This window comes from Actinotalea soli (genome assembly GCF_017565425.1).
Lineage (GTDB): Bacteria > Actinomycetota > Actinomycetes > Actinomycetales > Cellulomonadaceae > Actinotalea > Actinotalea soli.
The window spans coordinates 57,046-113,611 of record NZ_JAGEMK010000011.1 but is presented as its reverse complement, the minus strand read 5'-3'; the positions used below and the strand labels follow the sequence as shown (position 1 = coordinate 113,611).

General features: G+C 73.5%; 52 protein-coding genes (2 of these 52 running past the window's edge). 34 read left to right on the top strand and 18 right to left on the bottom strand.

Features of this window, described 5'->3' with window-relative positions:
- The 5 genes from J4G33_RS16045 to J4G33_RS16025 form a co-directional block, all read left to right on the top strand.
- Positions 1-1,164, top strand: the 3' end of a protein-coding gene (locus tag J4G33_RS16045; protein WP_243759238.1) for an FtsK/SpoIIIE family DNA translocase. It extends 1,296 nt beyond the left edge of the window; the window shows 1,164 of its 2,460 coding nt (coding positions 1,297-2,460); its start codon lies off the left edge, out of view; its stop codon occupies positions 1,162-1,164.
- The gene (locus J4G33_RS16040) at positions 1,143-3,338 is read left to right on the top strand and encodes a putative bifunctional diguanylate cyclase/phosphodiesterase (protein WP_208056990.1); all 2,196 of its coding nucleotides are present in this window, start codon (positions 1,143-1,145) and stop codon (positions 3,336-3,338) included. The genes J4G33_RS16045 and J4G33_RS16040 overlap by 22 nt, the downstream gene beginning before the upstream one ends.
- 9 nt (positions 3,339-3,347) lie before the next feature.
- Complete coding sequence (gene pgsA, locus J4G33_RS16035) at positions 3,348-3,917, top strand: CDP-diacylglycerol--glycerol-3-phosphate 3-phosphatidyltransferase (protein ID WP_208056989.1); 570 nt, start codon at positions 3,348-3,350, stop codon at positions 3,915-3,917.
- A gap of 62 nt (positions 3,918-3,979) precedes the next feature.
- Positions 3,980-4,474: a CinA family protein gene (locus J4G33_RS16030; protein ID WP_208057027.1), complete on the top strand. Its 495-nt coding sequence runs from the start codon at positions 3,980-3,982 to the stop codon at positions 4,472-4,474.
- A gap of 377 nt (positions 4,475-4,851) precedes the next feature.
- On the top strand, positions 4,852-5,193 hold the full coding sequence (locus J4G33_RS16025; RefSeq protein ID WP_208056988.1) for a helix-turn-helix domain-containing protein: 342 nt from the start codon (positions 4,852-4,854) through the stop codon (positions 5,191-5,193).
- Positions 5,194-5,220: 27 nt separating this feature from the next.
- On the opposite strand, the gene J4G33_RS16020 is transcribed toward J4G33_RS16025, so the two are convergent.
- Together J4G33_RS16020 and J4G33_RS16015 are read right to left on the bottom strand one after the other, a co-directional pair.
- Positions 5,221-6,057 carry an Fpg/Nei family DNA glycosylase gene (locus tag J4G33_RS16020; RefSeq protein WP_208056987.1) on the bottom strand — a complete coding sequence of 279 codons (837 nt, stop codon included), beginning with the start codon at positions 6,055-6,057 and terminating at the stop codon, positions 5,221-5,223.
- A gap of 45 nt (positions 6,058-6,102) precedes the next feature.
- Positions 6,103-11,103, bottom strand: a complete 5,001-nt coding sequence (locus tag J4G33_RS16015) for an Lhr family ATP-dependent helicase (RefSeq protein WP_208056986.1) — start codon at positions 11,101-11,103, stop codon at positions 6,103-6,105.
- A 50-nt stretch (positions 11,104-11,153) separates the two neighbouring features.
- Between J4G33_RS16015 and J4G33_RS16010 the strand changes: the two genes are divergently transcribed.
- From J4G33_RS16010 to rny, 7 genes are all read left to right on the top strand, one after another.
- The gene (locus J4G33_RS16010; RefSeq protein WP_208056985.1) at positions 11,154-11,381 is read left to right on the top strand and encodes a DUF3046 domain-containing protein; all 228 of its coding nucleotides are present in this window, start codon (positions 11,154-11,156) and stop codon (positions 11,379-11,381) included.
- Positions 11,382-11,493: 112 nt separating this feature from the next.
- The gene (locus tag J4G33_RS16005; protein ID WP_208057026.1) at positions 11,494-12,408 is read left to right on the top strand and encodes an ABC transporter ATP-binding protein; all 915 of its coding nucleotides are present in this window, start codon (positions 11,494-11,496) and stop codon (positions 12,406-12,408) included.
- Entirely contained in the window at positions 12,408-13,241 is an 834-nt protein-coding gene (locus tag J4G33_RS16000) for an ABC transporter permease (protein ID WP_208056984.1), read from the top strand. Before J4G33_RS16005 ends, J4G33_RS16000 begins: the two co-directional genes overlap by 1 nt.
- Complete coding sequence (locus J4G33_RS15995) at positions 13,242-14,072, top strand: ABC transporter permease (RefSeq protein WP_307793965.1); 831 nt, start codon at positions 13,242-13,244, stop codon at positions 14,070-14,072.
- Between the two features lie 207 nt (positions 14,073-14,279).
- A complete protein-coding gene (gene recA / locus J4G33_RS15990; RefSeq protein WP_208056983.1) occupies positions 14,280-15,320 on the top strand; it encodes a recombinase RecA in 1,041 nt (346 codons plus the stop codon).
- A 77-nt stretch (positions 15,321-15,397) separates the two neighbouring features.
- The gene (locus J4G33_RS15985) at positions 15,398-15,886 is read left to right on the top strand and encodes a regulatory protein RecX (RefSeq protein ID WP_307793964.1); all 489 of its coding nucleotides are present in this window, start codon (positions 15,398-15,400) and stop codon (positions 15,884-15,886) included.
- A gap of 27 nt (positions 15,887-15,913) precedes the next feature.
- On the top strand, positions 15,914-17,374 hold the full coding sequence (gene rny, locus J4G33_RS15980) for a ribonuclease Y (protein WP_307793963.1): 1,461 nt from the start codon (positions 15,914-15,916) through the stop codon (positions 17,372-17,374).
- A gap of 51 nt (positions 17,375-17,425) precedes the next feature.
- Here rny and J4G33_RS15975 read toward each other — a convergent pair whose 3' ends face one another.
- From J4G33_RS15975 to J4G33_RS15960, 4 genes are all read right to left on the bottom strand, one after another.
- On the bottom strand, positions 17,426-18,295 hold the full coding sequence (locus J4G33_RS15975; protein WP_208056982.1) for an amino acid ABC transporter permease: 870 nt from the start codon (positions 18,293-18,295) through the stop codon (positions 17,426-17,428).
- Positions 18,292-18,942, bottom strand: a complete 651-nt coding sequence (locus tag J4G33_RS15970) for an amino acid ABC transporter permease (RefSeq protein ID WP_208056981.1) — start codon at positions 18,940-18,942, stop codon at positions 18,292-18,294. Before J4G33_RS15970 ends, J4G33_RS15975 begins: the two co-directional genes overlap by 4 nt.
- Positions 18,943-19,091: 149 nt before the next feature.
- Positions 19,092-19,961, bottom strand: coding sequence for a glutamate ABC transporter substrate-binding protein (locus tag J4G33_RS15965; protein WP_208056980.1), 870 nt, complete (start codon positions 19,959-19,961; stop codon positions 19,092-19,094).
- A gap of 97 nt (positions 19,962-20,058) precedes the next feature.
- On the bottom strand, positions 20,059-20,853 hold the full coding sequence (locus tag J4G33_RS15960) for an amino acid ABC transporter ATP-binding protein (protein ID WP_208056979.1): 795 nt from the start codon (positions 20,851-20,853) through the stop codon (positions 20,059-20,061).
- Positions 20,854-21,027: 174 nt separating this feature from the next.
- Between J4G33_RS15960 and miaB the strand changes: the two genes are divergently transcribed.
- Positions 21,028-22,641: a tRNA (N6-isopentenyl adenosine(37)-C2)-methylthiotransferase MiaB gene (miaB, locus tag J4G33_RS15955; protein WP_208056978.1), complete on the top strand. Its 1,614-nt coding sequence runs from the start codon at positions 21,028-21,030 to the stop codon at positions 22,639-22,641.
- A 48-nt stretch (positions 22,642-22,689) separates the two neighbouring features.
- On the opposite strand, the gene J4G33_RS15950 is transcribed toward miaB, so the two are convergent.
- Together J4G33_RS15950 and J4G33_RS15945 are read right to left on the bottom strand one after the other, a co-directional pair.
- Positions 22,690-23,157, bottom strand: coding sequence for a type III secretion system chaperone family protein (locus J4G33_RS15950; RefSeq protein WP_208056977.1), 468 nt, complete (start codon positions 23,155-23,157; stop codon positions 22,690-22,692).
- Complete coding sequence (locus tag J4G33_RS15945; protein ID WP_208056976.1) at positions 23,154-23,726, bottom strand: type III secretion system chaperone family protein; 573 nt, start codon at positions 23,724-23,726, stop codon at positions 23,154-23,156. The genes J4G33_RS15950 and J4G33_RS15945 overlap by 4 nt, the downstream gene beginning before the upstream one ends.
- A gap of 71 nt (positions 23,727-23,797) precedes the next feature.
- On the opposite strand from J4G33_RS15945, the gene J4G33_RS15940 reads away from it, so the two are divergent.
- Genes J4G33_RS15940 through dapF form a run of 3 tightly spaced genes read left to right on the top strand, consistent with a single transcriptional unit; the run spans position 23,798 to position 26,477 of the window.
- On the top strand, positions 23,798-24,535 hold the full coding sequence (locus J4G33_RS15940) for a class III extradiol ring-cleavage dioxygenase family protein (protein WP_208056975.1): 738 nt from the start codon (positions 23,798-23,800) through the stop codon (positions 24,533-24,535).
- Positions 24,532-25,497, top strand: a complete 966-nt coding sequence (gene miaA / locus J4G33_RS15935) for a tRNA (adenosine(37)-N6)-dimethylallyltransferase MiaA (protein WP_208056974.1) — start codon at positions 24,532-24,534, stop codon at positions 25,495-25,497. The genes J4G33_RS15940 and miaA overlap by 4 nt, the downstream gene beginning before the upstream one ends.
- A complete protein-coding gene (gene dapF, locus J4G33_RS15930) occupies positions 25,494-26,477 on the top strand; it encodes a diaminopimelate epimerase (protein ID WP_208056973.1) in 984 nt (327 codons plus the stop codon). The genes miaA and dapF overlap by 4 nt, the downstream gene beginning before the upstream one ends.
- 19 nt (positions 26,478-26,496) lie before the next feature.
- Here the strand turns inward: dapF and J4G33_RS15925 are convergent, their stop codons facing one another.
- A complete protein-coding gene (locus J4G33_RS15925) occupies positions 26,497-27,042 on the bottom strand; it encodes a class I SAM-dependent methyltransferase (RefSeq protein WP_208057022.1) in 546 nt (181 codons plus the stop codon).
- A 174-nt stretch (positions 27,043-27,216) separates the two neighbouring features.
- Between J4G33_RS15925 and hflX the strand changes: the two genes are divergently transcribed.
- From hflX to J4G33_RS15910, 3 genes are all read left to right on the top strand, one after another.
- The gene (hflX, locus tag J4G33_RS15920; RefSeq protein ID WP_208056972.1) at positions 27,217-28,746 is read left to right on the top strand and encodes a GTPase HflX; all 1,530 of its coding nucleotides are present in this window, start codon (positions 27,217-27,219) and stop codon (positions 28,744-28,746) included.
- 46 nt (positions 28,747-28,792) lie between these two features.
- Positions 28,793-31,012 (top strand): ATP-dependent DNA helicase, encoded by a 2,220-nt coding sequence (locus tag J4G33_RS15915; RefSeq protein ID WP_307793962.1) that lies wholly within the window; start codon positions 28,793-28,795, stop codon positions 31,010-31,012.
- A gap of 72 nt (positions 31,013-31,084) precedes the next feature.
- On the top strand, positions 31,085-32,113 hold the full coding sequence (locus tag J4G33_RS15910; RefSeq protein ID WP_208056971.1) for an L-lactate dehydrogenase: 1,029 nt from the start codon (positions 31,085-31,087) through the stop codon (positions 32,111-32,113).
- A 25-nt stretch (positions 32,114-32,138) separates the two neighbouring features.
- Here the strand turns inward: J4G33_RS15910 and lexA are convergent, their stop codons facing one another.
- Positions 32,139-32,828 (bottom strand): transcriptional repressor LexA, encoded by a 690-nt coding sequence (gene lexA, locus J4G33_RS15905; protein ID WP_307793968.1) that lies wholly within the window; start codon positions 32,826-32,828, stop codon positions 32,139-32,141.
- 262 nt (positions 32,829-33,090) lie between these two features.
- On the opposite strand from lexA, the gene J4G33_RS15900 reads away from it, so the two are divergent.
- The 3 genes from J4G33_RS15900 to J4G33_RS15890 all read left to right on the top strand — a co-directional run bounded on the left by J4G33_RS15900 (position 33,091) and on the right by J4G33_RS15890 (position 34,788).
- Positions 33,091-33,534, top strand: coding sequence for a LysM peptidoglycan-binding domain-containing protein (locus tag J4G33_RS15900; protein ID WP_208056970.1), 444 nt, complete (start codon positions 33,091-33,093; stop codon positions 33,532-33,534).
- Between the two features lie 134 nt (positions 33,535-33,668).
- Positions 33,669-34,160: a transcriptional regulator NrdR gene (gene nrdR, locus J4G33_RS15895; RefSeq protein WP_208056969.1), complete on the top strand. Its 492-nt coding sequence runs from the start codon at positions 33,669-33,671 to the stop codon at positions 34,158-34,160.
- An 85-nt stretch (positions 34,161-34,245) separates the two neighbouring features.
- Positions 34,246-34,788 carry a hypothetical protein gene (locus J4G33_RS15890; protein WP_208056968.1) on the top strand — a complete coding sequence of 181 codons (543 nt, stop codon included), beginning with the start codon at positions 34,246-34,248 and terminating at the stop codon, positions 34,786-34,788.
- A gap of 21 nt (positions 34,789-34,809) precedes the next feature.
- Here the strand turns inward: J4G33_RS15890 and J4G33_RS15885 are convergent, their stop codons facing one another.
- Positions 34,810-36,564, bottom strand: coding sequence for an AMP-binding protein (locus J4G33_RS15885; protein ID WP_208056967.1), 1,755 nt, complete (start codon positions 36,562-36,564; stop codon positions 34,810-34,812).
- Positions 36,565-36,637: 73 nt separating this feature from the next.
- Entirely contained in the window at positions 36,638-37,693 is a 1,056-nt protein-coding gene (gene mgrA, locus J4G33_RS15880; RefSeq protein ID WP_208056966.1) for an L-glyceraldehyde 3-phosphate reductase, read from the bottom strand.
- Positions 37,694-37,796: 103 nt separating this feature from the next.
- Between mgrA and J4G33_RS15875 the strand changes: the two genes are divergently transcribed.
- Entirely contained in the window at positions 37,797-37,991 is a 195-nt protein-coding gene (locus J4G33_RS15875) for a DUF5302 domain-containing protein (protein ID WP_208056965.1), read from the top strand.
- Between the two features lie 61 nt (positions 37,992-38,052).
- Here J4G33_RS15875 and serA read toward each other — a convergent pair whose 3' ends face one another.
- Positions 38,053-39,249 carry a phosphoglycerate dehydrogenase gene (gene serA, locus J4G33_RS15870; protein ID WP_208056964.1) on the bottom strand — a complete coding sequence of 399 codons (1,197 nt, stop codon included), beginning with the start codon at positions 39,247-39,249 and terminating at the stop codon, positions 38,053-38,055.
- 158 nt (positions 39,250-39,407) lie between these two features.
- Here serA and J4G33_RS17890 point away from each other — a divergent pair, with 158 nt between their 5' ends.
- Positions 39,408-40,283, top strand: coding sequence for a matrixin family metalloprotease (locus J4G33_RS17890; RefSeq protein WP_208056963.1), 876 nt, complete (start codon positions 39,408-39,410; stop codon positions 40,281-40,283).
- A 40-nt stretch (positions 40,284-40,323) separates the two neighbouring features.
- Here J4G33_RS17890 and J4G33_RS15860 read toward each other — a convergent pair whose 3' ends face one another.
- On the bottom strand, positions 40,324-42,573 hold the full coding sequence (locus J4G33_RS15860) for a HelD family protein (RefSeq protein ID WP_208056962.1): 2,250 nt from the start codon (positions 42,571-42,573) through the stop codon (positions 40,324-40,326).
- 168 nt (positions 42,574-42,741) lie between these two features.
- Here J4G33_RS15860 and J4G33_RS15855 point away from each other — a divergent pair, with 168 nt between their 5' ends.
- From J4G33_RS15855 to J4G33_RS15835, 5 genes are all read left to right on the top strand, one after another.
- Positions 42,742-43,926, top strand: coding sequence for a PP2C family protein-serine/threonine phosphatase (locus J4G33_RS15855; protein WP_208056961.1), 1,185 nt, complete (start codon positions 42,742-42,744; stop codon positions 43,924-43,926).
- Positions 43,923-45,653, top strand: a complete 1,731-nt coding sequence (locus tag J4G33_RS15850) for a sensor histidine kinase (protein ID WP_307793961.1) — start codon at positions 43,923-43,925, stop codon at positions 45,651-45,653. The genes J4G33_RS15855 and J4G33_RS15850 overlap by 4 nt, the downstream gene beginning before the upstream one ends.
- Complete coding sequence (locus J4G33_RS15845) at positions 45,650-46,090, top strand: response regulator (protein WP_208056960.1); 441 nt, start codon at positions 45,650-45,652, stop codon at positions 46,088-46,090. Before J4G33_RS15850 ends, J4G33_RS15845 begins: the two co-directional genes overlap by 4 nt.
- Before the next feature lie 101 nt (positions 46,091-46,191).
- Entirely contained in the window at positions 46,192-47,127 is a 936-nt protein-coding gene (locus tag J4G33_RS15840; RefSeq protein WP_208056959.1) for a proteasome assembly chaperone family protein, read from the top strand.
- A gap of 251 nt (positions 47,128-47,378) precedes the next feature.
- A complete protein-coding gene (locus J4G33_RS15835; RefSeq protein ID WP_208056958.1) occupies positions 47,379-47,582 on the top strand; it encodes a cold-shock protein in 204 nt (67 codons plus the stop codon).
- Between the two features lie 57 nt (positions 47,583-47,639).
- Here J4G33_RS15835 and J4G33_RS15830 read toward each other — a convergent pair whose 3' ends face one another.
- Positions 47,640-48,545: a spermidine synthase gene (locus J4G33_RS15830; protein ID WP_307793960.1), complete on the bottom strand. Its 906-nt coding sequence runs from the start codon at positions 48,543-48,545 to the stop codon at positions 47,640-47,642.
- An 88-nt stretch (positions 48,546-48,633) separates the two neighbouring features.
- On the opposite strand from J4G33_RS15830, the gene J4G33_RS15825 reads away from it, so the two are divergent.
- The 3 genes from J4G33_RS15825 to J4G33_RS15815 are packed head-to-tail and all read left to right on the top strand — an operon-like array spanning position 48,634 to position 50,827.
- Entirely contained in the window at positions 48,634-49,113 is a 480-nt protein-coding gene (locus tag J4G33_RS15825) for an SAV_6107 family HEPN domain-containing protein (protein ID WP_208056957.1), read from the top strand.
- A gap of 10 nt (positions 49,114-49,123) precedes the next feature.
- Positions 49,124-50,389, top strand: a complete 1,266-nt coding sequence (locus tag J4G33_RS15820) for a DNA polymerase IV (protein WP_208056956.1) — start codon at positions 49,124-49,126, stop codon at positions 50,387-50,389.
- Between the two features lie 36 nt (positions 50,390-50,425).
- Positions 50,426-50,827 (top strand): SCO2097 family morphological protein, encoded by a 402-nt coding sequence (locus tag J4G33_RS15815; RefSeq protein WP_208056955.1) that lies wholly within the window; start codon positions 50,426-50,428, stop codon positions 50,825-50,827.
- A gap of 212 nt (positions 50,828-51,039) precedes the next feature.
- Here the strand turns inward: J4G33_RS15815 and J4G33_RS15810 are convergent, their stop codons facing one another.
- From J4G33_RS15810 to J4G33_RS15800, 3 genes are read right to left on the bottom strand one after another with little or no spacing between them, the layout of a single operon-like run.
- Positions 51,040-53,250, bottom strand: a complete 2,211-nt coding sequence (locus J4G33_RS15810) for a transglutaminase TgpA family protein (RefSeq protein WP_208056954.1) — start codon at positions 53,248-53,250, stop codon at positions 51,040-51,042.
- The gene (locus J4G33_RS15805; RefSeq protein ID WP_208056953.1) at positions 53,247-54,500 is read right to left on the bottom strand and encodes a DUF58 domain-containing protein; all 1,254 of its coding nucleotides are present in this window, start codon (positions 54,498-54,500) and stop codon (positions 53,247-53,249) included. The genes J4G33_RS15810 and J4G33_RS15805 overlap by 4 nt, the downstream gene beginning before the upstream one ends.
- On the bottom strand, positions 54,500-55,504 hold the full coding sequence (locus tag J4G33_RS15800) for an AAA family ATPase (protein WP_208056952.1): 1,005 nt from the start codon (positions 55,502-55,504) through the stop codon (positions 54,500-54,502). Before J4G33_RS15800 ends, J4G33_RS15805 begins: the two co-directional genes overlap by 1 nt.
- A 358-nt stretch (positions 55,505-55,862) precedes the next feature.
- Here J4G33_RS15800 and mraZ point away from each other — a divergent pair, with 358 nt between their 5' ends.
- Positions 55,863-56,315: a division/cell wall cluster transcriptional repressor MraZ gene (mraZ, locus tag J4G33_RS15795; protein ID WP_208057017.1), complete on the top strand. Its 453-nt coding sequence runs from the start codon at positions 55,863-55,865 to the stop codon at positions 56,313-56,315.
- A 236-nt stretch (positions 56,316-56,551) separates the two neighbouring features.
- Positions 56,552-56,566 carry the start of a 16S rRNA (cytosine(1402)-N(4))-methyltransferase RsmH gene (rsmH, locus tag J4G33_RS15790; protein WP_208056951.1) on the top strand. Its footprint extends 1,011 nt past the window's final position, so 15 of the gene's 1,026 nt are visible here — the first part of the coding sequence; the start codon lies at positions 56,552-56,554; the stop codon falls past the right edge of the window.

Below are 56,566 nucleotides of genomic sequence, written 5' to 3'. Positions count from 1 at the left end.
CACCCCATGGTCATGGGTGTGGGCAAGGACGTCGAGGGCGGCTACGTCGTGGCGAACCTCGCCAAGATGCCCCACCTGCTGGTCGCGGGCGCCACGGGCGCGGGCAAGTCGAGCTTCGTCAACTCGATGATCACGTCGATCCTCATGCGATCGACCCCCGACGAGGTGCGGATGATCCTGGTCGACCCCAAGCGGGTCGAGCTCACCCTGTACGAGGGGATCCCGCACCTGATCACCCCCATCATCACCAACCCCAAGAAGGCCGCCGAGGCCCTCGAGTGGGTGGTGCGGGAGATGGAGTCGCGGTACGACGACCTCGCCATGTTCGGGTACAAGCACATCGACGACTTCAACGTCGGCGTGCGCTCGGGCAAGGTCAAGCCCTTGCCCGGCAGCGAGCGCAAGATCGCCCCGTACCCGTACCTGCTGGTGATCGTCGACGAGCTCGCCGACCTCATGATGGTCGCCCCGCGTGACGTCGAGGCCTCGATCCAGCGCATCACCCAGCTCGCTCGGGCCGCCGGCATCCACCTGGTCCTCGCGACGCAGCGCCCGAGCGTCGACGTCGTGACCGGTCTGATCAAGGCCAACGTGCCCTCGCGTCTGGCCTTCGCCACCTCCTCGCTGACCGACTCCCGCGTGGTCCTGGACCAGCCGGGGGCCGAGAAGCTCATCGGGCAGGGCGACGCCCTCTTCCTGCCGATGGGTGCCGCCAAGCCGATCCGTGTGCAGGGCGCCTGGGTCACCGAGAGCGAGATCCACGCCGTCGTCGACCACGTCAAGACCCAGCTCAAGCCCACCTACCGCGAGGACGTCACCGCGACGGCCCCCAAGAAGCAGGTGGACGAGGACATCGGCGACGACCTCGACCTGCTGCTGCAGGCGGCCGAGCTCGTCGTCACCACCCAGTTCGGCTCGACGTCGATGCTGCAGCGCAAGCTGCGGGTCGGGTTCGCCAAGGCCGGCCGTCTGATGGACCTGCTCGAGTCCCGGGAGATCGTCGGGCCCTCGGAGGGCTCGAAGGCCCGCGACGTGATGGTGCAGCCCGACGACCTGCCGGGAACCCTGGCGATGCTGCGGGGTGAGCCAGGGGCCGAGACGGACGTGGGGCCCGAGCTCGAGGACGAGCCCGACGGGCAGCGATGGGCGCCCTCAGCCCCCTGAGCCCCCTCGTCGCCGCGCTGGCGGCCCTGGGGGTGGGTCTGGCGGTTCTCGCCCTGCTCCTCGTGCGCAGCCGGCGCGAGCTCGCCGTGAGCAGGCGGACGGCCACGACGGCGGCCGCAGCCGTCTCCCGGCGGCTGGCGGGGGTCATGGCCTCGGGGCGGGACGGGATCGTGCTGCACGGGGCCGGCGGGAGGATTCTCGAGGTCAACGAGGCCGCTGCCACGCTCCTCGGGTCGACCGTGCAGGCCCTCGTCGGGAGCCCGGTGACGGAGCTGCCCGTCCGGTGGCGGAGCGAGACCGGTCAGGAGGTCGCCCCAGCGGCGGTCTTCGCGCGTCGCGCCGAGGCATGGGGGGAGGACGTCGTGCTCGTCGTCGAGCCGCTCGACGGCGGGACGCACCGTTGGGTCCAGGTCTGGACCCGGGGATCGCCGACCGTCGACGGCGGCCAGGAGCTCACCACCTGGCTCGCCGACGTCAGCGGGCGCCGCGATGCCCTCGCGGCCCAGGCGCGGTCCGAGCAGCAGTTCCAGGCCGCGATGGAGTACGCGCCGATCGGCATGGTCCTCATCGATCCGCAGTGGCGCCTGACCAGGGTGAACGCAGCCTTCGCGAGCCTGCTGGGGGCGCGTCCCGAGGCCCTCGTCGGTCGGGACCTGTCGGCCCTCTCCCACCCGGACGACCGCGCCGCCGAGCGCGCCGGGGTGCACGGCCTCCTGGCTGGGCAGCAGTCGCGGCTCAGCCTGGAGAAGCGCTACCTGCGTGCCGACGGGCAGACCGTCTGGGTGGTCCTGGACGTGGTCCTGGTCCGCCTCGCGGACGGCGAGCCCGACCACTTCGTCGCGCAGGTCCGCGACACCACGGAGTCGCGACTGCAGGCCGAGATGCTCGCGCACCGCGCGATGCACGACCCCTTGACCGGGCTCGCGAACCGGTCGCTGATGCACGAGGTGCTGCACGAGGCGATCGAGCGGCCAGGGGCCGACGGCGGGCTCGCCGTCCTGGTCATCGACCTGGACGAGTTCAAGCAGATCAACGACAGGTACGGCCATCCTGCGGGGGACGACGTGCTGGTCCACGTCGCTGGGGTGCTGCGGGCGGCGACGGGCGGCCGCGGCACGGTGGCGCGGCTCGGAGGCGACGAGTTCGTGGTGGTCGTCGAGGACCCGGACGCGGCGCGCACGGTCTTCGAGGTCGCGGCCGGGATCCACCGCGGCCTGCGCAACCCGGTGCGCGCGCAGCGCCGACGGCTGCCGGTCCGGGCCAGCGTGGGCGCCGCGGTCGCCGACCCGGGTCTGCTGGCCGGCGGGGTCATGGGGCTGCTCGCCGCGGCGGACGCGGCGCTGTACCGCGCCAAGGCCGGTGGGCGCGGCCGCACCGAGGTGTACGACCCGTCGATGTCGATGGCCGGGGCGGTCCGGCACGGCGCTGCCGCCGAGCTCGGTCAGGCCATCGACGCCGGTCAGCTGGTGCTGCACTTCCAGCCCGTCGTGGACCTCGAGGCCGGGTACGTCGTCGGGCACGAGGCCCTCGTCCGGTGGCAGCACCCGGAACGAGGGCTGCTCCTGCCGGGCACCTTCCTCGCGACCGCGGAGGAGGCAGGCCTGTCGGTCGCCCTCGGGCTGGACGTCGCGCGGCAGGCGGTGGCGCACCTGGCCGCCACGGCCGACCGGGGGTACTGGGTCTCGATCAACGCCTCCGCGGAGCAGCTGGCCGACGGCGAGCTCACCGGGGTGGTCCTCGCCGAGCTCGCCCGCCTCGGGGTCGCGCCCGGGCGCCTCGTCGTCGAGCTGACCGAGGCCAGCCTGGTCGACGCCGGGACCCGGATCCGGCACGAGCTGTCCGTGCTCGGGCAGGGCGGCGTGCCGGTGCTCCTGGACGACTTCGGGACCGGGGTCGCGCCGTTGTCCTACCTGCGTGACCTGCCCGTCACGGGGGTCAAGCTGGACATGTCCTTCACGGCAGGGATCCCCGACGACCCTGCGGCGGCCCGCGTCTCGCGGGCGCTGGGAGCCCTCGCCCGGGAGATGGAGATGGTGACCGTCGCGGAGGGGATCGAGACCCCTGAGCAGGCCGAGTTCCTCCGGGGCTGCGGTTGGCGCTACGGGCAGGGCTGGCTCTTCGGCGCGGGCCGCTCGGAGCCTGTCGTCGGCATGAGCGACGGCCGAGCACCGTAGGGTTGGCCCGTGGTCGCAACAGGGACACCCGTGTGGAACCTGGCCAACGGAGTCACCGTGGCCAGGATCGGTCTTGTGCCCGTCGTGGTCGTCGCGCTCGTGCTCGACGACGGGGGAGGCGGGTGGAGGTGGGTGGCCGCGGCCCTCTTCGCCCTGGCAGCGGGGACCGACCGCCTCGACGGCTGGCTCGCGCGTCGGCTCGACCAGGTGACCGACTGGGGCAAGCTGGTCGACCCGATCGCTGACAAGCTGCTGATCGGTGGCACGCTCCTGACCCTCTCCGCCCTGGGGGACGTGCCCTGGTGGGTCACCATCGTGGTCCTGGTGCGCGAGCTCGGCATCACCGCGATGCGCTTCGCCGTGCTGCGGTACGTGGTCATCCCGGCGTCACCCGGCGGCAAGCTCAAGACGGTGCTGCAGTCCGTCGGGATCGGCCTCTTCGTCCTCCCGCTGTGGACCCTGCCGAGCGTCGTCACCGTGATCGCGTGGATCGTCCTGGTCCTGGCTGTGCTCGTCACGGTCGTGACCGGTCTCGACTACCTCCGCCGGGGCTGGCAGGTGCGCAAGGCCGCTGCATGAGCCTGGACCCCGAGCACCCGCAGCACGCGAAGGACCCGGTGCTCCCCGCTCTGGCTGCGGGGATGCCCCGGCGGGCTGTCGAGCTCCTGACCCGGCTCGGTCGGACGGTCGCCGTCGCGGAGTCCCTCACCGGCGGGGCCCTCACCGACGACCTCGTCACCGTCCCCGGGGCGTCCCGGTGCCTGCGGGGCGGGGTCGTCGCGTACGCGACCGATCTCAAGCACGAGCTCCTCGGGGTCGACGCGGGGCTGCTGAGCCGGGTCGGGCCGGTGCATCCCGACGTCGCGCGCGCCATGGCCGAGGGGGTGCGCACCCGGCTCGCGGCCGACTACGGGCTCGCGACCACGGGGGTCGCGGGCCCCGACCCGCAGGGCGGGCGACCACCGGGGACCTTCCACGTCGCGGTCGCCGGGCCCCTGGGCGTGGAGGTGCGGTCCGCCGCCCCCGCCGAGACCGAGGTCCCGGGACGGCACGAGGTCCGGGCCGCGGCCCGGGCGGCGTGCCTGGGCCTGCTGCTCGAGGCCCTCGGGCGCGAGAACCGTGAGCGAAACCGCTGACCGCAGGCCGGCGTCTGCTGCCCCGGGGCCGTCGGCGCACGCCGCCGTGCGACCTGGGCGGGCGCGGCCGGTCGGGTGAATTCCCGACGGTCCGCAGTCGGGGGCCGGACCTAGGTCCCTGGTGGCGAGCAGGTCGCGCCCCAGGTCGCAGGCCTGCTCCGTCGATCGGGAACACGTCGGGGCCAGGGATCGTTGACACCGATGTGACGACGAACAGATCCCCGCAGCGAGACGGTCGAGACGCTGTCCGCCCCGCGGGGTACGGTAGGACCCCTCACCGCCAGCGAGCAGCTGGCGGCGGGGTACGCACGTCGGGTCCCACCAGGCCGCCCCTCCCGGGGGCAGCGCTCGACGAGGCGAAGGAAGGAGGTCGACCGGTGATCGTCCTACGACGCGAGATCGGTGACGTCCTTCGTGGCGCCCGGCAGCGGCAGGGCCGCACCCTGCGCGAGGTCTCCTCGGCTGCCCGGGTGTCCCTCGGGTACCTCAGCGAGGTCGAGCGCGGCCAGAAGGAAGCGTCCTCCGAGCTCCTGGGCTCGATCTGCGACGCCCTCGACGTCCCCATGTCCGCAGTCCTGCGTGAGGTCAGCGACCGCGTGGCTGTCGCCGAGGGTCTGCTGATCCCCGACACCGTACCGGCCGACCTGGCTGCGTGCGTCGGACGCCCTGGCGGTCCGCGCTGGACCGCGGCCCGCGGGGAGCTCGCTCCCGTCGGCTGAGCACCGTCCCCGCGGCCGCCTCGTCGTTCAGGTCTTCCTGCGCGGGCGCGCGGGCGACCCGTGGGGTCCGGGCTGACAGGTCGGGCACGAGAAGACCGGCCGCTCGACCGGGGGCTGACGTGCCTGCTCGACCACGATCGGCGTGCCGCACCGGCGGCAGGGCAGGCCCTCACGCCCGTGCACCCGGCTGGTCCGTCCGCGGCTCTCGTCCCCGGTCGCCGTGGGGGTGGTCGAGGCCACGCTGCGCTCCATCAGTCGGCGTCCCGTCATGAGCAGGGTCGCCGGGTCCTCGAGCTCCTCGCACGGGGTCCAGGGCCAGATCCTGCGCACGTGCAGGGACTCCGCGACGTAGATCGTCCCGAGGCCGGCCACGACGCGTTGGTCGAGCAGGGCCTCGGCCACCGGCGTCGCTCCCTGGGCGGCCAGTCTCCGGAGCCCCTCGCCGAGGCCCGACGCCGGGAAGTCCTCCGCGAGCAGGTCAGGTCCCAGGTGGCCGATCAGACTGCTCTCCTCGCGGGTCGGCACCAGGTCCAGCATGCCGAGCCGGTGGCCGACGGCTGCCCACGCCTCGGTCACCAGCAGGGCGCGGACGTGGGGGTCTCGTCGCTGCCGCGACAGCTCGGCCGAGCCGGGACGACTCATCCGCCACGAACCCTCCATCCGCAGGTGGCTGTGCAGGGTGCGGTCTCCCTCGAGCCGCATCAGCAGGTGCTTCCCGTAGGACTGGGTGCCCAGGACCGTGAGCCCCGAGAGGTGGGCCCCCGCGAGGGTCGGCCAGCGCAGCTCGGCCTCGAGCAGCACCCGCCCGGTCAGGGCCTGGTCGAGGGTGCGCGCGGCGCGACGCAGGATGTCCCCCTCAGGCACGCCGCCCTCCAGGTCGTCGGTCCTCGCGAGGGCGTCGGCGCGCGCTCATCGTGCCTCCGGCAGGCGCAGGCCGCGTGGGGTCGTGGTCGCCCCGGCCGCGGTGAGAGCTCGTGCGAGGGGGGTCGCGAGAGTCGCACGGTCCAGCAGCTCCTCGCCGTCGAGCCGCTGCAGCACCACCCTGCCGAGCCGGCCGGTCCGGCTCGTCGCGACCAGGGCGCGGGCCGCGGCCTCGACCTGGGCCGTCGAGGTCGGGAACGAGAGCGCCGACCTCCCGCCGCGCTCCAGGTAGAGGGCGAGGTGCCCGTCGACCAGCACGACGATGCCCCCGGCCTTGCGGCCGGGGCGGTGACTGGCCGCCGACTCGGGCCACGCCAGGGCGGCCCCGTAGGGGTTGGCCGGGTCCGTGGCCGCGAGCACGGTGACGTTCTGGGGCCCCTCGTCCTCGGAGCCGGTGGCAGGGCCGTCGCGCCGGAGCTCGTCCACCGCGCCCGGCAGCGCGAACTGCGAGCCGCCGAGGTGCTCGACGAAGTACCCGCGGCGCACCTGCCCGTTCTGCTCGAGGGCCGCCAGCACGCGGTAGACGGCGCCGAACTGGGCCCCGATCCCCTCGGCCGGAGCGACGGCACGGGTCAGCACGCCGTGACGGTCGAGGAGCTGGGCGGCCAGGGCGTGGGTGCGCACCGTGGGATCGGACTCCCGGGCAGGGAGCAGGGACCAGCGCCCCCCGGTCCCGGGTTCGGAGAGCTGGGCGGCGCGCTGGGGACGCAGGGCCAGCCCGCCCATGCTCCGGCCGCGGGGCACGGCCCGTCGGGCACGGTGGGTGGTGCCTGAGGCCCGCCCGGCCCGCGGTGGCCCGCTGCCCAGCCGGCCGCGCAGGGGACCCAGGCTGTCGTTGGTGACCAGGCCGGCCCAGACCAGGTCCCAGAGCGCCTCGACCACGTCGGCCTGGCTGGTCAGTCCGACGGGTCCCGTCGTGCCCGCCTCGTGCGGGTCGGCCCGGCTCGGCTCGAGGAGCTCGCGCACCCGGGGCACGAGGGAGGTGAGGAAGTACGCACCGCCCCCCTCGAGAGCGTCGAGGAGCGCGGTGTGCAGGCGCCCGACGGCCTCGGTCCCCGGGCTCGGCTCGGCAGCGGGGGCGAGGGTCAGGTCGGCCGTCGCGGTCGGGTGGAGGCTGACGAGCCCGTCCCGGGCCGCCAGGGAGCCGTGCCCCGCCCAGAGCACCTCCCCGGCAGCCGTCAGCTCGTCGAGCATCGCCGGACGGTAGTCGGCCACCCGCGAGGGCAGGACGAGGGACTCGAGGGCCGAGGCGGGCACCGCTGCCCCGGCGAGCTGCTCGACGGCGCGGGCGAGCCCGTCGAGCCCACGCAGGCGGCCCGTTCCAGGCCGTGCGGTACCGGTGGCGGCCTGGGCCTCCAGCACCCCCTGCCAGCGGGGCAGGAAGACCCCGAGGGTCTCCTGAGGGACGGGTTCGACCTCGGCACGCAGGGCGGCCAGGGAGCGTCGGCGCAGCGTCCTGAGCACGTCCGCGTCGCAGTAGTCCTCTCCGGTGCCGCCGAGGGACCCGGGACGGATGCGCCCCGAGACGAGGACCCCCTGAGCCTCGAGGCGGTGCGCGACCTCCTGGACCACAGCCGTCCCGAGCCCGAGCCGGTCGGCGACCTGGTGGGCGGTGAAGGGGCCGTGCGTGCGGGCGTGGCGCCGGACCAGGTCGCCGAGCGGATCGGGCACCACCTCGGTGAACACCTCGGGCACGCCGACCGGCAGGGCCACCCCGAGGGCGTCCCGCAGCCGACCGGCGTCCTCGATGGTCGCCCAGTGGTCCTCGCGGGCGGCCGGCCCGCCGATCCTGACGCGCAGCAGCCGACGTTGGTCGACCAGCTCCTCGAGCCAGGCCGGGACCTGCTCGTGCGCCTCGGCGCGGGTCCGGGCGAGGACCTCCGGGGTGCTCAGCGGGCCGTGCCGGCGCACGACGTCGACCACCCCCTCGCGATCCTTGGCCTGTCGCTGCGGTGCGACGCCCATGACCTCGGCCTCGGTGCGTTCGACGGCCTCGGGGTCGAGGAGGTCGGCCAGCTGCGAGGCTCCCTGCTGTCCGAGCAGCTCGGCGAGCAGGGTCGGGTCCAGGGTCAGGGCGGCGGCGCGTCGCTCGGCGAGCGGTGCGTCGCCGTCGTAGAGGAACTGGGCGGTGTAGCCGAACAGCAGGGACTGCGCGAACGGGGACGGCGTGGGGGTGCTGACCTCGACCACGCGGATCCGTCGTGCTGCGACGTCCCGCATGAGCTCGGTCAGGGCCGCGACGTCGAAGTCGTCCTGGAGGCACTCTCGCGCGGCCTCGAGGAGGATCGGGAAGTCGGGGTACCGCGAGGCGACGCCGAGGAGCTGGGCCGAGCGCTGACGCTGCTGCCACAGCGGCTGCCGGCGGTCGGGGCGCCGACGAGGGAGGAGCAGGGCCCGCGCAGCGGCCTCGCGGAACCGCGCCGCGAAGAGGGCCGAGCCGCCGAGCTCGGAGCGCACGGCCTCGGCCACCTCGTCGGGCTCGATCATGATGTCCGCGAGGTCGACGACCCCGGAGTCCTCGGGCTCGACCCAGCGGCCGGTCTCCGCGTCCCACCGTCCGCTCGCCACGGTGTCGGGGAGCCTGAGGACGATGCCGTCGTCCGCGTGCAGCGCGGCGGCGTCCAGCCCGTGCCGCTCGCGCAGGCGGGCGGCCACCACCAGCGCCCAGGGGGCGTGCACCCGGGCGCCGTAGGGGGAGTGGATCACCACGCGCCAGTCACCGACCTCGTCGCGGAAGCGCTCGACGAGGATCGTGCGGTCGTCCGGGACGTGCCCGGTCGCCTCGCGCTGCTCGTCGAGGTAGGCGAGGAGGTTGTCGGTCGCCCACGCGTCGAGCCCTCCTCGGCTCACGGTCTGGCGTGCCTCGGCGGCGGGGGCTGCGACCACCTCCCGGACCCACCGGCCGATCTCGCGTCCCAGCTCGGCCGGCCGGCCGGGGGAGTCCCCCTTCCAGAACGGGAGGCGTCCAGGGACCCCGGGGGCGGGGGTGACGAGCACCCGGTCGTGGGTGATGTCCTCGATCCGCCAGGTGCTCGACCCGAGGGTGAAGGTGTCCCCGACCCGGGACTCGTAGACCATCTCCTCGTCGAGCTCCCCGACCCGGCGACCTCCGCGCTGGCGGGGCTGCTCGGCGCCGTCGGTGGTGTCGTCGTCGCTCGCCGCCCCGGTGGCGAGGAACACGCCGTAGAGCCCCCGGTCGGGAATGGTGCCGCCGCTGGTCACGGCGAGGCGCAGGGCGCCGGGTCGTCCGGTGAGCAGGTCGGTGGCACGGTCCCACACCACGCGGGGGCGCAGCTCGGCGAACTCCTCGCTCGGATATCGACCCGCGAGCATGTCGAGCACGGCGTGGAGCGTCGCCTCGCCGAGCTCGCGGAAGGGGGCGGCCCGGCGCACGACGGCGGCCAGGTCCGCGACGGTCCAGTCGTCCACCGCGACCATCGCGACGACCTGCTGGGCGAGCACGTCCAGGGGTGTGGTGGGGACGGTCAGGTGCTCGATCTGCCCGGTCCGCATCCGGTCGGCGATGACCGCGGCCGGGACCAGCTCACCGCGGAAGGCGGGGAAGACGACCCCGTGGGAGACCGCCCCCACCTGGTGCCCGGCCCGCCCGATGCGCTGGAGCCCGGAGGCCACCGAGGGTGGCGCACCCACCTGGATCACGAGGTCGACCGCCCCCATGTCGATCCCGAGCTCGAGGGAGGAGGTCGCCACCACGGCCGGGAGCTCGCCGGCCTTGAGCTCGCTCTCGGTGCGGGTCCGTTCGGCACGGCTCATCGACCCGTGGTGCGCCCGAGCCAGGACGGTCCGGGGGTCGCTGGTGTCGATGCCCACGGACACCCCGGACTGCGCCTGCACCTGCGCGGGGTTGAGCGCCCCGGGGTCGGGCAGGTCCAGGCCCTGTCTCTCGGCCCAGACCTCGTTCATCCGGGAGGTCAACCGCTCGGCCCCGCGCCGGGAGTTGGTGAAGACGAGGGTCGAGCGGTGCGAGGCGACCAGGTCGACGACTCGCTCCTCGACGTGCGGCCAGATCGAGGGCCGGCGCGGGGAGGCGGCGGCGGACCCGGTGAGATCGGGGGGCGGGGGGCCGGTGTCCTCCTGCTCGACGGGGCCAGAAGGCGCCTCGCCCGGGGCTGGTCCCTGGCCTGGTCGCGCCCCCGAACCCGAGCCCGATCCAGGACGGGGCAGGCCACCGGCCGTGGTGAGGTCGGTCAGGTCGGGCACCGGGACGACGACGTCGACCTCGACCTGCTTGGGGGAGCCAGGCTGCACGACCACGACCTCACGACCGCGGTCCTCCCTCGTCCGGGCCCCCGCCAGGAACCCCGCGACGGTGTCGACCGGGCGGACCGTGGCCGACAGCCCGACCCGCTGGGCAGGGCCTCCGTGGTCCTCGAGGAGGGCATCGAGCCGCTCGAGGCTGACCGCCAGGTGGGCGCCACGCTTGGTCCCGGCGAGGGCGTGGATCTCGTCGAGGATCACGGTGTGGACCCCGGCGAGGCCGGCGCGTGCGCTCGAGGTGAGGACGAGGAAGAGCGACTCGGGGGTCGTGATGAGCACGTCCGGCGGACGCACCCCGAAGGCCCTGCGCTCCGAGGGTGGGGTGTCGCCGGTGCGGACCCCGACCGTGACGTCGTGGAAGGGCCTGCCCAGGCGGGTCGCCGCCTGCCGCACCCCGACCAGGGGCGAACGGAGGTTGCGCTCGACGTCGGTCGCGAGCGCCTTGAGGGGGGAGACGTAGAGCACGCGGCACCGCGCGACAGGCTCCTCGGGCGCCGGTTCGCTCATCAGCCGGTCCAGGGCCCACAGGAAGGCCGCGAGCGTCTTGCCGGACCCGGTCGGGGCGACGACCAGCGCGTGCTGGCCCGCGTCGATCGCGCGCCAGGCGCCCGCCTGGGCCGCGGTGGGCGCCTCGAACGCCCCCGAGAACCACGCCCTCGTCGGCTCCGAGAACCCCGCGAGCGGATCCTGCGGGGGGTGGGTGGCGGTCACCGGCCCATTGTGGCGGGCGGGACCGACATCCGCTGTGGCAGGCTGCCGGGATGCGGTACAGCGAGTTCTGGGAGCTGGTCGACGAGGTCTTCGGACCGCAGGTCGGCCGCAGCCTGGCGGCCGACCAGGTGCTCGGCGCCCTCGGCGACCGGACGAGCCGGGAGGCCCTCGACCAGGGTGAGGACCCGCGCTCGGTGTGGCGCGCCCTGTGCGATGCCATGGACGTGCCCGAGCAGGACCGCTGGGGCAGCGACCAGCGACGCCCGGCCCGCCGCTGACGGGGTGGGTGTCGACCGGTCGCGGTAGCGTCGCGCCGTGCCCGTCGAACCGCCCCAGGTGCCCGCCGACCCGACCGGGTCCCCGACCCGAGGGTCCGCGGACCACGAGCCCATGATCCGCGCACGAGGCCTCGTGAAGGCCTTCGACGACTTCACCGCGGTCGACGGCATCGACGTCGAGGTGCGTCCGGGGGAGGCCTTCGGGTTCCTCGGGCCCAACGGCGCCGGCAAGTCCTCGACGATGCGGATGATCGGCTGCGTGTCCCCGCCGACGGCGGGGGAGCTGACCGTCCTCGGCATGGACCCCCGCACCGACGGGCCGCGCATCCGTGCCGGGCTGGGGGTGGTCCCGCAGCGGGACAGCCTCGACGAGGAGCTCACGGTCGAGGAGAACATCTGGGTCTACGGACGCTACTTCGGTCTCCCGCGGCGTCTGGTGCGCGAGCGCGCCGCCGAGCTCCTCGAGTTCGCCCAGCTGACCGACCGGGCGAGGTCCGTGGTCGAGCCGCTGTCCGGCGGGATGAAGCGTCGTCTGACGATCGCCCGCGCTCTGGTGAACTCACCGCGCATCCTGCTCCTCGACGAGCCGACCACCGGGCTCGACCCCCAGGCCCGGCACGTGCTCTGGGACCGCCTGTTCCGCCTCAAGCGCGAGGGGGTCACGCTCGTGCTGACCACCCACTACATGGACGAGGCCGAGCAGCTCTGCGACCGCCTGGTGGTGATGGACCACGGTCGGATCGTGGCCGAGGGCTCGCCGTCGGCCCTGATCGCCCAGCACTCGACCCGTGAGGTGCTCGAGCTGCGCTTCGACACGGCGGACCACGCGGCTCACCTCGGGGGGGTCGAGGGGGTCGCGGACCGGGTCGAGGTCCTTCCCGACCGTCTCCTGCTCTACACGCCCGACGGCGAGGCGGCGCAGTCCGAGCTCCACCGCCGCGGTCTCGAGCCGCTCTCGGCCCTGGTGCGCCGCTCGACCCTCGAGGACGTCTTCCTGCACCTCACCGGCCGGACACTGGTCGACTGATGGCGGGCACCGGGACGACGAGCGGGCGGGTCGCCCCGGGGGCGGACGGGGGGACCGCACCGCTCACCGGGGGCTGGCAGGCCGTCACGGCGCACTGGCTCGCGAAGTACCGCCGGGTCTGGTTCGGCACGGCGATCACGAGCTTCCTCTCACCGTTGCTGTACCTCGCCGGCATGGGGTACGGCCTCGGCATGCTGGTCGACCGTGGTGCCGGCGGGATCGACGGGGTGCCCTACGTCGTCTTCGTCGCCCCGGGGGTGCTCGCGGCCACGACCCTGCAGGTCGCCGCGGGGGAGACCACCTTCTCGGTCATGGGCTCGATCAAGTGGGACCGGACCTACCACGGCATGCTCGCCACCCCGCTCGGAGTGCGCGACGTGGTGACGGGTCACCTGGCCTACGTGCTCGTCCGCCTGACCATGGCAGCGGTGGTGTTCTTCGGCGTCGCGGCGGCCCTCGGGACGGTGCGGTCGTGGTGGGGTCTGCTGGCCGTCCCGGTGGCCGTCCTGGGCGGGCTGGCCTTCGCCTCGTGCTGCTACGCGTACTCGGCGAGCCTGACCAACGACCGTGGGCTGGCCCTGATGTTCCGCTTCGTGGTCATGCCCATGACCCTCTTCTCGGGCACGTTCTTCCCGATCGAGCAGCTCCCGGGCTGGCTCCAGCCGGTGGCCTGGCTGACGCCGCTGTGGCACGCGGTCGACGCCTCGCGGACCCTCGTCCTCGGGACGGCGGACCCGGGCGGGGTCCTCCTGCACGTCGGGTACCTCGCGCTGTGGGCGGCCGGGGGCTACCTGGCCGCGGTCCGCGTGCTGCACCGCCGGATGGTGGTCTGAGTGGCCGCCCCGGACCAGGGCCGCGTGGCGGCCGCCGGTCGGCTGGCGCGCGCCGTCCCGATCCCTGCGGGGGCCGGCATGGCGCGGATGCTCGTCGAGCGCAACTACCGGTCCTTCCGCCGGACCTGGGTGATCATCGCCTCGGGGTTCTTCGAGCCGGTCTTCTTCCTCTTCGCGATGGGGGTGGGGATCGGCAGCCTGGTGGGGGACGTCGAGACCGAGGGCAGGCTCGTGCCGTACGTGGTCTTCGTCGCGCCCGCCCTGCTCGCGGCCTCGGCCATGAACGGAGCTGTCTTCGACTCGACCACCAACGTCTTCTTCAAGCTCAAGTACGCCAAGCTGTACGACTCGGTCCTCGCCACCCCGCTCGGCCCGCGGGACGTCGCGCTGGGCGAGATCGCCTGGGCCCTGCTGCGCGGCCTCGTCTACTCGGCGGCCTTCCTCGCGGTCGCGGCCCTCGCGGGCGCGGTCACCTCACCCCTCGCCCTCCTGGCGGTCCCCGCCGCGACGCTCATCGGGTGGGCCTTCGCCTCGATCGGCATGGCCGCGACCACCTACATGCGCACCTGGGCGGACTTCGACTACGTGCAGCTCGCGATCCTGCCCATGTTCCTGTTCTCGGCCACCTTCTTCCCGCTCGAGACCTACCCCGCGGCCCTGCAGGGGGTCGTCCAGGCCACGCCGCTGTTCCACGGCGTGGCGATGGTCCGGGACCTCATGCTCGGCCAGGTCGGTCCGGATCTCCTGGTGCACGTCGCGTACCTGGTCGTCCTCGGTCTGGTGGGTACGGCGTGGACCGCGCGCCGCATCGAGCGCCTCCTGCTGCGGTGACCGGCGTGTCGTCGGTCCGGCGTCGAGATCGAACACCTGTTCGGCTACAGTCGTGCACAGGCGTCCTGGCACCGCGGGGATCCCCAGGGTCAGCGGCACCTCGAGATGGATGTCGGTGGCCGGGCGTAGCGTCACCGCACGACACGCAGACCTGAACGACAGACCGAGAACCGGGTGGCACGCCGCCCACGAGCACCGAGGTGACACATGCCCGCTCCCGCAGACCGCTCCAAGGCCCTTGAGGCCGCGCTGGGCCAGATCGACCGCCAGTTCGGCAAGGGCTCGATCATGCGCCTGGGAGACGACGGGCGCGCCCCTGTCGAGGTGATCCCGACCGGTTCGATCGCCGTGGACATCGCCCTCGGCATCGGAGGCCTGCCGCGGGGCAGGGTGGTCGAGATCTACGGCCCTGAGTCCTCCGGCAAGACGACGCTGGCGTTGCACGCCGTGGCGAACGCGCAGAAGGCCGGGGGCATCGCGGCCTTCATCGACGCCGAGCACGCCCTCGACCCGGAGTACGCCAAGAAGCTCGGGGTCGACACCGACGCACTGCTGGTGTCCCAGCCCGACACCGGTGAGCAGGCCCTCGAGATCATGGACATGCTGATCCGGTCGGGAGCCATCGACATCGTCGTCATCGACTCGGTCGCGGCCCTCGTGCCCAAGGCCGAGATCGAGGGCGAGATGGGCGACAGCCACGTCGGCCTCCAGGCTCGGCTGATGTCCCAGGCGCTGCGCAAGATCGCCGGGGCGCTGAGCCAGTCGGGCACGACCGCGATCTTCATCAACCAGCTGCGCGAGAAGATCGGTGTCTTCTTCGGCTCGCCCGAGACGACGACCGGTGGCAAGGCCCTCAAGTTCTACGCCTCGGTGCGGCTGGACATCCGGCGCATCGAGACCCTCAAGGAGGGGACCGACGCGGTCGGGAACCGGACACGGGTCAAGGTCGTCAAGAACAAGATGGCGCCGCCTTTCAAGCAGGCCGAGTTCGACATCCTCTACGGGGTCGGCATCTCGCGAGAGGGCGGGCTGATCGACCTCGGTGTGGAGCACGGATTCATCCGAAAGTCCGGGGCCTGGTACACGTACGAGGGGGACCAGCTCGGGCAGGGCAAGGAGAACGCTCGGGGCTTCCTGCGCGACAACCCTGACCTGGCGGACGAGGTCGAGAAGAAGATCAAGGAGAAGCTGGGCATCGGCGCCCAGGTCGACGCTCCTGCGGACCCGGCAGGTGGTGTCGACTTCTGAGCCCGCGGTCGAGGTCGGCGGCCGAGCCCCCTGAGGAGGGGGCGGCGGCCGTCGACCCAGAGCCCGAGGCCGAGTCGGTGGCCCGTGCGATCCTGCTGCGCCAGCTCGCCGGGGCGCCACGCAGCAGGCACCAGCTTGCCCAGGCCCTCGCTCGCAAGGGCGTCGAGGAGGGCCTCGCCGACCGCCTGCTCGATCGCTTCACCGAGGTCGGACTGATCGATGATGCGGAGTACGCCCAGATGCTCGTCCGCAGCCAGCGGGAGTCGCGAGGGCTCGCGCGCCGGGCGCTCGCCCAGGAGCTCCGGCGCAAGGGGATCGAGGACGAGCACGCCCAGGAGGCTCTCGCGACGGTCGACGACGAGGCCGAGGAGGAGAGCGCGCGGAGGCTGCTAGAGCGCCGCTGGCGGTCGAGCACCGGGCTGGCCCCCGAGGTCAAGGCGCGTCGAGCGGTCGCCATGCTCGCGCGCAAGGGGTACGGGCCGGGCCTCGCCTCGCGCCTGATCCGCGAGTTGGTGGACGCCGAGGCTGCCGAGGCGTGGGATTCTGGGTCCCCGGTGGGCGACTGAGCCGACCAGGTCCTGGAAGGAGCGACGGTGGGTGAGGTCGCGATCGTTGTCGTGCTGCTCATGGCGTGCCTGGTCGCCCTGCTGCTGGTGCTCCTGGCCCGGCGCGAGGCCGCTGCGACGCGATCACGGGCCGAGGCCGACGTCGCTGCGATCAAGGACGAGGCCCGCAGCCTCGTCGCGGAGGCTCAACGACGCGAAGAGCGTCTGACCCTGCGGGAGCAGGAGCTGGGACGCGAGCGCCAGGAGGTGCGCGAGCTCGAGGCGTCCGCGAGCCGCCGGCTCGCCGAGGCTGAGGCAGAGGCGGCCGCGCTGAGGCAGGCCGCCGCCGCCGCCCGTGACGAGGCCGATGCCGCGTTGGCCGTGATCGGCGGTCTCTCGGCGACGGAGGCCCGCGCCGAGCAGGTGGCGCGGATGGTCGCGGCAGCCAAGAACGAGGCAGCGACACAGGTACGTCGCGTCGAGGCGAAGGCTCGCCGTTCCGCCGACGAACGGGCCCGACGGATCGTCGCCACGGCCGTCCAGCGCGTTGCCGGCCCGACGAGCGCCCAGACGGTGGTCACCACCCTCCCGCTGCCGGCCGAGGAGATGAAGGGCCGGATCATCGGCAAGGAGGGTCGCAACATCCGGACCTTCGAGGCCCTGACCGGAGTCAACGTCATCGTGGACGACACCCCCGGCACGGTGATGCTGTCCAGCTTCGACGCCGAGCGCCGCGAGGTCGCGGCGGTGGCCCTCGCCGACCTCATGGCCGACGGACGCATCCATCCGCAGCGCATCGAGATCGCCTATGCCCACGCCGTCGAGGGGGCCGTCGAGAGGTCCGTGGCGGCGGGGCACGAGGCGGCCGAGAGAGCCGGGGTCAGCGGTCTGCACCCCGAGCTCGTCGAGACCCTGGGGCGGCTCCGGCTGCGGACCAGCTATGGCCAGAACGTCCTGGCGCACCTCGTGGAGAGTGCCCAGATCGCCGCGTCGATGGCCGCCGAGATGGGGGCCGACGTCGAGCTCGCCCGGCGCGGGGCCTTCCTGCACGACGTGGGCAAGGCCCTGACTGCCGAGCTCGGGGGGACGCATGCGCTCGTCGGTGCTGACCTGGCGCGCCGCGTCGGAGAGGCCCCGGCCGTGGTCAACGCCATCGCGGCCCACCACGACGAGGTGCCTCCCGAGACTCTCGAGGCCGTGCTGGTCCAGGCTGCCGACGCCTGCTCGGCCGCCCGACCGGGCGCTCGGCGCGAGGAGCTCGACCAGTACATCGAGCGGATGGACACCCTCGAGGCCCTCGTGGTGGCTCACTCGGGGGTGCGCCGAGCCGTGGCGATGTCGGCCGGGCGCGAGGTCCGGGTCGTCGTCGAGCCCACCGAGGTCGACGACGCCGCCATGGCGGGCCTCGCCGAGACCATTGCCAGGCACATCGAGAAGGACCTCAGCTACCCGGGGGAGATCACCGTCACGGCCATCCGGGAGATCCGCGCGAGCGCGACCGCCGGCTGAGCTCAGGCTTCCGCACGAAGGCGCCCGCCACGCATCACGGTCGAGCCGGCGTCACGAGATGTCCCCGACCCCCGCAGGCAGGCCGGCGGTCGCTGGCTTCGCGGCTCTGGGGGTCCGCTTGGTGGGTCCGCGCTGCAGCCGCATCGCGAGGCGGGAGAGGGAGATGTTGACGACGAGGTAGATCCCCGCCCCCACCACGAAGAGGGCGATGTAGTAGGCGTTGCCGAAGTACTGCCCGTTGTTCTGGATCGACCGCAGGAGCTCGGCGTAGCCCACGATGTAGCCCAGCGAGGAGTCCTTGAGCAGGACGACGAGCTGGGCGATGAGGCTCGGCAGCATGGTCCGGACAGCCTGGGGCAGCAGGACGGTGAACAAGGTCTGCGACTTCGAGAGCCCGACGGCGTACGCCGCCTCCGCCTGGCCTCGGGGGAGGGAGGCGAGCCCCGCTCGCAGGATCTCGGCGATGATGGCCATGTTGTAGACCGTCAGCCCGAAGACCACCGCGGCGAAGGCGCTCCAGCCGAAGCCGAGGGAGCCGAGAAACATCATCAGCAGGACGGGCAGGCCGCGGAAGAGCTCGATGATCACGATCGCGGGGGCGCGCACCCACCAGCGGCGGGCGGTGCGCCACACAGCGAGCACGAGGCCGAGGACCAGCGCGAGGGGGGCCGCGACCACCGCGGCCCGGAGGGTGGCGCCGAGGCCGTACACGAGCATCGACGTCCAGACGTCGGCGGCGGTCTGACCCTTCGGGGGGTCGAACAGGACGTCCCACCGGTCGATGCCGAACACACCCCGACCGTGGGCGTAGTAGGCCGCGAGCGCGACGAGCCCCAGCAGCACCGCGCCACCGATCACGGAGCCCCAGCGCTCGCGCCGGCGTGCGACCGGCCCGGGGGCGTCATAGAGGACGGAGCTCATCGGCTGAACGCCACCTTTCGCTCGACGGTGCTGGCGATGGCGCCGAGCGGGATCGTGATGGCCAGGTAGAACAGCGCGACGCCGAGCAGGACGACCACCGCGTCACCGGGGTTTCCCTGCGAGATCCGCCGACCGCTGCCGACCAGCTCGACGACGGCGAAGCCCGCAGCCACCGAGGTGTTCTTGGTCAGGGCGATGAAGACGTTGATCATCGGCGGGACCACCGAGCGCAGGGCCTGGGGCAGGATGACGTTGCCCAGGCTCTGGCCGAAGGTGAGCCCGATGGCACGCGAGGCCTCGGCCTGACCGACCCCCACGCTGTTGATGCCCGAGCGAACCGCCTCGGCGACGAAGGCCGCGGTGTACGTGGAGAGGCAGATCACCGCCGTCCAGAACCCGAGCGGTGCGATGATCCCGAACTGGGGGGCCACCAGGATCATGAAGAAGAAGACCAGCGTGAGCGGAGTGTTGCGCAGCAGCTCGACGTAGGTGGCGGCGAGGCCGCGCAACGGACGGATCGGCGAGACGCGCAGCGCGGCGAGGACCAGTCCCAGGGCCAGCGAGATCGCCCCCGAGTAGAGGGTCAGGCGCAACGTCACCTGGAATCCGGCCCAGTAGGACGGCATGTTGTCGACGAGCACGTCCACGCCGGTGGTCCCCTTCGTTCGGGTGCGGCGATGCGCACGGTGGTGGTGTCGGAGGCGGGGGGGGGGGGCCGGGGGGGGGGGGGGCGCGGCCCGGGGCCGGGCCCCCCCCGCCCGGTGGGTCGAGCCCGTTCGGTCGGACTCAGCCGCGATCAGTACCGGTCGACGGCGGGGGGCTCGGGGGTCGGCAGCACCGTGCCCGCCGTGTTCTCCCAGGCGGCGGTCCAGCTGCCGTCCTCGTACATCTCCTCGAGGGCGTCGTTGATCCAGTCGCGGAACTCGTCGTCCTCGAGGGCCAGGCCGATGCCGTAGGGCTCCTCGGTGAAGGGCTCGCCCCGGACCTCGAGGTCGTCGCTCTCGGCGGCGAAGCCCGCCAGGATCACGTTGTCCGTGCTCACCGCGTCGACCTGGCCGTTGCGCAGCGGCTCGAGGCACTCGGAGTAGGCGCCGAAGGGGACGACCTCGGCCTCGGGGAAGCTCTCGAGGAGGTTCGCCTCGGGGGTCGAGCCGGACACGGTGCAGACCCGGGCACCGTCCAGGTCCTCAGGTCCCTGGATGTCCTCGTTGTCGGCGAGGGTGAGGATCGACTGGCCCGCCTCGTAGTACGGGCCGGCGAAGGAGATGATCTCCTTGCGCTCGTCGTTGATCGTGTAGGTCGCGACGACGAGGTCGACCTCACCGGACTCGATGAACGGCTCGCGGTTGGCCGAGATCGTCTCGACCCACTGGATGTCCTCCGCGGTGATGCCGAGCTTGCCCGCGATCATCGTGGCGATCTCGACGTCGAAGCCCTCGGGAACGCCGTTCGGTCCGACGAGGCCGAAGAGCGGCTGGTCGAACTTGGTGCCGATGGTGATCGAGCCGGCCTCGGCGAGGGTCGCCATGGTCGACCCCTCCGGGAAGTCCGCGGTCTCGCTCGGCTCGTCGGTCCCTGCGTCGGGCTCCTCGGCGTCCGAGCTGCAGGCTGTCAGTGCGAGCGTGGCCGCGGCGAGTGCCGCGACGGCTCCGAATCGTGAACGCATGGGCGTGTCCCCTTCCGTGTGCTGTCCCGCCGGGTGCAGCGGTGACAGGTCTGTCGCGGCGGCCATCGTGGCCGCCCGTGCTGGTCGATCTGTCCGGTCAGTGGGTGAGGATCTTGGACAGGAAGTCCTGGGCGCGCTCGCTCTCGGGCGTGGTGAAGAAGGTCTCGGGCTCGGCCTCCTCGACGACCTGGCCGCCGTCCATGAACACCACACGGTGGGCGGCCTTCCTCGCGAAGCCCATCTCGTGGGTGACGACGATCATGGTCATCCCCTCCGCCGCGAGGGAGACCATGACGTCGAGGACCTCGTTGATCATCTCCGGGTCGAGGGCCGAGGTCGGCTCGTCGAACAGCATGACCTTGGGCTTCATCGCGAGGGCACGGGCGATCGCGACGCGCTGCTGCTGACCTCCCGAGAGCTGGGCGGGGAGCTTGTCGGCCTGGTTCGCGACGCCGACGCGCTCGAGCAGCTGCATCGCGAGCGCCTTGGCCTCGGACTTCTTGAGCCCCTTGGCCTTGATCGGCCCGAGGGTGACGTTCTCGAGGACGGTCTTGTGCGCGAAGAGGTTGAAGGACTGGAAGACCATGCCGACGTCGGCGCGCATGCGGGCCAGCGCCTTGCCCTCGGCCGGGACCGGGACGCCGTCGATCGTGATGGTGCCGGTGTCGATCGTCTCGAGCCGGTTGATCGAGCGGCACAAGGTCGACTTGCCCGATCCCGAGGGCCCGATCACGACGACCACCTCGCCGCGGTGCACGGTCAGGTCGATGTCCTGCAGGACGTGCAACGCACCGAAGTGCTTGTTGACCTTGTCGAGGACGACGAGCGGGGCGCCGAGCTCGCTCCGGTCGGGGACGCCGGCGTCCGAGGGAAGTGCACGATCGTGAGCCATGGTGCTGACCGTAGAGGGCGCATGTTTCGCGAGCCAGCCCACACGGTCACAAATCGGCAACGACCAGGAAAAGAACCTTCCGACAACATCCGCCCCTCCCTGGACACCTCGCGCCGCCGTCCTGAGGCCGCAGCCTGCTCCGCCGGGGGCGCGCGAGCCGTACCCTTGGTCCTGATGTCAACGACCCTCACGCCTCCGCGCACCTACGTGGTCCGCACCCTGGGCTGCCAGATGAACGTCCACGACTCCGAGCACATGGCTGGGATGCTCGAGGGGGCCGGCTACGTCCCTGCCGCCCCCGAGGACGCCGCGGCCTCGCGCGCCGACGTCGTGGTCATCAACACCTGCGCTGTGCGCGAGAACGCCGCCAGCAGGCTGTACGGCAACCTCGGGCAGCTCGCTGCGGTCAAGAACACCCGGCCCGGCATGCAGATCGCGGTCGGCGGGTGCCTGGCGCAGAAGGACCGTTCCGGCATCGTCGAGCGGGCGCCCTGGGTGGACGTCGTCTTCGGCACCCACAACCTGGACGTGCTCCCGGTCCTCCTGGACCGTGCGCGGCACAACAGCGAGGCCCAGGTCGAGATCGCGGAGTCGCTCCAGGTCTTCCCCTCGACGCTGCCCACCCGCCGGGAGTCGGTCTACGCGGGGTGGGTCTCGATCTCGGTGGGCTGCAACAACACCTGCACCTTCTGCATCGTCCCGCACCTGCGCGGCAAGGAGCGCGACCGTCGCCCGGGCGAGATCCTCGCCGAGGTCGAGGCTCTGGTGGCCGACGGGGCGATCGAGGTGACCTTGCTCGGTCAGAACGTCAACAGCTACGGCGTGGAGTTCGGCGACCGGGGGGCCTTCGCCAAGCTGCTCCGCGCGGTGGGTGCCGTCCCGGGCCTGGAGCGGGTGCGCTTCACCTCGCCGCACCCCGCCTCCTTCACCGACGACGTGATCGCTGCGATGGCCGAGACCCCCACCGTCATGCCCCAGCTGCACATGCCCCTGCAGTCGGGGTCGGACCGCATCCTGCGCGCCATGCGGCGCTCGTACCGCTCGGAGAAGTTCCTCGGCATCCTCGACCGGGTGCGCGCGGCGATGCCCGAGGCCGCGATCACCACGGACATCATCGTGGGCTTCCCCGGGGAGACCGAGGAGGACTTCGCCGGGACCCTGCGCGTGGTCGAGGCCGCGCGGTTCTCCTCGGCCTTCACCTTCCAGTACTCGCCCCGGCCCGGCACCCCCGCCGCTGACCTGCCCGACCAGCTCCCCAAGGAGGTCGTGCAGGAGCGCTACCTGCGTCTGACGGCGCTCCAGGAGCGCATCTCGACCGAGGAGAACGCCCGCCAGGTGGGTCGCACGGTCGAGGTGCTCGTCATCGAGGGGGAGGGCCGCAAGGACGGCGCGACCCATCGCGTGACGGGCCGGGCCGCGGACAACCGGCTCGTCCACCTCGCCGAGCCCCTCTCGGTCAGCGCGGCGACGTCGAGGGCCGACGTCGTCGCCCGGGAGGCAGCAGCCTCGGGCGGCGCCGCGCCCGATCCCCGCAGCGCGGCGGACCTCGACCCCGACCGCGCGCGCCCCGGCGACCTGGTGACGGTCCGCGTGACCAGGTCGGCCCCGCACCACCTCGAGGCCGACTCGGCCCTCGACGGGGGCCCGTACCTCGTGCGGCGGACCCGGGCCGGCGACGCCTGGGCCCGGGCCGAGCGCGCCAAGGGCGGCGAGCAGGACCACGGCCACGGGTCGGCCTCCGCCACCAGCGGTCCCGTGCTCCTCGGGGTGCCGACCCTGCGCCCCTGAGCCCGCCGGGCGCTCGGCTGCTGGCCGGCACCCTCTCAGCGCGTGAGCTCAGTCCTCCGGGACCAGGCCGCCGAGGGCCGCGAAGAACTGCACACCCGTGCCCAGTCCGCAGGCCACGAGCTGGCCCAGCTGGTCGTCGGTCACACCGTGCTCGAGGTCGACCGAGACCTCGGTGTAGAGGGCAGACCCCTCGTCCTCGTCGCGCAGGTAGACCTTGGGCCAGATGCGCTCGCGGTTCCAGTCGTTGACCGCGAGCAGCGCCGCGGCCCGGCGGTGCGCGGGCAGGGTGCGGTGCCACCGGCCACGGACCTGGAGGATCTCGTGCTGCTCTCCCAGGAGCAGGAACCAGAACCTGTCACCGTCCCAGGTGCCGGTCAGGTCCCCGTCCTCGTCGTGGGCGACGTGGTACCCGCGCCCGACGAGGTAGGCCTCGACCCGGGACAGGTCGACCGGGGAGGGTCGGCGTGCGGCCTGGTCGGCCCCCGTGGCTTCCCGCCCACGGCCGGGGGCGCTCACGGTGCTGCCGCCGCGGGGTCCGGGTACAGCTCGTCGAGCAGGTCGAAGACGGTGCTCGAGGCGCTCACGCCGCAGTGCAGGAGCTGGCCCAGCTGGTCGTCGGTGGCACCGTGCTCGAGGTCCGTCGACACCTCGCAGGTCACGTGCACCATGCCGTCGTCGCGGACCCGCACGTAGGCCTTGGGCCAGACGCGCTCCGCGTTCCACTCGTTGCACACCTCGAGCACCTCGGTCAGGCGCTCGATCGCGAACTCCCGGTTCCACTGCCCACGGACCTGGAGGATCTCCTGGCGCTCGCCGAACAGGAAGAAGTAGAAGAGCCTTCCGCGCCACAGGCCGCCCACGTCGCCGTCGTTGTCGACGAAGTACGTGTAGCCGTGCTCGGCGAACCAGGCGCACAGTCGCTCGCGGGACAGCGGCGTGGTCAGGCCGTCCTCGGACCGTTGGTCGGGTGCCTGACGGTCCGGGGCCCCGAGCAGCCCGGCCATCGGCCGTCCGCCCTGCCGTGCGTCGTCCTCACGCACCGCGGGGGTGTCGCGCACGCGTCGTACCCAGGAGAAGAACCCCATCGGAGCACCCTACTCGGTCCCACCGGGACGGTGCCGGGCGTCCGCGGGGCTCGGGCCGGTAGCGTCTGGGGGTGCTCGTCGCCGCTGCCCTCGTGCCTGAGTCCGCCCTGCTGGTGCCCGGGGGCGCCGGTCGTGCCACGGTGCTCGAGGTCGAGCGCCAGGCGTGCCTCGAGGCGATCGGGGCGCTCACCGCCGCCCGGCCCGCACAGGTCGTCGTCGTCAGCCCTCGGCGCCACGGCGGAGGGCTCGCCGCGGCGGGGATCGACCCGTCCATCGCCGCCGAGGGCCTCGGCGCTCCCGGTGCCGCCCCCGTGGCCCTCGGCTCGGGCGGAGACGTCGGGACAGCGGTCGCGTCCTGGGGCCTCGCCCGGGTGGGCTGGCGTGGACCGGTCGAGCTGGCCCCGCCCCTCGAGGGGGATGCGGCGGCGCTGGCCGGCCTCGGGCGGAGGCTGGCGGGTCGGCCCGACCCCGACCCCGCTGCCCGGACGGCGCTCCTGCTCGTCGGCTCGCTGAGTGCCCGCCGCGGGCCCCGCGCCCCGTTGCCCGAGGACCCTCGCGCCCCCGGGACCGACGTCCGCCTCGCGGCCGATCTCGTGACCCTCGACGGTCCCGCCCGGGCGCGCCTGGCCGCGGTCCCTGCCGAGGAGGCGACGGCGCTCGCGGTGAGCGCCTGGGCCCCCTGGCAGGTGCTGCTCGGCGCGGTGGGCGACGCCCCGTGGCGCGGGCGCCTGCATCTGGACGCCGCGCCCTGGGGTGCCGGCTACCTCGTCGTGGACTGGACGCCCGGCGGCGGGACGGGGGCCCCGTGAGCGGCGCACCCCAGGTCGTGGCGGTGGTGGGACCCACCGCGACCGGGAAGTCCGACCTCGGGCTGGCCCTGGCCGAGCACCTGGGCGGGGAGGTGATCAACGCCGACGCCATGCAGCTCTACCGCGGGATGGACATCGGCACGGCCAAGCTCGCCCTCGCCGAGCGCCGAGGGGTCCCGCACCACCAGCTCGACGTCCTCGACGTGGCCGAGGACGCCTCGGTCGCGTCCTACCAGCGGCACGCCAGGGCGGACCTCGCCGCGGTCCTGGCCAGGGGACGCCGCCCCGTCGTCGTCGGCGGCTCGGGGCTCTACGTCCGAGCCCTGCTGGACCGCCTGACCTTCCCGCCCGCCGACGAGGCGGTGCGGGCGGCGCTCGAGGGGCGCGCCCGCGAGCACGGCCCGGGACTGCTGCACGACGAGCTGCGCGCGGCGGACCCCGCGGCGGCGGACCGCATCGAGCGGGCGAACACGCGCAGGATCGTCCGCGCCCTCGAGGTGATCACCCTGACCGGTCGTCCCTACAGCGCGACCCTGCCCGAGCACGTGTACGAGGCGCCGGCCGTCCAGCTGGGCCTGGACTGCGACCGTGCGCTGCTCGACGGGCGGATCGAGCAGAGGGTCGAGCGGATGTGGGAGCGGGGTCTGGTCGCCGAGGTCCGAGCGCTCGCCGGGCCCGGGTTCGACGGTCTCGGGCGGACCGCGGCGAGGGCCGTCGGGTACGCCGAGGGGCTCGCCGTGCTGCGGGGCGACATGACCGAGGTCGAGGCGCGCGCGGCGGTGGCCGCAGGGACGCGCCGGCTCGCGCGCAAGCAGATGGGCTGGTTCGGCCGGGACCCCCGCGTGCACTGGCTCGACGCTCAGGCCACCGACCTCGTCGAGCAGGCCCTCGACCTCGTCGGACGGGCAGACCGCGGCATGCTGCCTGACCCCGGGGGCCGTCGCCGTACCCTCGGCTCATGAGCTCCACGACGGTGAAGGCCACGACGACCCTCGGCCCCGGACCGCATCTGCGGGTCGCGAAGGGGCACGGCACCGAGAACGACTTCGTCCTGCTGCACGACCCCGACGGCCAGGTCGACCTGACCCCCGCCCTCGTGCGAGGCCTCGCGGACCGTCGCGCCGGACTGGGGGGAGACGGGGTCATCCGGCTGGTGCGCAGCACCCGTCTCGCCGAGGGGGCAGACGCCCTGGCCGAGGACCCGTCCGCCGTGTGGTTCATGGACTACCGCAACGGGGACGGGACCCTCGCCGAGATGTGCGGCAACGGAGTGCGCGTCGCGGCCCTGTTCGCCGAGCGCCTCGGTCTGTGGGACGGCACCGGGGCCCTCGCTCTCGCGACCCGCGCCGGGGTGCGCCGCGTGCACAGCGACCCGCAGGGCAGCGGCTGGTACGCCGTGGACATGGGCGGCTGGACCATGCCCGGGGGGGCCGGGGCGGCGGCCCGGGGGATGGACGCCGAGGTCGAGGTCCCAGGCCTCCCCGTGGTGCGCCCGGCGCTGAGCATCGACGTCGGCAACCCGCACACGGTCCTGGCCCTGGCCGATGCCGCCGAGCTCGCGGCCGCGGACCTGACCCGGCCGCCGGTCGTCACCCCGACCCCCCTCGCGGGGACCAACGTCGAGCTCGTGGTGCCCCTCGGCGAGGAGACAGGGCCCGACGGCGAGGTCGTCGGCCGGCTCCGGATGCGGGTGCACGAGCGTGGGGTGGGGGAGACCCGCTCGTGCGGGACGGGGGCCTGCGCGGCCGCGATGGCGGTGCGGACCTGGGCCGGGGCCGAGGCCCCGTCGACCTGGCTGGTCGAGGTCCCGGGGGGCACCGTGCGGGTGAGAGCCCTGCCCGGGGGGCGGGTCGAGCTGGCCGGTCCTGCGCGTCTGGTCGCCGACGGCGAGGTCGACCTCGAGGCTCTCGTCCGGGACGCGGCGGCGAGGCCCTCCGTCTGAGGCCCCCGCCCGGGTGGGGTCAGCCCCGGGCGGAGACCCGCAGGACCCGGAACCCCTTGGCGCTCGCGACCCGTTCGACGTCGGTGCCGAGCCTCTCGGCGATCCAGCGCTGGAGGGAGTCCGCGCCCAGGTTGCGCTGCACCACCAGGTGCGCGCTCGCGTCCTCCTCGAGCCGCGGCAGCCACTGCTCGAGCATCGCGTGCAGGGCCGGCTTGCCGATGCGGATCGGGGGGTTCGACCACACCGCCGCGAAGGCCACCTCGGGCACCTCGTCGGGGCGGACCGCGCGGAGGTTGGTCAGCCCGAGGCGGGCGGCTGTGCCGCGCAGCAGGTCCACGGCCCGTGCGTTGACGTCGACCGCCCACACGGTCGCCTCGGGGGAGGTGAGGGCCATCGTCAGGCCGACCGGGCCCCAGCCGCAGCCGAGGTCGAGCAGGTGACCGCCCGCCGGGAGGGGCGGCACGCTGCGGAGCAGGACCTGGGTGCCGAGGTCGAGCCGTCCCGGGGAGAAGATGCCGGGAGCGGTGTCGACCACCACCTCGCGGCCGGCCAGGTGGACCGACATGGTCCGGCGCTCGTCGGCCGAGGCGGGCTCGGCGGTGAAGTAGTGGTCCTCGGGAGGAGGTCCTGGCTCGGGCACGGCGCGCACTCTACCGGCCCCGGTCGTCCGCTGTGCGAGGAATTGCCTCGCCGCACGCCCCGCCGCGTGCCACCCTGGGACTCCCGACGAGAGGTGCCGATGACCGACCCGACGACCGACCCCGCCCCGGCTGACCTGGACGACCAGGACGGCGTGGACCGCCAGCGCGAGGCCCGCGAGCTCGCCGACGCCGTCGTGGCGCGCGTGCTGGCCCGAGCGGGCACGGCCCTCGACCTCGGCGGGACCCGCCTCTCCGAGAGCGACGGTGACCAGCTCGACCGGGCCGACCGTGCCGCCCTGCGCCGCGTCGCGGGCCTGTCGACCGAGCTCGACGACGTCACCGAGGTCGAGTACCGGCAGCTGCGCCTCGAGAAGGTCGTGCTCGCAGGCATCTGGACCAGGGGCACCGCCGAGGAGGCCGAGGTCTCGTTGCGCGAGCTCGCCGCCCTCGCCGAGACCGCCGGCTCGCAGGTCCTCGACGGCGTCCTGCAGCGACGGCAGAACCCCGACCCGGGGACCTACCTCGGCTCGGGCAAGGCCGCCGAGCTCGCCGAGATCGTCCAGGCCACCGGGGCCGACACCGTCATCATCGACGCGGACCTGGCGCCCTCGCAGCGCCGTGCCCTCGAGGACATCGTGCGCATCAAGGTCATCGACCGCACCGCGCTGATCCTCGACATCTTCGCCCAGCACGCCAAGTCCCGGGAGGGCAAGGCCCAGGTCGAGCTCGCCCAGCTCGAGTACCTGCTGCCGCGCCTGCGCGGCTGGGGCGAGTCGATGTCCCGCCAGGCCGGTGGGCGGGTCGCCGCCGGTGCCGGGATCGGGTCCCGCGGCCCGGGGGAGACCAAGATCGAGCTCGACCGCCGTCGGATCCGTACCCGGATGTCCAAGCTGCGGCGCGAGATCGCAGCGATGACCCCGGCGCGGGCCACGCAACGCTCCTCGCGCCGGCGGCGGCACGTTCCCTCGGTCGCGATCGCGGGGTACACCAACGCCGGCAAGTCGAGCCTCCTGAACCGGCTCACCGGGGCCGGGGTGCTGGTCGAGAACGCGCTGTTCGCAACCCTCGACCCGACCGTGCGCCGGGCGCAGACCCCGGACGGCCGTGACTACACCCTGGCCGACACCGTGGGGTTCGTCCGCTCCCTGCCGACCCAGCTGGTCGAGGCGTTCCGCTCGACCCTCGAGGAGGTGGGCGAGTCCGACCTGCTGCTCCACGTCGTCGACGTCTCCCACCCGGACCCAGAGGGGCAGATCGCGGCCGTGCGCGCCGTCCTCGCCGAGATCGAGGGGGTCGACGACGTCCCGGAGCTCATCGTGCTCAACAAGGCCGACGTCGCCGACCCCGAGGTCGTCGCCCGGCTGCGCCGTCGGGAGCCGCGCTCTGTCGTGGTCTCGGCCTACACCGGCGCGGGGATCGACGACCTGCGCGAGCGCGTCGCGGCCGAGCTGCCGCGCCCTGAGGAGCTCGTCGAGGTCGTCGTCCCCTACGGCCGCGGTGACCTCGTGAGCCGTGTGCACAGCGAGGGCGAGATCCACACCGAGCGGCACCTGGAGGCCGGGACGGCTCTGCGCGCCCTGGTCGACCCGGATCTCGCCGCAGAGCTGCGTTCCGCCTCGGTGGCCTGACCCGGCACGACCTCGGGCGTCCCCACGAGCGCCTAGGCTTCCCCGGGTGACAGCGCGCCCGGACCCGGATCCCTCGGAGAGCCCGGCCGACGGCGTCCCCGGGACGAGGCCTTCCGAGCGGAGCTCCTCCGAGGCGGCGCCCGGGACAGCCGGGGCGCCGCCCGTCCTCCAGCTGCTCGACCAGGCGGTCGGTGCCCTCGGCGGGCGGCCCCGTGAGGGGCAGCAGCAGATGGCCAGTGCCGTCGCGCAGGCGATCGAGCACCGTGAGCACCTGCTCGTCCAGGCGGGCACCGGGACCGGCAAGTCGCTCGGCTACCTCGTCCCGGCCGTGCGGCACGCGGTCCTGGCCGACGAGCGGGTGGTCGTCTCGACCGCGACCCTCGCGCTGCAGCGCCAGGTCATGACCCGTGACCTCCCGCTCGTCGCGCAGGCCGTGACCCCGTCCCTGCCCCGCGAGCCCCAGATCGCCCTGCTCAAGGGGTGGCACAACTACGTGTGCGCCCAGAAGGTCGCGGGCGGCTACCCCCAGGACGAGCCTGGGACGCTCTTCGACGCGGCCTTCGGTGAGGCGCCCGGCGCCGCGGACCACCCGGGCGGCGAGGCCGACCGGGACGGGGCCGGCACGCTCGGGCGTCAGGTGGTGCGCCTGCGCGAGTGGGCCCAGGAGACCGCCACCGGAGACCGCGACGACTGCGTCCCCGGGGTCTCGGACCGGGCCTGGCGGCAGGTCTCGGTCACGGCCATGGAGTGCCTGGGGCCCAGGTGCCCGATGATCGAGGAGTGCTTCCCCGAGCAGGCCCGCGCCAGGGCCCGCGAGGCGGACGTGGTCGTCACGAACCACGCGATGCTGGGGATCGCCGCCGGGGGCTCGCCCGGGGTGCTTCCCGAGCACGAGGTGCTCGTCGTCGACGAGGCCCACGAGCTCGCCGAGCGGGTCACCGCCCAGGCCACCGTCGAGCTGTCCGCCGTGAGCATCGAGCAGGCCGCACGTCTGGCGCGTCGGCACGGCGGCGTCCTCACCACCGACCTCGACGCGGCGGGTCAGGGGCTCGGGGCCGTGCTCGCGGGCCTCCCGGAAGGGCGCCTGCGCGGAGGGCTGCCGGCGGACGTGGCCATGGCCGTCGACGCGGTGCGCGACGCGGCACGCGGGCTGATGACAGCGCTGCGCCCCGAGGGCGGCACTCCCGACCCCGCTGCGGGCGGTGGGCTCAAGCTGGCGACCTCGGCCGTGCTGGCGCTGTTCGAGATCGCCGAGCGGATGGGGGGCGACGCCGCGCAGGACGGGCGTGACGTGCTGTGGTGCGCCCGGGGTGAGCAGCACGGGCGGCCTGGTGCGACGCGTCTGCACGGTGCACCGCTCGCCGTCTCAGGCCTCGTCCGGTCGCACCTGCTGACGGGGCGCACCGCCGTGCTGACCTCGGCGACGCTCGCCCTCGGGGGGAGCTTCCTGCCCCTGGCCCGCGCCGTCGGGCTCGACCCCGAGGAGCTGCGGGGGGATGCGGACGAGGCCCCTCCCGCCCGCGCTGCCGCGCCACCGGACCCGCAGGCCGTCCGGCCATGGCGGGGGCTGGACGTCGGGAGCCCCTTCGACTACCCCCGCAGCGCGATCCTCTACGTGGCCAAACACCTGTCCACGCCGGGGCGGGGCGGTACCGCGACCGACCAGCTCGACGAGATCGAGGCCCTCGTCCGCGCGGCTGGTGGTGCCACGCTGGGACTGTTCTCCTCACGTCGCGGGGCCGAGGCAGCCACGGAGGCGATGCGCGAACGGCTGCCCTTCCCGGTCCTGTGCCAGGGGGACGACCAGCTCCCTACCCTCGTGCGCGCCTTCCAGGAGGACGAGCCGACCTGCCTGTTCGGCACGCTCTCCCTGTGGCAGGGGGTCGACGTGCCCGGACCGGCGTGCCGGCTCGTGCTCATCGATCGGATCCCGTTCCCGCGCCCCGACGACCCCGTCCGCTCCGCGCGGGCCGAGAGCGTGGACTCCGCGGGCGGCAACGGCTTCATGGCCGTCTCGGCCACGCACGCAGCCCTGCTCCTGGCTCAGGGCTCGGGGCGGCTGGTGCGCAGCGACACCGACCGCGGCGTCGTCGCGGTGCTGGACCCGCGCCTCGCCACCGCGCGGTACGGGGCCTTCCTCACCCGGTCGATGCCGCCGTTCTGGACCACCACGGATCCCGCCGTGGCGCGGGGGGCCCTGACGAGGCTCGCGGGAGCGGCGCGAGCGGGGGTGGCTGACGCCGCACCCGCGGTCCCCGGGCCGTAGGGTGGCTGCGGAGCACACGTGGCACGCGCTCGGTCCGCGGACCGGTGGCGCGGACGAGGGAAAGGGGACGCGATGACGGCGGAGCACGCGGACAGGGCGGCCGGGGCCGTCGAGGGCACGGTGCGTGGGGCGATCGAGCCCCGACGGACCACCCGGCTCGCGGTGGTCGGCGCTGGCAGCGTCGGCGCGACGATGGCCTACGCGGCCCTGATGCGTGGCGCCGCGCGCAGCGTGGCCCTGTACGACATCAACGCGGCCAAGGTCGAGGCCGAGGCCCTCGACATCGGCCACGGGATCCAGTTCATGCCCATGGCTGACGTGACGGGTTCGGACGACATCGCGGTGTGCTCGGGTGCCGACGTCGTCGTCGTGACCGCCGGGGCCAAGCAGCGGCCCGACCAGTCCCGTCTCGACCTCGCCGAGGCCACGGTGGGGCTGGTGCGCAAGATCATGCCTCAGCTCGTCGAGGTCGCACCGAACGCCGTCTACGTCATGGTCACCAACCCGGTGGACATCGTGACCTACGCGGCTCTCAAGGTCTCGGGTCTCCCGCCCCACCAGCTCTTCGGCTCGGGGACGGTGCTCGACTCCTCGCGGCTGCGCTACCTCCTGGCCCAGCACACCGGGGTCGCCGTGCAGAACATCCACGCGTACATCGCGGGAGAGCACGGGGACAGCGAGATCCCGCTGTGGAGCTCGGCCTCGATCGGCTCGGTACCTCTGACCGAGTGGCCGGGGATGCCCGGCCCCGACGGTCCCGTCGGTCGTCTGGGTGCGGCCGACCGCGAGCGCATCGCCGAGGAGGTCGTGAACTCCGCGTACCGCATCATCGCGGGCAAGGGCGCGACCAACTACGCGGTGGCCCTCGCCGGCTCGCGCATCATCGAGGCGGTCCTCAACGACGAGCGACGCATCCTGCCGGTCTCCTCGCTCCTCGACGACTACAAGGGCATCTCCGACGTGTGTCTCTCGGTGCCCTCGGTCGTCGGGTCGACGGGGGTCGGCGCGCGCCTCGACATCGCGATGTCCCGCGAGGAGCACGAGGGCCTGCGTCGCTCGGCGGACGCCGTGCGCGCGGTCGCGCGTCGGTTCGGCCTCTGAGCCCGGGCCGCCGCAGACCGACGCGTCAGAGGCTCCGCAGGACGCTCACGACCCGCCCGAGCACGACGGCGTCGTCGCCGGGGATCGGGGCGTAGGACGAGTTCTGCGGGAGCAGCCACACGTGCCCGTCGGTGCGTCGCAGCGTCTTGACGGTCGCCTCGCCGTCGATCATCGCGGCCACGATCTCGCCGTTCTCCGCGACGGGCTGTCGCCGCACGACGACCCAGTCGCCGTCGCAGATCGCAGCCTCGACCATCGAGTCCCCGACGACCTTGAGCAGGAAGAGGTCGCCCTCGCCCACGAGCTGGCGGGGTAGCGGGAAGACGTCCTCGACGACCTGGTCGGCCAGGATGGGGCCGCCGGCGGCGATACGGCCGACCACGGGGACGTAGGAGGGGGCGGGCGCGTCGTCCCCGGGGGCGAGCTGCTCCTCGCCGAAGGACGCGAGGGGGCTGATGGCCCGCGAGTCGTCAGGGTGGACGACCTCGATGGCCCGCGGCCGGTTCGGGTCGCGTCGCAGGTAGCCCTTGCGCTCGAGGGCCGTGAGCTGGTGCTTGACCGACGAGGGGCTCGTGAGCCCGACGGCCTCGCCGATCTCCCGCATGCTCGGGGGGTACCCCCGCTGCTCGACGCTCGCTCGGATGGTCTCGAGGACGAGGCGCTGACGGGTGGTGAGCCCGTCCCCGTCCGCCGGGCCGTCGGGCAGGGCGTGCACGGACGCGACACCGTCGGAGCCTCCGGACGGGGTTCTGCTCGGTGCCACGACATGACCTCCTGCGACGGGCCCGCGGACCTGGTCTGCGAAGGGACGCGGACTCCGTGTCAGTGGGCGGTGGTGTGCTGTCCAACACCGGTCAGCCTAGGGCGGACCGTGCCACGGATCAAACACCTGTTCGAGCGTGTCTCGACATCTGCGGAGGATCCGTGCTACACATCGTACAGATGTTCGACGAACAGACGTTCGAAGGAGGCAGACCATGACCGTCATCGCGTGGAGCGTTCAGGACGAGCTGACCGCGCTCGGCCGACACCGTGATGTGCGTGGAGCCCAGGGGCCTCGCCACAGCTCGCGCCCTCGGGCCGTCCAGGTTCCTCGGGCCGGGATGGCGCGGTCCGCGGGCCAGGAGCCCGCGGTGCGCCTCACGGCGCGCGGCCGCGTCGTCGTGGTGCTCGCGAGCATCCTCGTCGGCCTCGGCGCGCTCGTCGTCGGTCAGTCGGCTGCGGCCGAGGGCCCGGGCGTCGCGGTCCCGGTCACGACGCACGTCGTCGCACCGGGGGAGACGCTGTGGGGCATCGCAGGTGCGGTCGCCGAGCCCGGGCAGGACCTCCGCGAGGTCGTGGACGAGCTCATCGCGGTCAACGAGCTCTCGGGCGCTGGTCTCACGGCCGGGCAGCGCATCGTGGTGCCGGTCGCTGGATGACCCCGACCCCGGGGCTCGTCCTTGCACCGTTGCAGGTGGAGCCGTACGGTGTCGCACGACCTGGCCCGGTGTGTTGAACGCGCTGAGACCGGCCGGGCGAGGCGCGGGCGCGTCCCGCGACACCAGGAGGTTCGGTGCACTGCCCATTCTGTCGGCATGGAGACTCGCGGGTCGTCGACTCACGGACCGCTGACGACGGTTCCTCGATCCGTCGACGCCGGCAGTGCCCCGAGTGTGGCCGGCGGTTCACCACGATCGAGACCGCGAGCCTGTCGGTGGTCAAGCGGTCGGGGGTGACCGAACCCTTCAGCCGGGAGAAGATCGTCAACGGGGTCCGGAAGGCCTGCCAGGGTCGGCCGGTCAGCGAGGACGACCTGGCGCTGCTCGCGCAGCGGGTCGAGGAGAACCTCCGCGGGACGGGAAGCGCCGAGCTCGACGCCCACGAGATCGGGTTGTCGATCCTCGGTCCGCTCCGTGAGCTGGACGAGGTCGCGTACCTGCGCTTCGCGAGCGTCTACCAGGCCTTCGACTCCCTCGAGGACTTCGAGGCCTCCATCACGGTGCTGCGCGCCGAGCGTGCTGAGAACCTGGACGACGTGACCTCGGAGTCTGACGCCAAGGCCTGAGCGGCAGCGTGGTGCGGCGCTCCCCCGCTGGAGAACCGTGGCCCTGGGTTGGCGGCGGGCCGGGGTCGGTGTGAGGCTGGGTGCCATGGCAACCGAGGACGCACCCCTGGTTCACGACGAGCGCGACGGCGAGTCGGCGTCGATCGACCGTCGCCTCCTCGCGGTCTATCTGAACGACCACCTCGCGGGCTCGGTGGCCGGCGCGCGCCGGCTGCGGCGCACGGCTGACACGTTGCAGAGGTCCCCGGTGGCCGCCGGCCTCGACCGCGTCGCTCGCGAGGTCGCGGCCGAGAAGGACGAGCTCGACGAGATGCTCGAGGCCTGGGGTGTCACCCAGGCGTTGCCCAAGCAGGCTCTGGCGTGGCTGGGCGAGCGCGTGTCGAGGATCAAGGCCGCACGGAGCCAGATGCGCAGCTCGCCCACGACCACCTTGCTCGAGGTCGAGCTCTTGCGTAGCGCGGTCGTCGGGAAGCGCGGGCTCTGGCAGACGCTCATCGATCTCGCCCCGGCCCTCGACGTCGACCGCTCACGGATGGTCGAGCTGCTCGAGCAGACGGACCGCCAGGTCATCATCCTCGACGAGGTGCACGCCTTCGTCCGCGTGCGAGCCCTGCGCGCCGTGCGCTGACTCCGGCGCACGGCGTCGACGTCATGGCCCGGGCGTGGGCTGGTTCTCGTCCTGGTGGTCCGTGGCGCCGCGGCGGCTGAGCACCTGCTCACGCACGACCCTGCGCAGCACCTTGCCGATCTGCGACCGCGGCAGCTCGGCCATGACGACCAGCTCGCGGGGGTGCGCGTAGCGGGCCAGACGTTGCTCGCTCCATGCGCGGACAGCGGCCATCTCCACGCGGGTCGCCCCCTCGGCGAGGACGACCGCGGCGACGACCTTCTCGCCCAGGTCGCCCCCGGGGACGCCGATGACCGCGACGTCCTGGATCTCGGGCATGGCCCGGAGGTGCTCCTCGACCTGGGAGGGGTAGACGTTGAACCCACCGGTGATGATGACCTCCTTGATGCGGTCCACGAGGCGGACGAACTCGTCCTCCTCCACGACGACCACGTCACCGGTGCGGATCCACGTGCGGCCGTCGATCTCGACCAGCGTGGCGGCGCTCTCCTCGGGCCGGTTCCAGTAGCCGTCGAAGACCTGCGGCCCGGAGATCAGCAGCTCACCACGCTCCCCGCGCGGGACCTCGCGGGTGGGGTCCTCCGGATCGACCACCCGGATGGTGGTCGAGGGAAAGGGGAGGCCGAGGGTGCCGGGTCGCCGGTCCGCGGACATCGGGCTGCCGAGGGCGACCGGGGAGGTCTCGGTCATGCCGTAGCCCTCGACCAGCAGACCGCCGGTGACGGTCTCCCACCGTCGAGCCGTCTCGGCCGGGAGCGCCATGGCCCCCGAGATGGCCCCGGTGATCGAGGTCAGGTCGGCGCCGGTCCGTTCGGCGGCCTCGGCGAGCCTCTCGAACATCGGCGGGACACCGGGCATGAAGGTGGCGGGACGCCGTCGCTGGGCGGCGAGCACGGTGTCGACGTCGAAGCGCGGGAACACCACCACGGTCGCGGCGATCCGCACCGCGTAGGTCAGGCACAGGGTCAGACCGAAGGCGTGGAAGAAGGGCAGTGCGGCGTACACGGTCTCGGTCGCCTCGCCGTGCTGCGTCCAGGCCTGGCCCTGGGCGGCGTTGACGGCGAGGTGTCGGTGACGCAGGACGGCCCCCTTAGGGGTCCCCGTGGTCCCGCCGGTGTACTGCAGCAGAGCCACGTCCTCGACCTCGGGGTGGGGGTGGCCGGCGGGCAACGGGCGAGCGCGGCGGACCAGCCGGTCCCAGCGCAGCACCCCGGCGTCCCGCGGCACCCGAGACCGCATGCTGGCGCGGGTGCGTCGGGCCGCGGCGACGGGCAGCTGCAGGGCCACGCGCTTGATCGCCGGGAGGTCGGCGCTCAGGTCGATCGCCACGACGGTCCGCACGGCGGTGCGGGGGAGGGCCTCGAGCACGGGGGCCACTGCCTTCTCCCAGCAGAGGGCGACGACGGCCCCGCTGTCCGCGAGCTGGTGGGCCAGCTCGTCGCTGGTGTAGGTCGGGTTGTGCTCGACGACGACGGCGCCCAGGCGCAGCACCGCGTAGAAGGCGACGACGTGGGTCGCCGAGTTCGGCAGGACCAGAGCGACCCTGTCGCCGGGCCGGACGCCGAGGGAGTGCAAGGCGCCTGCAGCTCGGTCGACCCGGCGCTGGAGGGCCCCGTAGGTCGTGACCGCGCCCATGAAGTCCGTCGCCACGCGGCTCGGGTGCTCGGCGGCGGCGCGGGCGAGGGCCGCGGTGACCGGCGCGTCGGGCAGCGGGAGGTCAGGGGGGACCCCGTCGGCGTAGGAGGAGATCCACGGGCGGTCGTCGGAGGTGCTCACCGGGCCAGCCTAGGTTACGGCGACGTAGGTTACGCAGTCGTAGGTCCGGGGGCCCCGTCACGGCCCCCGGTGGTCACAGGTCGCTCGAGCGCTCCGCCCAGAGGTTGATCCCCGCGTCGATCGCGTGCTCGTCGATCGCGACGAGCTCCTCGGCGTCGAGGGTGGGGTGGTCGAGGGCGGCGAGGTTCTCGTCCAGCTGCTCGGGGCTGCTGGCCCCCAGGAGCACGGACGTGACCCGGGGATCGCGCAGGGCCCAGGTGAGAGCCATCTGCGCGAGGCTCTGGCCGCGTCGCCGTGCGATCTCGTCCAGGGCTCGCACGTGACCGAGGGTGTCCTCGCGCAGGAAGGCCGGAGGGAGCGAACCCTCCCGAGCCGCACGGGACCCGGCGGGGACCCCGTCCAGGTACTTCCCGGTGAGCATGCCCTGGGCCAGCGGTGAGAAGACCACCGCCCCGAGCCCTGCCTCGTCGAGCACGTCGAGCAGGCAGGCCCCGTCCGCCTCGGCGGAGGGCTCCTCGATCCACCGGTTGAGCATCGAGTAGGACGGCTGGTGCACCAGCAGCCGCAACCCGATCTGGTCGGCGACCGCCAGGGCCTCGCGGGTGCGCCGGGCGCTGTAGGAGGAGATCCCGGCGTACAGGGCCCGCCCGGACTCGACGGCGGTCCGCAACGCGCCGAGGGTCTCCTCGAGGGGGGTGGTCGGGTCGAAGCGGTGGCTGTAGAAGATGTCCACCGTGTCGAGGCCCAGGCGGGCGAGCGACTGGTCGAGCGAGGCGAGCAGGTACTTGCGTGAGCCGTGCTCTCCGTAGGGTCCGGGCCACATCCGGTACCCGGCCTTGGTCGAGATGACGAGCTCGTCGCGTAGCCCCCGCAGGTCAGAGGCCAGCAGGCGGCCCAGGTTCGCCTCGGCGGAGCCAGGAGGGGGCCCGTAGTTGTTGGCGAGGTCGAGGTGGGTCACCCCGCGGTCGATCGCGCGCAGGACGACGGCCCGCTGGGTGGCGAAGGGGTCCGCGGCCCCGAAGTTCTGCCAGAGGCCGAGCGAGATCGCCGGGAGGTCCAGGCCTGAGCGACCCGCCCGGCGATAGGTCATGGTGTCGTAGCGGGACGAGGCCGGGCGGTGGGGCTGCATGCTGGTGACGGTAGCGCCGAGAATGGCCTGGCGTCCTGCCCGACCAGGGGTCACCCTGGGGTCGACGGTCGCGCCCGGCGCCCGCGGAGCAGGAGGTCGCGAGATGACGCAGCCCGATCAGCAGGACCAGGACGGGACCCAGGAGCCCCAGGACGCCAAGGCGCGGTTCCGTGAGGCCCTGGACCGCAAGAAGGACCAGCAGCACCGGTCGGCGGACGGTCGCCGGAACACGGGCAGCGTGCACGGCTCGGAGACCACCGGGCCGGCGCAGCGCACCTTCCGGCGCAAGACCGGCTGAGCGTCCGGGCACGGAGCGCACGGCAGCAGGAGGTGCGCGCGGCGGGTCTGGTGCCCCGGGGTCAGGAGAGCAGGCGGAGCCGGATCGTCTGGTCCATGGTCTCGAGCTCCTTGCACAGCTCAGGGGCCAGGCCCGATCCGACGTCGGTCACCACGTAGCCGAGGTCGCCCCGGGTGGCCAGGAGCTGGGCGTCGATGTTGACGCCGTGCTCGGCCAGGGTGCGGTTGATCCCGGCGAGAACCCCCGGGGTGTTGTGGTGCAGGTGCACCAGGCGATGGGCCCCGGTCCGGGCGTCGAGGGCGAGGTTCGGCAGGTTCACGCTGAGCATCGTCGAGCCGTGCGCGAGGTAGTCGCGGAGCTTGTTCGAGACGAACTGCCCGATCGCCTCCTGGGCCTCCTCGGTCGAGCCGCCGACGTGCGGCGTCAGGATGACGTTGGGCAGGCCGCGCAGGTCGGACTCGAACGGGTCGCCGCGACGCTTCGGCTCCTCGGGGAAGACGTCGACGGCGGCCCCGGCGATCCGCCCGGTGAGGATCTCGTCCCGCAGGGCGGCGTAGTCCACGACGAAGCCGCGGGACAGGTTGAGGAAGACCGAGCCGGGTCGCATGCGACCGAACTGGCGGGACCCGAAGAGCCCCGCGTTGCCACCGCGTCCGTCGACGTGCAAGGTCACCACGTCGGCGACCTCGAGCAGCTCGTCGAGGCTCTCCAGGCGTCGGGCGTTGCCGAGGGCGAGCTTCTCGGCCGAGTCGTAGAAGACCACCGACATGCCCAGCGCCTCGGCGAGGACCGAGAGCTGGGTGCCGATGTTCCCGTACCCCACGATGCCGAGGGTCCGGCCGCGGACCTCGTGCGCACCGTCGGCCGACTTGTCCCAGATCCCGGCGTGCAGGGCACGGTCCCGCTCGGTCAGACGTCGGGTGAGGGCGATGATCTCCGCGAGGGTCAGCTCGACCACCGACCGTGTGTTCGAGAACGGCGCGTTGAAGGCCGCGACCCCCCGGACGGCCGCCGCGCCGAGATCGATCTGGTTCGTGCCGATGCAGTAGGCGCCGATCGCGAGGAGGTCCGGCGCGTTCTCGAGGACGCGCTCGGTGACCTGGGTCTTGGAGCGGATGCCGAGGAGCTGGACGCCCTGGAGGGCGGCGATGAGCTCGTCCTCGTCGAGGGCGCCGCCCCGGGTCGCGACGTCGATCCCGTCGGCCCCCAGGATCGAGGTGGCCAGGGGATGCAGGTTCTCCAGCAGCAGGGCTCGCACGGGCCTATCGTGGCCCTCTCGGCCCTGCGCACCAAAACGAGCCCGACAGGCGGGACGTCGCGGTCGCGTTGGGCCGTCCGGGTGCTCGTGCTCCCGCCGACGGCGGCTCAGGGCCCGTCCGGCGGGCTGTCGACCCCGCCCGGTGCCATGATCCAGAGGTGGACGTCATCTCCCGGCGCGAGCACCGTCGCTCGCGCCGACTGCTGCGGCAGATGGACCGCGCTGCCGGTCGCCGTCGCCGCGCCCGCGGCCGTCAGGTGCTGGGCGGGCTCGTGGCGGTCGTCCTCGTGGTGCTCGCGGGGGCGCACCTGACCGGGACGGACCTCGTCGACCTCGTCCGGCCTCGCGCCTACGTCGAGGTCGACGGGCGGGCCGTGGCGGTCCCACGACCGGTCCCCGCCGAGGGTCGGTTGCTTCCCGAGGTCGCCGTGACCACGGAGGGGGCCCACGCCTTCCTCCACGTCGACGACGAGGGGAACCCGGTCGGCTACGACCCGTGCCGACCGGTCGAGTACGTGGTGCGGGAGGACGGGGCGCCCCGGTCCGGGACCGCCCTGATCGAGGAGGCGGTGTCGATCCTGTCCCTCGCCAGCGGCCTCGAGATCGTCGACGCGGGGACCACCGACGAGGCCCCCGTCATGGACCGTCCGCTCATCCAGCCGGAGCGCTACGGCGAGGCCTGGGCACCGGTCCTGATCGCGTGGTCCGACGAGTCCGAGCTGCCCGAGCTCGAAGGCCAGGTCGCCGGGGTCGGCGGCTCGGCGGCGGTCCCGGGGGCCGACGGACGGGGCCGGTGGCTCGCCGCGGGACGGGTGGCCCTCGACGCCCCCGACATCGAGGGCCTCCTCGCGCGGAGCGGCGGCCACGCCGAGGCTCGGGCGATCGTCGTCCACGAGCTCGCGCACGTCCTGGGCCTGGACCACGTGGACGACACGACCGAGCTCATGCACCCGATCACCTCGGCGCGCACCGACCTGGGGCCGGGGGACCTCCAAGGTCTCGCCCTCCTCGGTCAGGTCGAGTGCCAACCCTGAGCGCAGGACCTCAGAGCACGGAGCCTCCCGGCACGGCCGCTCAGAACCCGGCGGGGAGCCCCCGTGAGGTGAGGACGCGCAGAGCCTGGGTGGGTCGGGTCATCGCGACGTAGAGGTCGCCGGGGGAGCTCTCGAGCACCAGCGCCGGCTCGGCGAGGAGCACGACGTCGAACTCGAGTCCCTTCGCCTCGCGCGGGGTCAGGACCGCGAGCCGGGCGTCGAGCGGGGAGCCCTGCCCGGGGGGGAGCAGGTCGTGCGCCGCCGGGCTCGCGGCGAGGGCCTCGCGGAGCCCGTCGACCAGCGTGGGTGGGGCGACGACGGCGACGCGACCTGCCTCGGGGTCGTTCGTGGTCCCGACCGCGGCGAGGGCCCGCTGGGCAGAGGCGACGACGGCAGCCTCGAGCCCTGCGGCGGTGACGCGCTCCACCTCGAGGGCACCAGGGACGGACCGGGCCGAGGTCAGCGAGGTCACCGGGAGGCCAGCCGCCCGGGCGACCTCCTGCGCGGCCTCGGCCACGGCGGCCGGGGTCCGGTAGTTGACCGTGAGCTCGGTCAGACGCCACGAGCCCCGCATGACCGGGTCCAGGGCCTGCGCCCAGCTGCGCGCCCCAGCGGCCGCGGCCGTCTGGGCGACGTCGCCGACGATGGTCAGCGATCGCGTCGGGCAGCGACGCAGGACCATGCGCCACGCCATCGGCGACAGCTCCTGGGCCTCGTCGACGACGACGTGCCCGTAGGTCCACGAACGATCCGAGGCGGCGCGCTCTGCCGTCGTGAGGGAAGGCCCGCTGTGCGCGAAGCGGTCGGCGAGGACCTCGGCGCTCACCAGCCCGCGCCCGGCCCCCGAGGACTGGAGCACCTGTCGTGCGTAGTCGAGCTCCTCCTGACGGCGCCGCGCGTCGGCAGCTGCCCGGGCCCGCTCGGCCTGGTCGTCCTCTCCCAGCAGCTCGGCCGCCTCGTCGAGGAGGGGGACGTCGGCGACCGTCCAGCCGTGGTCGGCGGGTCGCCGCAGCAGCTCGCGCTCGGCCCGGGACAGCTCAGGGGCTGCGGCCTCGAGCCGCGCCGGCTTCGCGAGGAGGTCGGAGATGAGGCCCTGAGGGGTGAGGGGCATCCAGGCCAGGTTGAGGGCGATCCGCACCTCGCGCGTGGTCCGCAGCTCCTCGAGGATCTCGGCACGGTCCTCGGGGGGCACGGGCGACCCGAGCTGCTCGACGTACTGCGCAGCGAGGCGGCCCAGCATCTCGCGGACGAAGACGACCCGCGCCAGGTTGTGCGGCTTGTTCGAGCGTCTGGCCTTGGCGATCGCCTCGCGCACGTCCCGCGGGCGGACCGTGACCTGCCGACCCTCGACCCGCACCGTGGTCGGCCCCGCGGGCACGCGCTGGCGCTGGCGCACCGCACGCTCGACGACGCGTCCCATGCCGAGCCGGCCCTTGATCTCGGCGACCGCGTCGGGCTCGAGGGCGCGGACCTCGACGCCGGGCACGAGGTCGGCGATCGTCGACGTCACGACCCCCGTCTCGCCCAGCGAGGGGAGCACCTGGTCGATGTAGCGCAGGAAGACGCGGCTGGGCCCCAGGAGGAGCACGCCGGAACGTTCGAGGGTGCGGCGGTGGGCGTACAGGAGGTAGGCGGCCCGGTGCAGCGCGACGGCGGTCTTGCCCGTGCCCGGCCCTCCCTGGACCACGAGGGCGCCGGCGAGGTCGGAGCGGATCACCGCGTCCTGCTCGGCCTGGATGGTCGCGACGATGTCACCCATCCGGCCGGTCCGACCGGCCGCGAGGGCGGCGAGCAGCGCGCCTTCGCCCGAGAGGCTCGCCAGGGCGCCGTCCTCGGCCTCGGCCAGCGCGTCGAGGTCCAGGACCTCGTCCTCGAGGCCGGTCACGGTCCGGCCCCGGGTCACCAGGTGACGCCGCCGGACGACCCCGTCGGGCCGGGCGGCGGTGGCACGGTAGAAGGCCTGGGCGGCAGGGGCTCGCCAGTCGGTCAGCAGCGAGGAGTGCTCGGCGTCGGTCAGCCCGATCCGCCCGATGTACCGGCCGGTCCCGTCGGTCAGGTCGAGGCGACCGAAGCACAGCCGCTGCTCGACGGCGTCGAGCTGGGCGAGGCGGTCCTCGTAGAGCGTCGCGAAGGCGTCGCGCTCCGAGCGGTTCTGAGGCGACCCGGAGGGTCCCACCCTGCGGGTCCGGGCGAGCCGGGCGGCGGCCTGGTCACGCAGCGCGTCGAGCCGGGCATACCGGACGTCGACCGCCTCCTGCTCCTCGCGGAGCTGGTCCTGCCTGCCTGTCACGGGGCCCCCTGGGTCGACGCGTGGTGCGGGTGCGGCCGTCCATTATCTGCCCTCGGCGCGCTCCGTGGTGCCGACACGGCCGCGCGCGCCGCGGAGCCGCGCCGCGGACCCGCCCTCTAGGATCATCCTTCGACGAGCCGGACTCCCGGTCCCCGCGAAAGGTGCCCCGTGCCGTACAACGAGCTCAACCAGCGCCCGGCCCGGGTGCTCCTCGTCGAGGACGACGACGGTGACGCCCTGCTGGTCTCCGAGCTCCTCGCGGACTCAGGCATCCAGGTGGACCTGCAGCGTGCCCGCTCGGTCGAGGAGGCTGCGCGGCGGCTCGACGTCGAGTGCGTCCTGCTCGACCTCGGCCTGCCCGACGCCGCGGGCTTCTCGGCCCTGGACCGCGTGCTCGCCGCGCCACGTCCCCCCGCGGTGGTCGTCCTGACCGGGCTCGCCGAGACGGGCCAGGGGCTGCAGGCCGTGGCCCGGGGCGCCCAGGACTACCTGGTCAAGGGTGAGGTCTCGCCCGAGCTGCTCGCCCGGGCCGTGCGCTACGCGATCCAGCGGCGACGTGCCGAGACCCAGGAGCGAGACCTCTACCGCGCCCAGCTGCGCGCCTCGGAGACCAGTCGGCTCGAGCGGGCGCTGCTGCCCACCCCGCTGGTCGGCGACGGCGAGCTCGAGGTCCTCGTGGGGTACCGGGCAGGCCGGGACGGGCTCCTCGGGGGGGACTTCTACGACGTCGTCGAGCGGGCCGACGGCTCGGTCGCGGCCGTGGTCGGCGACGTGGCCGGTCATGGGCCTGACGAGGCTGCGCTGGGGGCGACCCTCCGGACCGCCTGGCGCACCTCGGTCCTCGCGGGGCTCCCGGCGGCCCAGGTCCTCGACGTGGTCGAGCAGATCCTCTCGGCCGAGCGTGGCCGTCCCGAGATCTTCGCGACCCTGGTGATGGTCGTGGTCGACCCCGAGCGGAGCTCGATGGAGCTCTTCCTCTGCGGCCACCCGACACCGTTCCTCCTGGACGACCCGACGACCTCGTTGCCCAGCGCGCACCGTGGGCGTGCCCTGGGGATCCCGGTGCTCGGGGGCTGGACCTCGGTGCGGGTCGAGCTCGGCGACCGGTGGCGGATCATCCTGTTCACCGACGGGGTGCTGGAGACCACGATCGACGGCGGGTCCGCCCGGCTCGGCGAGGAGGGCCTCCAGGAGATCATGGCCGAGCAGGTCCGTGGCGGGCGCGGGCGGCACGCCGACGCGAGCCGGCTCAGCCTCGTCGACCGCATCCTCGAGGCCGTGCGTGCGCGCCACGGTGGCGACCTGGTCGACGACACCGCCCTCGTGGTCCTCGGCTGGGGTCAGGACGCGTGACGGCCTCCGAGCACGGGGTGAGCCTGCGCCGACGGGTCGACCTCGCCCTCGTGGCTGCCGGGCTCGTCCTGCTCCTGGCGCTGTCTGTCGGGGTGGCGGCCCTGATCGCCGTGCAGACGCGCCAGCGCGAGGTCACGGTGGTCTACTACGAGGCCATCACCCAGACCGACGTGGCCTACGTCCAGCTCCTCGACGCCGAGACCGCCGTGCGCGGGTTCCTGCTGACGGGGGACCCGGTGACCCTCGAACCGCTCGAGCGCATCGTCGACGCGGCGGAGCCCGAGGTCGACGTCGAGATGCTGCTCGAGGACCACGTCGGCGCCGACTCCGACATCCTCCGGACCCGGACCGAGGCGGCCGAGGCCGCCTCCTCCTGGTACCGCGACTGGGCCGAGCCGGCCATCGAGCAGGTGCGCACGGACGGGGTCGAGGCGGTCTCGGTCGCGGAGGTCGAGCGTGGTCGTGTGCTGTTCGACGAGGTGCGCGCACCGCTCCATGCGCACACGCAGCTGCTCCTCGCCGGTCGCGAGGAGGCTGCTGCGGGCCTGCGGGCCGCGACCCTGACCCTCGTGGGCACGGTCGTGGCCCTGGCCGTGCTGGTCGTGGGTGGTGGCGCCCTGCTCTGGTACTTCCTGCGCCGGTGGGTCACCGACCCGCTCGAGGGGTTGGCGACCGACGCCCGGACCGTGGCCGCGGGGGACACCGCGCACGAGGTGACCGTCGTCGGGTCGGGGGAGGTGCGCCAGGTCGCAGGGGCCGTCGAGCACATGCGCCATCAGCTCGTCCAGGCCATCGAGGCGCACGCCGAGTCGCGCCGCGCGCTGGAGGAGTCCCACGCGCGGCTCGAGGAGCAGACCGAGGACCTGCAGCGCTCCAACCGGGACCTCGAGCAGTTCGCCTACGTGGCCTCGCACGACCTCCAGGAGCCGTTGCGCAAGGTCGCCAGCTTCACCCAGCTGCTGGCGAAGCGTTACGAGGGCCAGCTCGACGAGCGGGCCGACCAGTACATCGCCTTCGCGGTCGACGGCGCCAAGAGGATGCAGCGCCTGATCAACGACCTGCTCGACTTCTCCCGTGTGGGCCGGATCGGCGGGGAGCTCGCCGACGTCCCCCTGGAGGCCGTGCTCGACCAGGTGCTCCTCGACCTCGGGCCCCTGGTCGAGGAGACGGGTGCGCAGGTGTCCTCCGCCGGACTGCCCGTGGTCCGGGGGGAGGCGCCGCTGCTGACCCAGCTCGTCCAGAACCTGGTGGGCAACGCGATCAAGTTCCGGCACCCCGAGCGAGCTCCTGAGGTGCGTCTGACGGCGCGACGGGTCGGCGACGCGTGGGAGGTCGCGTGCCACGACAACGGCATCGGCATCGACCCGCAGTACGCGGACCGCGTCTTCGTGATCTTCCAGCGGCTGCACGCCAAGGAGGTCTACGAGGGGACCGGCATCGGTCTGGCGCTCTGCAAGAAGATCGTCGAGTACCACGGCGGTGACATCTGGATCGACGACGACGTCGTCGAGGGGACGACGATCCGCTGGCGCCTGCCCGCCCCGGTCGAGCCCGCCAGGACGACCCTCGAGGCGGCACCCGAGCCGACGCTCGCCGATACTTCTGAGGACGAGCACGACGAGCACGACGAGCAGGACGAGCACGACGAGCACGACGAGCACGACGAGCACGACGAGCACGACGACGAGACGGTCGGCACGGTCGACCAGGAGGACGGGACCCGATGAACGAGGTGCAGAAGCCGATCGACGTGCTGCTGGTCGAGGACGACCCGGGTGACGTGCTCATGACCCGGGAGGCCTTCGAGGAGAACAAGGTCGTCAACCGCCTGGCCGTCGTGAGCGACGGGGCGAGCGCGATGCAGTACCTGCGCAAGGAGGGCGAGTACGCCGACGTCCCGACCCCGGACATGGTGCTCCTCGACCTGAACCTGCCTCGTATGGACGGGCGCGAGGTCCTGGCCGCGATGAAGTCCGACGACGAGCTGCGTCGCATCCCGGTCGTCGTGCTGACCACCTCGGAGGCCGAGGAGGACGTCCTGCGCAGCTACTCGCTGCACGCCAACGCCTACGTCACCAAGCCGGTGGACTTCGCGCGCTTCATCGAGGTGGTCCGCCAGATCGACGACTTCTTCCTCACGGTGGTGCGGCTGCCCTCGCGCTGATCGTCGGGTCCGGCGAGGAGCCGGCCCCACGTCGGCCGGGAATCAGCCCCACGGTCGCGGCGTTGGCACGGGGGAACGGTCGAGCGAGCGGAGAGAGCGAGATGCGGGACCCCAGGGAGATCTACGAGGTCGACGAGCAGGTCGCGGCCGAGCTGGCACGCCACGTCGAGGTGGGCCAGGGCCCGGTCCTCGTGCACATGGTGCGCGGGTTCGTCGACGCCGGCGACGCCGGCCAGCTGGCGAGCGAGCACCTCACCGGGCACTTCGAGAGCACCCGTCTGGCCACCTTCGCGGTCGACGAGCTGCTCGACTACCGCGCCCGTCGTCCGGCCATGACCTTCGACGCCTCCACCTGGAGCGACTACGCCGAGCCCGAGCTCGTGGTCGACGTGGTGCGGGACGGCGAGGGGGTGCCGTTCCTGCTGCTGCACGGGGTCGAGCCCGACGTCCAGTGGGAGCGTTACGTCGCGGCCGTCCGTCAGATCCTCGAGCGCTTCGACGTCCCCCTGACGGTCGGGGTGCACGGCGTCCCCATGGGGGTGCCCCACACGCGTCCGCTCGGGGTCACCGCCCACGGGACCCGTCCCGAGCTGGTCGCGGACCAGGTCTCGTGGTTCGGGACCGTCAAGGTGCCGGCGAGCGTGAGCGCCCTGATGGAGTACCGGCTGGGGCGCGCGGGTCACGACGCCATGGGCTTCGCGGTCCACGTGCCGCACTACCTGGCGCAGTCGGCCTTCCCCCATGCCTCGTTGGTCGCCCTGCAGAACGTCGAGCGGGTCACCGGCCTCGAGCTCGACTCGCAGGTGCTCGAGCGCGCCGCCCGCGAGGTCCTGGCCGAGGTCGAGAGCCAGGTCGCCGACTCCGAGGAGATCGCCGCGGTGGTCCGTGCCCTCGAGGAGCAGTACGACTCGTTCAGCCGCGCGATCGGCCGGACCAACCTCCTCGCGGAGACCGCCGACATCCCCACCGCCGACGAGCTCGGAGCCGAGTTCGAGAGGTTCCTCGCCCAGCAGGACGGGGATGACCGCAGCCGGTGATCATGCGTTGACCTGCGTCGGGACCGCCGTCGACCCTGGCGCTGGTCGACGGCCGCATGCCAGACTTGTCCCGTTGCGGTGACGTGCTTCCGCACGGCTCGCGGAGAGCTCTACCTCGAGCCGTGACCTCGTCGACGGGGCCTTGAGGCCCTCGCCGGCGCAGGGCGGGGGACAAGGGCACTGCGGCACGAGGACCGGGCGCCGGGCCCGGTCACCGACGTCCCCCGGATGGACAGAAGGACAGGACACGTATGGCGCAGGGATCTGTGAAGTGGTTCAACGCTGAGAAGGGCTACGGCTTCATCGCCCAGGACGGCGGCGGCGCCGACGTCTTCGTCCACTACTCAGCCATCGAGACGGAGGGCTACCGCAGCCTCGAGGAGGCGCAGCGGGTCGAGTTCGAGATCACCCAGGGCCCCAAGGGTCCGCAGGCGGAGCAGGTCCGCCCGGTCTGAGCCAGCGCTCGCGCAGTGGGCGAGGCCGCACCCCTGGGGGTGCGGCCTCGCCCGTCCTCAGGGCGCGTGCTCCGACCCGACCGCGGGGGGCGTCTGGGGGTCAGGAGGGTCGGCCAGGGGGGCGGCGGACCCCACGAACGCGTCGAGCTCGGGTCCGCGCAGCAGCCGGGTCGGGACCGGCAGCGAGCGCAGCGTGCGGGCCAGACCGGGATCCGCCAGGTCGAGGTCACCCTGACCGGAGCGCGTGCCGATGAGCACGAGGTTCCCGTACCGACGACCGCGCAGCATGCCCGGCTCGCTCACCAGGGCTGCCCCGGGCAGGACCGCGCGGATGGTGGCCATCTCCGCCCGGGCCAGCTCGAGGGGCGGTCGATCGGCGCAGTTGGCCAGGTAGACCCCTCCGGGGCGCAGCACGCGGGCGACCTCCTCGACGAACTCGCGCGTGCCGAGGTCCGACGGGGTGCGGTCACCCGCGAAGACGTCCCGGACGACGAGGTCGGCGCTCGAGTCCGGCAGCTCGGTGAGCCGCGCCCGCGCATCACCGGGCCGCAACCGCAGCCTGGGGGAGCGGGGCAGGTCGAACCACGCCCGCACCAGGGTCAGCAGCGCGGCGTCGACGTCGACGGCGATCTGACGGGATCCGGGCCGTCGTGCGTCGAGCCACCGCGGCAGGGAGCAGGCCCCGGCACCGAGGTGGACCGCGTCCAGCGGGCCAGGAGGCAGCACGTCGACGACGGCCGCCATCTGCTGCATGTACTCGAACTCGAGCCACGTGGGGTCGCCGAGCTCGACGTGGGAGGACGGTACGCCGTTGACCAGCACCGTCACGGCTCCGGGGTCGCTGCGGTCCCTGACGAGCTCGACCCAGCCCGTGTCGATCGGCACAGGGCCCTCGGGCAAGGCGGCCGGCTCGGCGGCGACGGCGCGGGGCCCTCGGCGGGAGCGGGGTCGGCGATCGGGCACCCCGACACGCTAGTGCTCCGTGCGCCTGGTCACGCACTTGACGCACGTCGAACAGGTGTTCGATACTCGTCGTACGGAGGTGACCACGATGATCACGAGCACCAGCACGGCGCGACGCCGGACGAGGTCTTCGCACCAGGGGGAGCGAGGCGATCTCCACGCGGTGGCGCCGGTCCCGCGGACGGTCGTCGACCTCCTTGCACGGAGCGACGCCGAGCTGGGTGCGGCCGAGCTCGCCACGGACCCGGCCGAGCGCTTCGTGCACGGGCATCTCGCGGCTCTGCGAGCGGGGGCGGCCCTGCTCGAGGTCACGGGTCGACCCGTTCGACGACCCATGCCGCGTACGGTGTGGGACATGGTCTCAGCGGTCGCCCCGGAGCTGTCTGCCTGGGCAGGGTTCTTCGCTGCCGGTGCCCCGACCCGTGCGGCGGTCGAGTCCGGCCGTGACGCCGACGTGGACGAGACCCGGGCCGACCGGACCGTCGCCGCCGCGGAGGACTTCCAGGACGCGGTCCGTGCCCTCGTCCTCCCGCCGCACGAGCACACCCTCGATCTCGAGGCGTCATGAGCAGGCGGGGATGAGCCGCGGTCCGTTGCGTCGGGGGCCACGGCCGGACTGGGGCTCGGACGAGTCGCACTGCGGCATCCTCCACGTCGACATGGACGCCTTCTTCGCCTCGGTCGAGCTCGTCCGACGACCGCATCTCCGCGGGCGTCCGGTGATCGTGGGCGGTGAGTCGCGCGGTGTCGTCCTCGCAGCCACCTACGAGGCGCGGGCCTTCGGGGTCCACTCGGCGATGCCCATGGCCCAGGCGCGCCGGATGTGCCCGCAGGCGATCGTGCTCCCTCCCGACCAGGCGGCCTACCGCGCAGCCTCCGTCGCCGTGATGGCGATCCTGGGCCAGGTGACCGCACTCGTCGAGAAGGTCAGCGTGGACGAGGCCTTCCTGGACGTCTCCGGGGCTCGTCGACGGCTCGGCTCGCCCACGGTGATCGCCGAGCAGATCCGGGAGCGGGTCCGTCGCGAGCTCGACCTGCCGTGCTCGGTAGGCATCGCGTCGACGAAGTTCGTCGCCAAGCTCGCCTCGGGGATGGCCAAGCCCGACGGGGTGCTGCTGATCCCGCGGGCGGCGACCGTGCCCTTCCTCCACTCGTTGCCGGTGGGTTCCCTCTGGGGAGTCGGGGAGCGCACCGAGGCCGCCTTGGCCCGTTGGGGGATCACCACGGTCGCCCAGCTCGCTGACTCCGAGGTGGCGACCGTCCAGCGCGCGGTCGGCAAGGTGGCCGGGGCGCACCTGCACGACCTCGCGTGGGGACGAGACCCACGTCCCGTGACCCCGGTGCGTCAGGAGAAGAGCATCGGTGCCGAGAGCACCCTGCCTGAGGACACCGCCGACAGGTCCGTCCTCGAGACCCATCTGGTCAGCCTCGCCGACCGCACCGCGACGCAGCTGCGCGAGCGAGGTCTGGTGGCCAGGACCGTCAGCCTCAAGGTGCGGTCGGCCGACTTCCGCACCCTGACCCGGTCGCGGACCCTGGGCGTGCCGACCGATACCGCGCGAGAGGTCTCGCTCGCGGCCCGAGAGCTCCTCGCAGGCGTGGACCTCGGGGGTCAGGCGGTTCGCCTGGTCGGGGTGAGGGCTGAGGGGCTGACCGCGTCGACCACGCGCCCGCTCACCCTCGAGGAGTCGGTCGACGACGGGCACGCCCCGCAGCGCCGTGCGGAGCAGGCCATGGACGAGGTTCGGCGGCGCTTCGGTGCGGGGGCCGTCCGCGCCGCGAGTGTCGTGGACGCGACCTCGCGAACGTCAACTATCCTTGAGCCCCCTGGGGATCTATCCTGAGGGTGTCCCCGTCCCACCGGCAGCGCGGAGGTAGCGATGCCTCTGTCCGAGTACGAGCAGCGCGTACTGGAGCAGATGGAGCAACAGCTCACGTCTGACGACCCCAAGCTCGCGAACACCTTCCAGGGGCGGGGCGGTACGAGCATCCGTCGCTGGCTCCTCTGCGGCTCCGGGGCCCTCCTCGGTCTCGCGGTCCTCGTGGTGGGCGCGGCGACCAGCCAGGCATGGCTCGGGGTCCTCGGATTCATCGGCATGTTCATCTCCGTCGTCCTGGCCTTCTCGCCCCCGCGACGTCGCGGACCCGCAGGAGTGGTCGGAGCCGACGGTTCCGTGCGGGGGCGGCCGAGTCCTCAGCGCGGGCCCAAGCGTTCCTCTCCAGGGCTCCTGGCCCGCATGGAAGAGCGATGGGACAAGCGGCGCGACGAGCGCGGTCAGTAGCTCGAGCGCGACGGGCGCCGTCCGCCCGACGAGCACGTCGGGCGCGGTCAACGGCTTGAGGAAGATCGTGGCCGGAGAAGGCCACTCGGCCTGGGAGCGGCGGCTGGCTGAGCCCGGTGGCCGGCGACCCGACGTCGCGTGTCGGTCGTGACCCCGGGCCCCGGGGCTCGGTAGGGGTCCCGTCGCGCTCAGTGCCTGGCCCACCAGGTCGGTCAGCGCACAGGCGACCTCTCCGCCTGTCGGGTCTCGGCCGGTGCCCACCCCGCGAGCACGTCGTCCAGGGCTGCCTCGAGGTCGCTCGCCGCGACCACCACGGGGTCAGGACCGTAGCGCTGCTCCTCGGTGGCACTGAGGAGCAGCGCTAGCCCCTCCTCGGCGCGCCGCAGGGCCACCGACCCGGGAAGCAGGTCCCAGGAGGACCGCACCGTCTCCGCCGCCTGCCGCGGCGTCGTCGCCGCGGACCACTCCACGCCGTGGGCCGCGAGGCGTTCCCGCAGCGTCGCCCAGGCCGTCTCGGCGTCCAGGGGCGGCGCCGGTCCGCGGCGCCGACGTCGGCGTGCCACGAGGAGGCTCACGAAACCGGCGCCCACGAGGAGCGCGAGCCCGAGCACCAGTGCCACCGGGACGCGGGTCGCCCCGACGGACACCTCGCCGCCGGCCGCAGGGGACTCGGCCTCGCCGGGCGCCTCCTCCGGCTCGGTCTCGACCTCGGCCTCGGGGGCGTCGGGCTCCTCGACCTCGGTGGGCTCCTCGGCCAGGAACGGGTCGGCGTAGGCCGGGGGTGGGCCGGTCTGCGTGGCCGGTGTCGGTTCGAAGCGGACCCAGCCGGCGCCGGCGAAGTGGAGCTCGGGCCAGGCGTGGGACTGGCGTCCGGTGACGACGTACTCGCCGGGCGTGCCGCTCGCGCGGCCCGGGAGGAACCCCACGGCCAGCCGCGACGGGATGCCCAGGCTGCGTGCCATCACGGTCATGGCCGTCGCGTACTGGACGCAGTACCCGGTCCGGTCGGTCAGGAAGTCCCACACCGCGTCGTCGGTCCGTGCCTCGGGGACCTGGGTGTCGTACCGGAAGTTGCCCGCGTCCCGGAAGTAGGACTGGAGCGCGAGCGCCTGGTCGTAGGTCGTGCTGCTCCCGGCGGTGACCTCGACGGCGAGCGCGGTGATCTCGGCGGTGAACGGGCTCTCCGGTACCCACAGGTGGGGGCTCGACGGGTCCTCGCCGACGGCGGCGTCCCGACGCAGGGTCTCGGGGCTCAGGTCGCGGGCGGACGTGCGGACGACGTAGGTGCTGTCGCGGGTGGTGGGGCCGTCGGTGACCACCTCGTCGCGTGAGGGGTCGTACGCCCAGGGGCCGGCGATCTGCACCTCGCGAGGCTCGAGCGGGATCGGCAGGCGGTCCTGGTCGAGGTCCCCGACGGTGATCCGGAACCCGTCCGTACCCTCCTCGTCGGCAGCGCTGCTCGGTGGGCTCGTCGGCCACAGGACGCCCTCGAGCCCCGTGACCTCCTCAGGGGCCTCGCCCCGCCGCCACTCGGTGCCGTCGAAGGCGTCCATCGTGAACATCCGGAGCGGGGACGGCGTGGCGGAGTCGGTGGTGTAGGTGAGGATCGGGCGATCCGATCGCGGGGCCAGGCTCGATCGCATGTCGAGGTCGGTCGAGAGGCGGAGCGGGCCGTCGATGGCCGGCGGGCCCCAGGTCGAGGGCAGCCGGACGGTGTTGAACCAGGGAGCTGCCGTGGCGAGGGGGCTGACCACGAGGGCGAGGACCGTCACCCCGGCGGCCACCAGCACGGTCGGGCCCGCAGTGCGACGGGGCTCGCGGGCCCCGCGGCGCTGCCGCCCCCCGGTCAGGCTCAGCAGGACGAGGAAGGCGACGCCGCCGACGAGCAGGACCCAGCCGGAAGGACTCTGCTCGAAGACGGCCGCCGGTGCCCAGAGGCCGAGCAGGGCGACCCCGGCCAGGCCCGCGCGACCGAGGGCGAGGGCGAGCAGGTCGGCCAGGAGGGCGACGACCACTGCCCCCGTCACGACGAGCAGCTCGACCCCCCGGTCTGCGACGAGGGGCATCACCCCGTCGGCGATGGACCCGACGCCTCCCTCGGCGAGGCCGGTCAGCCGTCGCAGGCTCGGGGCGGTGGGCAGGGACGCCGTGGGGCCCGTGCCGGGGCCGGCGTACAGGATCCACAGGACGGCGAGGGCCAGCAGGCTCGTCCATCCGGTCGGGGCCAGCCGGGAGGTGCTGCGTGAGCGGATGGCGGCTGCCGCCGCGGTGAGGCTGACCACGAGCAGGGCTGACAGGGCCAGCCAAGGACCCGGCGCGAGGAGCCCGTCCAGGGTGGCGACCCCCGTGAGCACCGCGACCGACAGGACGGCGGCACCGAGCCACGCCCGGGTGCCCGTGACAGCAGGCCGGGACCGTGTCATCGGCGCACCGCCAGACGGTCGTCCGAGCTGAGCAGCCGGGCCCAGGCCCGGCCGAGGTCTTCCCCGACCGTCACCGGGCAGGCGGTCCACCCGGCTCGGCGCAGGCTCGTGAGGGTCTCGACCTCGTCCGGGAGGGGCTCGGCAGCGGTGCGCACCATCGCCCACCCGTGGCTCGCCTCGCCGACGCGGGCCAAGGAGGTCAGGCAGGCTCGGTCGGTGCCACCGAGCACCGCGAACACCAGCTCGGCCCCCCCGGCCTCGACCGTGAGCGTGTCGACCGCGGTGACCAGCCAGCCCCGGCGTTCGTCCTCGTCCCTCGGGCGGCGCAGGTCGACCGTCTGGTCCAGCAGGGCCTCGGCCGCCACGGGTCCCGTGTCCGCACGGTGGTGGTCGTTCGCCGCGCCGAGGACGTCCCCTCCGAGGATCCTCGTGTGGTGACCGCCGTCCAGGAGGGCGAGGGCCATCGAGGCCGCGGCGGAGATCGACCACTCGGCGGCCTCGTCCTCGGTCGCGATGTCCAGCAGCACGCTCGCGGGCCGGCGTCCGGATCGCTCGTCCTGGCGGACGACGAGGGTCCCGCGCCGTGCGCTCGAGCGCCAGTGCACCCGACGCAGGTCGTCACCCGCCCGGTACTCGCGGAGCGAGGAGTCGTCGGGCGAGGCGGTCTTGGCTCCCAGCGCTGCACGGTCGACGTCCTGCGAGCTCGAGGCCTCCTGCAGGCTGAGCGGGGCGACCCGGGGCCGGACGCCGACGAGCATGGGCTCGCCGAGGGGACCGCGCGAGTGCGTGGTGCCGAACAGGTCGCGACGCCGCACCTCGAGCGGCCCGACGGCCCAGCGTCCGCGGCGCTCGGGGGAGATCGCGTAGGTCAGGGTCAGGCGGCCGGGAGCGCGCTGGACCCGGGCGCGCAGACCGCCCGCGCCCGAGAGCTCGCGGGCCGCGCGCTCGGCGATCTCGAGGCGATCGAGCCGATGGGACCCTCCGGAGCTGGTGAGCTCGACGTCGACCGAGGCCTGCGCGCCGGCCACCACGGGGTGCGGGACGACGCGCCGGGTCAGCCGCAGCTGCCCGCGGCGCTGCGCACGGTGCTCGACCACCAGCTGGAGCCCACCCGCGACGACGGCGAGGAGCAGCAGCGCGCCGATCTGGACCACCTCGAGCGCTCCGACCAGGACCCCGGCCACGAGGAAGGCGAGGCCGGCGAGGGCGAGGGCGAGGCCCCGCCCGGTCGGTCGGACCCGCGGGGCCATCAGCCGATCGCGCGGGCGTCGGGGGCGGCGACCCGCCCGGCGACCGGGACGGGCGTCCGCGCGAGGACCGCCTCGAGGGTCTGTGCCACCGTGTGTCCCGAGAGCCGGGCGTCGGTGCTGGGAAGCAGGCGGTGGGAGAGCACGGGCTCGGCCAACGCCTGGACGTCGTCGGGCAGCACGTGGTCCCGGCCCTGCATCGCGGCCAGGGCCTTGGCCCCGCGCAGCAGCTGGATCCCGGCACGGGGGGACGCGCCGAGCCGGAGCATCGGGTCGGTCCGCGTCGCCTCGGCGAGGTCGACGACGTACTGCTTGATGCCGGGGGCCGCGTAGAGCCGGCGGGCGATGCCGACCATGCGGGCGACCTCGTCGGCGGTCGTGACGGGGACGAGGTGGCTCAGCGGGTCGGCCTCCTCCTGCCGGTCGAGCATCTCGACCTCAGCCTCCCGCGACGGGTAGCCCACGCTCAGCCGCGCCATGAAGCGGTCGCGCTGCGCCTCGGGCAGGGCGTAGGTCCCCTCCATCTCGATCGGGTTCTGCGTGGCCAGGACGAGGAAGGGCCGGGGCAGCTGGTAGGTCGTGCCGTCGACGGTGGCCTGGCTCTCCTGCATGCACTCCAGGAGAGCCGACTGCGTCTTGGGAGAGGCGCGGTTGATCTCGTCACCGATGACGATGTTCGCGAAGACGGGGCCGCGACGGAACTCGAACTCGTGCTGCTCGGCCCGGTAGATGGTCACCCCGGTCAGGTCGCTCGGCAGCAGGTCCGGGGTGAACTGGATCCGGCCCACCGTGCAGTCGATCGAGCGTCCGAGGACCTTGGCCAGCGTCGTCTTGCCGACCCCGGGGACGTCCTCGAGCAGCAGGTGCCCCTCGGCGAGCAGGACGGCGACCGTGAGACGGACGAGGTCCTCGCGTCCCGAGATCACCGTCTCCATGGAGGCGCGGATGCTGCTCGAGACCTCGGCGAGGTCCTCGAGCTCGTTCGTCGTGGGCAGTGCGTGGACCATGGGACCCCTTCGTCAGGACTGGCACGAGCCTAGGCGACACGGGCCCCCCACTTCCCTCCCCCTCCGCGTCCTGGACGCCGCCGGGGCCGGCCGTCAGTGCCTCCGTGAGCGGCCCTCACGTGTGCATGGCGGGTCCCTCGCGCGGCAAGGCCCCGGCGGGCGCGCCGTCGGGGCGGGCGGGCTGCCGGATCCCTCCACCTTCCTCCACGGGGCTTGACCTGCGACGACACCAGGTCCGGGCGGGTGAAACCCGGCTCGGATCCCTTGCGGGTGGAGGGAAGTGGAGTAACGTGGGGCCACCGGGGGAGCGGTGGGCCTTTCCGGGGGGACCAGAGGGGAGCGTGACGTGGCCGACTCCATGAGCTACGGCACGTACTCCCCGTTCCTGGGCACGTACACCCCTCGGCTCGACGACAAGGGCCGACTGATCCTTCCGGCGAAGTTCCGCAGCCAGCTGGCCTCGGGGCTCGTGGTCACCCGGGGCCAGGAGCGGTGCCTGTTCGTGTTCCCGGTCGAGGAGTTCCGTCGCATGCACGACCAGATCCGGCAGGCCCCCGTCACGAGCAAGCAGGCGCGGGACTACCTGCGTGTCTTCCTGTCCGGGGCGCACGACGAGGTCCCCGACAAGCAGGGCCGGCTCTCCATCCCCTCGGCCCTGCGTGCCTACGCGGGGCTCGACCGGGACGTCGCCGTCATCGGTGCCGGGACCCGCGTCGAGATCTGGGACGCGGCGGCCTGGGAGACGTACCTCGAGGAGCAGATCAGCACCTACTCCGAGACGGCCGAGGAGGTGTTCCCCGGTGCCTTCTGACTGACGCACGGGTGCGACGGACCTGAACGGACCGCTGCACCGCACGGTGAGGTCTCCTCCCGCCCTCTGGCGCACTTCCCCGGTGCCAGAGAGCTGCGGAGGGAGACCTGGTCGGGCGGTGGAGGGCCTCCCGACCAGCACCGTCAGCACCATCACCCACCGCGGCCCCCGGCGCCGCGGACCGGGACGCAGGATCACGACCCGCGGCCAGCACGGCCCCGGCACCAGGAGGTGACATGGACCCGCACGAG

Excerpts from the sequence above, each read along its gene's own strand:
- J4G33_RS15810 (WP_208056954.1), bottom strand. The coding sequence starts at position 53,250 with ATGACACGGTCCCGGCCTGCTGTCACGGGCACCCGGGCGTGGCTCGGT.
- J4G33_RS15835 (WP_208056958.1), top strand. The coding sequence starts at position 47,379 with ATGGCGCAGGGATCTGTGAAGTGGTTCAACGCTGAGAAGGGCTACGGC.
- mgrA (WP_208056966.1), bottom strand. The coding sequence starts at position 37,693 with ATGCAGCCCCACCGCCCGGCCTCGTCCCGCTACGACACCATGACCTAT.
- hflX (WP_208056972.1), top strand. The coding sequence starts at position 27,217 with ATGACCGACCCGACGACCGACCCCGCCCCGGCTGACCTGGACGACCAG.
- mraZ (WP_208057017.1), top strand. The coding sequence starts at position 55,863 with ATGAGCTACGGCACGTACTCCCCGTTCCTGGGCACGTACACCCCTCGG.
- J4G33_RS15965 (WP_208056980.1), bottom strand. The coding sequence starts at position 19,961 with ATGCGTTCACGATTCGGAGCCGTCGCGGCACTCGCCGCGGCCACGCTC.
- J4G33_RS16030 (WP_208057027.1), top strand. The coding sequence starts at position 3,980 with ATGCCCCGGCGGGCTGTCGAGCTCCTGACCCGGCTCGGTCGGACGGTC.
- J4G33_RS15815 (WP_208056955.1), top strand. The coding sequence starts at position 50,426 with ATGCCTCTGTCCGAGTACGAGCAGCGCGTACTGGAGCAGATGGAGCAA.
- J4G33_RS15890 (WP_208056968.1), top strand. The coding sequence starts at position 34,246 with ATGGCAACCGAGGACGCACCCCTGGTTCACGACGAGCGCGACGGCGAG.
- J4G33_RS16040 (WP_208056990.1), top strand. The coding sequence starts at position 1,143 with ATGGGCGCCCTCAGCCCCCTGAGCCCCCTCGTCGCCGCGCTGGCGGCC.
- J4G33_RS15845 (WP_208056960.1), top strand. The coding sequence starts at position 45,650 with ATGAACGAGGTGCAGAAGCCGATCGACGTGCTGCTGGTCGAGGACGAC.
- J4G33_RS15840 (WP_208056959.1), top strand. The coding sequence starts at position 46,192 with ATGCGGGACCCCAGGGAGATCTACGAGGTCGACGAGCAGGTCGCGGCC.
- J4G33_RS16000 (WP_208056984.1), top strand. The coding sequence starts at position 12,408 with ATGGCGGGCACCGGGACGACGAGCGGGCGGGTCGCCCCGGGGGCGGAC.
- J4G33_RS15900 (WP_208056970.1), top strand. The coding sequence starts at position 33,091 with ATGACCGTCATCGCGTGGAGCGTTCAGGACGAGCTGACCGCGCTCGGC.
- J4G33_RS15820 (WP_208056956.1), top strand. The coding sequence starts at position 49,124 with ATGAGCCGCGGTCCGTTGCGTCGGGGGCCACGGCCGGACTGGGGCTCG.
- J4G33_RS15945 (WP_208056976.1), bottom strand. The coding sequence starts at position 23,726 with ATGGGGTTCTTCTCCTGGGTACGACGCGTGCGCGACACCCCCGCGGTG.
- J4G33_RS15910 (WP_208056971.1), top strand. The coding sequence starts at position 31,085 with ATGACGGCGGAGCACGCGGACAGGGCGGCCGGGGCCGTCGAGGGCACG.
- J4G33_RS15875 (WP_208056965.1), top strand. The coding sequence starts at position 37,797 with ATGACGCAGCCCGATCAGCAGGACCAGGACGGGACCCAGGAGCCCCAG.
- J4G33_RS15800 (WP_208056952.1), bottom strand. The coding sequence starts at position 55,504 with ATGGTCCACGCACTGCCCACGACGAACGAGCTCGAGGACCTCGCCGAG.
- J4G33_RS15805 (WP_208056953.1), bottom strand. The coding sequence starts at position 54,500 with ATGGCCCCGCGGGTCCGACCGACCGGGCGGGGCCTCGCCCTCGCCCTC.
- J4G33_RS16005 (WP_208057026.1), top strand. The coding sequence starts at position 11,494 with ATGATCCGCGCACGAGGCCTCGTGAAGGCCTTCGACGACTTCACCGCG.
- J4G33_RS15960 (WP_208056979.1), bottom strand. The coding sequence starts at position 20,853 with ATGGCTCACGATCGTGCACTTCCCTCGGACGCCGGCGTCCCCGACCGG.
- recA (WP_208056983.1), top strand. The coding sequence starts at position 14,280 with ATGCCCGCTCCCGCAGACCGCTCCAAGGCCCTTGAGGCCGCGCTGGGC.
- J4G33_RS15975 (WP_208056982.1), bottom strand. The coding sequence starts at position 18,295 with ATGAGCTCCGTCCTCTATGACGCCCCCGGGCCGGTCGCACGCCGGCGC.
- dapF (WP_208056973.1), top strand. The coding sequence starts at position 25,494 with ATGAGCTCCACGACGGTGAAGGCCACGACGACCCTCGGCCCCGGACCG.
- J4G33_RS15925 (WP_208057022.1), bottom strand. The coding sequence starts at position 27,042 with ATGTCGGTCCACCTGGCCGGCCGCGAGGTGGTGGTCGACACCGCTCCC.
- J4G33_RS16010 (WP_208056985.1), top strand. The coding sequence starts at position 11,154 with ATGCGGTACAGCGAGTTCTGGGAGCTGGTCGACGAGGTCTTCGGACCG.
- miaB (WP_208056978.1), top strand. The coding sequence starts at position 21,028 with ATGTCAACGACCCTCACGCCTCCGCGCACCTACGTGGTCCGCACCCTG.
- J4G33_RS15825 (WP_208056957.1), top strand. The coding sequence starts at position 48,634 with ATGATCACGAGCACCAGCACGGCGCGACGCCGGACGAGGTCTTCGCAC.